The following is a 51,319-nucleotide window of genomic DNA, read 5'->3' on the forward strand; positions in this document are numbered from 1 at the left end:
GAACAGTCACGAATGCATTGGCGGAGGCAATATGCCTCCCCTGCAGCTAAAGCGGCATTCGTTGTGGGGATCAACCCATTTTCCACAACAATATAGCCTGCACACAATAAAGTGTGTGTACGGACTATATTGGAAAACGATCCGTCGTCAGATCGAATGTCAACTATTGGTTTCGTTCGCTTCCGCCTGCAGCAGCGTGTACCGCTCGATACCGATCCGCTCGATCAGCGCAAACTGCGTCTGGATGTAATCGACATGTTCTTCCTCATTGTGGAGGATCTTGCCGAACAGGTCGCGGCTCACATAGTCACGCACCTTCTCGCAATGCTCCATCGCATCGCGCAGCAGCGGGATGGCAATGTTCTCTAGCTTCAGGTCGCATTCGAGAATTTCCTGCACGCTCTCGCCGATGTTCAGCTTGCCGAGGTCCTGAAGGTTCGGCAGCCCGCCAAGGAACAGGATGCGCTGGATCAGCCAGTCGGCGTGATGCATCTCCTCGATCGATTCCTTGTATTCATACTTGCCGAGCTTGGTGACGCCCCAATCCATCAGCATCCGCGAATGCAGGAAATACTGGTTCACCGCCGTCAGCTCGTTCTTCAGCGCCAGGTTCAGGAATTCGATGACTTTCTTGTCGCCTTGCATGGGCGGTCTCCTCGGGGGTGTCTGGAATGGGCGAGTTCAGCCGGGATATAAGCGACTCACGCGCGCGCGGCAACAAAAAATCCAATAAAATCAATTGCATATGCAAGTGCGACACACTTGCAGCGCTGCAACTATGCAGGGGGCTGCGGGCCGCGCCGCCTTGTTCATGCAAATTCAGGGTATTGGCGCAGGCGCCGGACTTACTCCGCCGCGACCATCGGCAGGGTGGCGCTTGCCCGCTCTGCGCCCTCGGCGATCAGCTCGCTGATCGCGCCGGAGCATTTGCCGCAATTGAACCGGCAGCCATGATGCGCCTGCACCGCGCCGGGGCTGCGCGCGCCGGCGTCCACAGCCTCGCGGACAGAGCGGCAATTGATGCGGTTACAGATGCAAATGATCATGCGAACCATTTGCATGAGTTGCGAATGAGTGTCAATAAGGATTTTTACGGATCGTTAGAGCGGCGTTCCGAAAAGTGGGAACCGATTTTCGGAAAAACGCCGCGACAATTCAAAGACTTAGAGCATCGGGATGATTCAAGGAATCAGCCCGCTGTTCTAATCTGCTGCCGGCGCCCCCTCGCGCGGCGGCCCCTCCCAGCCGAACACCGCCTCCAGCCCCAGCCCGAACACCCGCGCGATCCTGAACGCCGTCTCGAGGGAAGGGGAGTATTTGCCCTGCTCGATGGCGATCACCGTCTGGCGCGTCACGCCCACAGCGTCGCCCAGCGTCGCCTGGCTCATGCCGCCTCGCGCCTCGCGCAGCTCGCGGATGCGATTTGTAATCGGCGGGGGCTTCGCCATGGCTCAGACCCCGCGCCGGTACAGGGTGATCTGGAACACATATTCCGCGATCTGCGACAGCATCAGCCCCGCCGTCGCTGCATGGAACAACAGGTTGCCGTCGCGGTGGACATAATAATGCAGGAGGCCGCCGATCACGCCCGCCGCCAGGATATAGCCGGACCAGTTGCCCGCCCGGTCCTGGATCACGCGCTCGCGCTCATCCGGCGCCTGGTCCGCGCCCTTGGGGTCGGATGCGCCCAGCGTCGACATGGAAATGATCGCCCCGGCCACAACGATGAACACATACACCCAGGCGAGCTTGATCGAGGGCGGCGGCGCCGCAGCTCCAGCCAGCCACGCCCCGCCCACTTCCCAGGCATAAAACGCCCCCGCCGCCGTCAGCAGCACCGCCATCGCCCAGGCCGTCTTCTCCCGAAACGAAGCATCCCGAAACGCACCTGCCATGAATTCTCTCCAACCGTGTCAAAAATACCTTACATCGACAGATAGTCGAAGATTTTTGACATGTAAAGTATTTTCGACATTCTGAGGCTGCGGATCCTAAGATCAGCATTGTGGCGCGTAGTGTTCCGACCTAGGACTCCGGTTCGGAAAACTTGGGAGGCTGCAATGGAAGCTGAATTTGGCGGCGTGTTTCTGGTGGCGATGGTCGTCTATCTCGCGATCATCGCGTTGTTCATCGTCGCGTACTGGAAAATCTGGAGCAAGGCGGGGTTCAATGGCGCCTGGTCGCTGCTGATGCTGGTGCCACTGGTCAACCTGGGCGCATTTCTCTATCTGGCCTTTGCCAAATGGCCCATTCACGAGCGTCTCAACAACCCGGACGTTTTCAGATAGGCCCTGACATTCCGGATCAGGCGGGTAAGCCGGCGTTGCTATCGCGCGAACGCCGGCTTCCTCCGTTTCTGATCTGAGAAAAGAACAAGAGAGACCGATGACCGACCTGTCCAACCTCGCCCAATCCGCCAAGGCCTGGCCTTTTGAGCTCGCCCGCGCGCTGGAGAAGCGTGTCGCCGAGCAGGTGAACGCCGGCGAGCGGGCGCCGGACGCGCCGGTCATCTTCGAAACCGGCTATGGCCCCTCGGGCCTGCCGCATATCGGCACCTTCGGCGAAGTCGTCCGCACGACGATGGTACGCCACGCCTTCGAGGTGCTGACCGGCGGCAAGTATCAGACACGCCTCATCTGCGTCTCCGACGATATGGACGGTATGCGGAAGATCCCCGACACCGTGCCGAACCCAAAGGCGCTGGAAGCCTACCTCCAGATGCCGCTGACCGTCGTGCCCGATCCCTTCGGCACGCACGACTCCTATGGCCGCAACATGAATGCGCGCCTCTGCGCCTTCCTCGACCAGTTCGGCTTCCAGTATGAATTCCTGTCGGCAACCGATTGCTACAGATCCGGCCGGTTCGATCCGATGCTCCTGCGCGCGGCGGAGAAATACCAGGCGATCATGGATGTCATGCTGCCGACACTGGGGGAGGAGCGCCGCGCCACCTATTCGCCCTTCCTGCCGATCAGTCCGTCCACAGGCCGCGTCCTCTATGTGCCGATGAAGAAAGTCGATGCTGCGCGCGGCGAGATCACCTTCGCCGATGAAGACGGCACCGATGTTACACTCCCGGTCACCGGCGGCGCGGTGAAGATGCAATGGAAGCCCGATTTCGGAATGCGCTGGGCCGCGCTCGGCGTGGACTTTGAAATGTTCGGCAAGGACCATCAGGCCAACGCGCCCATCTATTCCAAGATCTGCCGCATCCTCGGCGCCCGCCCGCCGGAACAATATGTCTACGAACTGTTCCTGGACGAGAAAGGCGAGAAAATCTCCAAAACGAAAGGCAATGGCATCTCGGTCGAGGAGTGGCTCGCCTATGCGCCGGATGAGAGCCTCGCCTTGTTCCAGTTCCAGAAGCCGCGTGTCGCCAAGAAACTCTATTTCGACGTGATCCCGAAAACAGTCGATGAATACCTGACCTTCCTCGAAAAATTCCCGCAGGAAGAGGCCGCCGCGCAGCTCGAAAACCCTGTCTGGCACATCCATTCCGGCCGCCCGCCGCAAGGGGCAAGCCCGGTCAGCTTCGCGCTGCTGCTCAATCTCGTCGCCGTCGCAAACCCCACCGATGTGTCCCAGCTCTGGGCCTATATCACCCGCTATGCCCCGCAGGCCTCGCCGGAGACCCATCCGCTCCTGAACGAGCTCGCCGGCTATGCCATGCGCTACTATCGCGACTTCGTGCTGCCCGCGAAAACCTTCCGTGCGCCGACGGATCAGGAACGCGCCGCGATGGCCGACCTTGCCGCCCGCCTCACCGCCTTCGACGGCGAACCGACCGGCGAAAACCTGCAGACACTGACCTTCAGCGTCGGCAAGGATCACGGCTTCGAAAACCTCCGCGACTGGTTCAAGGCGCTCTATGAAGTGCTCCTCGGGCAGGAGCAGGGGCCCCGCTTCGGCAGCTTCGCCGCGCTCTACGGCGTGTCCGAAACCGCGAAGCTGATCGAGGATGCCCTCGCGCGTGGATGAACGGTAAGGCGCCGGTAAGCCCTTCGCCCGCTATACTGGGCGCGCCTTACCGGAGATCCCCATGCGCGCCGTTCTTCTTGCCTCATCACTCGTCTTTGCCTCGGCGCTCTCCGGCTGCGTGGCGGCTGCCATCGTCACGGCCCCGATCAGACTTGCCGGCAACGTGCTGGAAGCTGGCGGCAAAGGCCTCATCTATGTCGGCGGCCAGGCCGTCCGCGTCACAGGCGACCTTCTCGACGGGCCAGACCAGGAAGTCCGCCTGACAATCACCTATCAGCGTGGCCGCAACTCCACGCGCAGCGAGTCCAAGATCATCAAGGCCAAGGATCTCGAACGCGAGGTCCAGCGCATGAGCCGGCGCGGCAAGGTCATTGATGTTGTGGTCGAACCGGTGGCCTGACGCTCAGCCCGCCAGCAGCGTCGTCTTCGGCCTCGGCACCTTGCCCTCCGGCCAGCCGGCCCACAGCTCCGCCTCGTGCGCCTTCGCCTTCTCCACGGCGGCTTCCTTCACATGGCCGAAGCCGCGGATTTCGTCCGGCACGCGCGCAATCTCGATGGCGAGCGCATGGTTTGCCGCCGTCAGCTCCTTCGCGATGCGGCGCATATTGGCGAGGTAATCATCTCGCAAGCCCCGCTCCATCCGGCGCTCCTCGGTATAGCCGAAAATGTCGAGCCGTGTGCCGCGCAGGCCCTTGAACTTCGCCAGGATGCGGAAACCCGTCCACATCCACGCGCCGAACCGCTTCTTGGTCAGGTGGCCATGGCTGTCCTTCTTCGAGATCATCGGCGGCGCCAGCCAGAAGCGCAGCTCCCCGCCCTTGAACTGGCTCTTCAGATAGGCCTCGAACTTTCCGTCCGTATAGAGACGGGCGACTTCATACTCGTCCTTGTACGCCATCAGCTTGTAGGCATAGGTGGCGACCGCCCGGCTCAGCCCCTCGCCAAGGCCCGCAGCCTCTTCCGCAGCCCGCACCTCGGCAACCAGCGCGCGATACTGCTCTGCATAGGCGGCATTCTGGTATCCCGTCAGGCGCGCCGTGCGGTCCTCGATCAGCTCGTCCAGCGTCTTCTGGACAACCTCTCCGCGCGGGTCTCGCTGCGGCATCAGCCGTTCCGGCGCCGCTGCAGCGAGGCGGCCGATATTGAACGCGGCCATATTGTCCTCAACCTTGGTGCCGTTGAGGCGGATCGCCCGGTAAAGCCCGCGCAGGGTCACCGGTACCTTGCCCTTCTGCCAGCTATACCCCACCATGATCATGTTGGTGTAGATCGCATCATGCAGATATCCGACCGCCAGCGCCTCGGCATCAAACGCCGCAAACTCCGCCGCCTGACGTTTCACCCGCGCGGCCAGCAGGTCGCTCTCGAACCGCTTTGACCGGTTACGGATGAATTCGGATGTCGGCGTCACATCGGAATTTGCAAACGCTGCCGTCCGCGCCGGGTCCATCAGGTTCAGCGCGTCGCCCGCCGCTGCCACCACCAGGTCGCAGCCAATGATCAGGTCCGCGCTTGCCGGCGGCACCCGGCCGGTCGAGATCATCTCCGGCTCCCGCGCAAAGCGCAGATGGCTCAGCACCGGCCCGCCCTTCTGCGCCAGGCCCGTCATGTCGAGCGAGGAGGCTGCGTGCCCGTCCACATGCGCCGCCATCGCCAGCACAGCCGCCACCGTCGTCACACCCGTGCCGCCCACCCCGGTGAACAGCACATTCCAGGGCTGCGCCAGGCTCGGCGTCTCGGGCAGGGGCAGGCCATCGGCATTGAAATCCAGCTTCGGCTGGTCTTCCCAGGCGGGCTCGCCATCCTTGATGGTCACGAAACTCGGGCAGAAGCCCTTGAGGCAGGAAAGGTCGGTATTGCAGCTCGACTGGTTGATCCGCCGCTTGCGGCCAAGCTCTGTTTCCACCGGTTCCACCGACAGGCAGTTCGATTTCACCGAACAATCCCCGCAGCCTTCGCAGACTTCGGTATTGATGATCGTCCGTACCCGGTCGGGCTGGATCATGCCGCGCTTGGAGCGGCGGCGCTTCTCCGTCGCGCACATCTGGTCATAGATGATGACTGACACGCCCGGTGTCGCGCGCAGTTCTGTCTGCACGTCTTCCAGATGGTCGCGGTGCCAGATCTTCACACTGCGCGGCAGGTCCTTCACATTGGCATAGCGCGTCGGGTCTTCCGTCACGATACGGATCGTCTTGACGCCCTCAGCCTCGACCTGCCGGGCAATCTGCGAAGGCGTCTGCCCGCTCTCGACCGACTGGCCGCCCGTCATCGCGACAGCGTCGTTGTAGAGGATCTTGTAGGTCATGTTCGCGCCGGAGGTGACCGCCGCACGGATCGCAAGGCTCCCCGAATGCGAATAGGTCCCGTCGCCCAGGTTGACGAAGACATGGCCCTCATCCGTCGCCCAGTGCTGGCCGATCCAGGCAACGCCTTCGCCGCCCATCTGGCTCGTCATGTCGGTTTTCCGGTCCGGCATGAAGTTCGCCATGTAATGGCAGCCGATGCCCGCCAGCGCCCGGCTCCCCTCGGGAACGACCGTGGACGTATTGTGCGGGCAGCCCGAGCAGAAATGCGGGCTGCGCAGCGTCGGCGAGGCATTGGTGCGCGCCGCCGCGCCCGCTGCGCTCACGCGCTCGAAATAGGCGTCGGCGCGGCTCTTGTCCCAGCCGCCCGGCAGGATGCGCACCAGCGCATGGGCAATCTCGGGAATCGTCAGCGAGGCGATGTCGGACAGCAGCGGCGCGCCATTCAAGTCCCGCTTGCCTTCGATGACCGGCCGGCGCCCGTCCGGCAGGCCATAGAGCGCCGCCTTCAGCTGATCCTCGATCAGCGGCCGCTTGTGCTCGATCACAACCACGCGCTCGAGGCCCGCGCAGAATTCGCGCATGCCTTCAGGCTCCAGTGGCCACGGCATCGCCACCTTGTAGATCGTCAGCCCCAGCGCCCCGGCTTCCTGCGGGGTGAGCCCGATCGCGGCGAGCGCCTCGAACACATCGCGCGCCGCCTGCCCGGTCACGATCACGCCGATCCGCGGCTGCGGCGAGGGTACGATCACATGGTCCAGCCGGTTGGCGCGCACATAGGCCTGCGCGGCGGGAAGTTTCAGCTGGCGCAGCCGCGCTTCCTTGGCGAGCGGCACGTCGCCCCGGCGCATGTGCAGCCCATCCTCGGGCAGCTTGAAAGCCGGGCGCACGATGCTCAGCCTTTTCAGGCTCACATCCACCACCGCGCCGGAATCCATCGTATCGGCTAGCGCCACAAGGCCGGTCCACGCGCCGGAAAACCGGCTGATCTCCCAGCCATGGATGCCATAATCCAGTACATCCTGGATCGAGGCCGGGTTCAGCACCGGGATCTCCGCATCCATCATCGCAAATTCAGATTGCGAAGGCAGGGTGGAAGATTTGCAATTGTGGTCGTCGCCGACCACCGCCAGCACGCCGCCGAGCGCCGATGTGCCCGCCGCATTCGCATGCTTGAACACATCACCCGTCCGGTCGACGCCGGGCGCCTTGCCATACCAGATGCCGAAAAGCCCATCGAACTTCGCGCCCGGGAACAGGCCCAGCTGCTGCGAGCCCCAGACCGCCGTGGCGCCAAGGTCCTCGTTCAACCCTTCCCAGAAGCGGATATCATGCGCATCCAGCAGCTTCTGCACCGCGCGCAGCTGCTGGTCATATCCGCCGAGCGGCGAGCCGCGATAACCGGAGATGAACCCGCCTGTATTGTGGCCGGCGGCCTTGTCCATCCGCTTGCGGTCCAGCGGCAGGCGTACCAGCGCCTGGATCCCCGTCATGTAAGCCTTGCCCTCGACAAGATCGTATTTGTCGTCCAGCGTAACTTCACGATGCTGCATAGCGGGCGATCCTCCGGGGGTTTGCGGCATATTGTTCAGGAAATCGCGTGAAAATGCTTGCCTATCTTGCGGGATAATGGCTAATCATTGGAAAATTATTCCAATACATCTCGCAAACGAGGTAGAGTTGACCCAGGAACTAGACGCCATCGACGCCCGGATTCTGGACCTGATCCAGCATGATGCCAGCCTGTCCGTCGCCGAAATCGCGGACCGGGTCGGCCTGTCCTCATCCCCCTGCTGGCGGCGCATCAAGCGTATGGAAGAGGCCGGCTTCATCAAGGGCCGCGTCACCCTGATCGACAATAACGCCCTCGGCCTCAATTTCGAGGTGATCGCCAGCGTCAAGCTCGCCCTGCCCAGCAAGGAGAATCTCGAAGCCTTCGAGGCCCTCGTGCAGGACTGGCAGGAGGTCGTCGAATGCATGACCGTCACCGGCGCGGTCGACTATGCCATGCACATCATCACCACGGATATGCACGCCTATGACAATTTCCTGCGCGACAAGCTGCTCGGCTCCAAGCTCGTCTCGGATGTCCAGTCGCGCATCGTCATCCGCGTCGCCAAGAAGACGACCGCCCTGCCGCTCGCCCTCGTGCGCCAGTCGAGCAGCAAGTCGAGCGACTGAACCCGTGAGGGCTGGCCTCACAGCCGGTCAAACCCCGTCGCAAAGCCTGAATACTCGCTGACGCGTACACCCGGCAGTACGTCTTCGCCTGCCGCCTCCATCGCCTGCACGCCCGCGCGCAAGGCCGCGCCAATGTCCGTCTCCGGATCCTCCGCGCGCGCCAGGATCATCGCCACCGACCGCTGCGGCGCCGTCAGGTCCGGACACAGCGCCTCGCCGGCGGGGCAGGGGATGCGCGCCGTCGAATAGCCAAGGTCCAGCACCCGCCCGTCAACCGGGCTGTCCTCGCAGGCCAGGTTTGCCTCGATCGCCGTGCGCAGCGCCTCGCCCCGCGCGCGCGACAGCCAGGTGTTGCGCTCCGGCGTGCCCTCCACCGAAGCCGCGCCAACCGCGATCACCCGCGTCAGCGAACACACCGCCGGCCCCAGGTCCAGCGTCTCGAACGCCGTCTCCACCGGCTCGCCCATTCCGGCAGCGAACAGCTCATCGGCCCGTGCAAAGGTCCAGGTCTGCTCGCTGACCAGCACATAGGCAGTGAACTCTGCTTCGCGCCCTGCCGGGTCTGCGCCGCTGAATGCCGCCACCTCGCGCCAGCGCGCGCTCGCGAACATCTCCGGCTCTGCGGCGGGCTCTTCGGCCGTTTCAATCACTTCGGGGACTTCTTCAGATCCCGCCGAGGCAGGCAGGCCATCGGGATCGTCCGCTTCCTCAATGACAGGTGCGGGCTCTGGCTCAGGCTCAGGTTCTGGCATTGGCGCCGGGATCGCCGCGCGCTCGATTGGCGCCGCGACCGGTGCAGGCGGGATCGAACTCACCAGCGTACTTTCCGGCACACTGCGCAGCGAACACACGGTAGGCCAGATCGCAAGCAGCAGCAGCAGGAACAGCAGCAGCGCCCAGCGCTCCGCTGGCCAGCCCTTTTTCTTCTCGGGCGGCGGCAGGCTGTAATAGTCTTCCGTCATCGGCCAATTCCCCTTCACATGTAGGTTCTAGCCGATATTCGCGCGGCAGGGGATCAGCCAATTCGATAAATCACTTGTCAGGGCAGGGGCTGGGCCCGGGTAATGTGTCCGTCCGCCGTCAGGAAATGCCGCAGCTCACCGCCCGGCCAGGCCTGATACCGGCTGACCATCAGGTTCGGGTTCACCTCGGTCAGCGCGCTGTCGTCAAACAGGAATCCCGGCTCCACGCACACCCAGGCCAGGGGCCGCGCCTCTGTCGCCGCCGCCCCTGCCTCGGCAATCATGGCCCGCAGCGCCTTCTGCGTGTCTGCGGGCGGGTATTGCAGGAACACTGAATGGAAGACCAGCGTCAGCCCGGTTTCAGGCCGCGCTGCCAGCTTGGCCGCCAGCCACTCGGCTGCATCCGCCTTTTCCACCTTCACGCCTGCCTCGCGGGCCAGCCCAATCGCCGCATCAATCCGTGCCAGCCGTGCCGGCTGGTCCGGCCAGGCATAGGATTTCAGCCGAATCGCGGCGGCGGGATCGGTCACATCCACCGGGCTCTGGTCGCAGGCGGCGCGGCTCGCCACCTCAATGGCGGCGTCCAGATGCTCCGGCGGCGGTCCGCGCCAGTCCGTATCAATCATCACATCGCTGCTGCCTGCGCGCTGCCATGTCTCCGTGCGATAGTGAAACCGGTCCCAGCACTGGTTCAGCCCGGCGCTCGCGCCCAGTTCAAAAAGGTGCATCGGCCCCGGAAACCGCGCCGCCGCCTTCAGGAATCCCGGCAACAGGGCAATCGCCCGCCGCGTTTCATTCGTCTGCGGCGGGGACGCCATGAAGGCGCGCGCCGCGTCCTCATTCCGCGCCAGCCAGTCCCGTGCCACCGGCCAGACGGTCTCCATCGTCCAGCCGGCATTCGCCGCCGGATAGGCCGCCGCAAGCTCTGCAGCCGTGCCCGTCAGCACGCAATGGTGCAGGTAGCCTGCAATACGCAGCGACACCGCATCCCGGCGCGGATCGCCCGGCCAGCCGTTCACCAGCCGCGCGACGGGTCCGCCCGCCTCGATATCACGGGCCATGGTGAGGCAAAGCCCCTCCATGAACGGAGACCCGAGAAACCGGCAGAAGCCCGCCTGTTCGCGGAAATGCGCAGTAAACGACTCCGGGATCACACCCGCTCGACCGCCATGGCGATGCCTTCGCCGCCGCCGATGCAGAGCGTTGCAACGCCCTTCTTCGCGCCGCGGTCTTCCATCGCGGCCAGCAGCGTGATCAGCACGCGGGCGCCGGACGCGCCGATCGGATGGCCCATCGCGCAGGCCCCGCCATTCACGTTGACCTTGTCATGGCTGAGGCCGAGTTCCTTCATCGCGATCATCGGGACGACCGCAAACGCCTCGTTCACTTCCCAGAGGTCGACATCCTCAGCCTTCCAGCCGGCTTTCTTCAGCGTCTTCTCGACGGCGCCGACCGGAGCTGTGGTGAAATATTCCGGCTCATGCGCATGGCTGGAAGCCGAGACGATTTTCGCAATCGGGCTCAGCCCGCGCTTCTTGGCTTCGGACTCGCGCATCAGAACAACGGCCGCCGCGCCATCGGAAATCGCCGACGCGTTCGCTGCCGTCACCGTGCCGTCCTTGTTGAAGGCGGGCTTGAGGGTCGGGATCTTGTCCGGCATCGCTTCGCGCGGCAGCTGGTCGGTGTCGATCACTGTTTCGCCCTTGCGGGTTTTCACCGTTACCGGCGCAATCTCGCGCTTGAACTTGCCGTTCCTGGTGGCGTCCTGCGCCCGCTTCAGCGTTTCCAGCGCATAGGCGTCCTGCTGCTCGCGGGTGAACTGGTATTCGCGGGCGATCATGTCGGCAAAATTGCCCATCGGCCCGCCCTGATAGGCGTCCTCGAGGCCATCGGTCGCCATATGGTCACGCGCGGTCGCAGCGCCATATTTGTGGCCCTGGCGCAGCGTGACGAGGTGCGGCGCATTGGTCATAGACTCCATGCCGCCTGCCACGATCACATTGGCTTCCCCGGCCAGCAGCGCATTGCGCCCCATGATCACTGCTTCGAGGCCCGAGCCGCACATCTTGTTGATGGTGACCGCCTCGGTCTTCTTGTCGAGCCCGGCCTTGATCGCGGCCTGGCGGGCCGGGGCCTGGCCTTGTCCGGCCGGCAGGCAGTTGCCCATGATGATCTCGTCCACTTCGCCCGCGTCCAGCTTTGCCTCGGCGGCGGCGGCCTTCACGGCATGAGCGCCAAGCTCATTGGCAGAGAAGCTCGCAAGCTCCCCCAGGAGGCCGCCCATCGGCGTGCGAGCCATACCAACGATAACAACCGGATCTTTCTCGGACATGAGGCGCGTTCCTTCCTGAAGTTTTTTGTGCAGTGCAGTGCGCGCGCAGTAAGGCGCCTCGTGTGGGCATTCGTCAAGCCCGGGCCGGGCTCAGCCCCGAAGCGCAGCCTCGATATCGGCCGCAAGGCCGGCATCATCCGGCGTCACCCGCGAGGAATAGGCCTTCAGCGGCGTGCCATCGCCCGACACAAGCACCTTGTGGAAGTTCCATTTCGGCTGCGCATCCGGGCCCAGCGCGTCGATTGCCGCGCGGTAGAAGGGATGCTGGCCTTCGCCCGTCACCTCATACTTGCGTGTCAGCGGGAAGGTCACGCCATAATTGATCTCGCAGAAGGATTTCACTTCCTCCTCGGTGCCCGGCTCCTGCCCGCCGAAATCGTTCGACGGCACGCCCACAATCACCAGCCCGTCATCCTTGCGGGCCTCATACAATGCCTGCAGGCCCGCATACTGCCCGGTGAACCCGCAGCGCGAGGCGGTGTTGACCACAAGGATCGCCTTCGCGTTCAGGCCCGCAAGGTCCATCGGCTTGCCATCAATGGAGGTGAAGGCCGTCGGGCTCATGGCAGCAGTCTCCGCAGCAGGGGTCTCGGCAACAGAAGAAATTGAGGCAGGGGCCCCCGCAGACGCAGAAGCCGCCGGTGTACCCGCGCCGGCATTACCGCACGCTGCCAGCAGCGCCGCGCTGGCAAGGGTCGTCAGCAAAAGGGGAAACTTCGGGCGCATCAAAAAGCCTCCTCAGCAGGTCAACCGCCAGAGAGTATAGGCCGGATTTCACCAAAGAACAGGCGGACGCGCGGGTTCAGCCGAGCAGTTTCAGGCCCGCCTCGGAGCCTTTCTGCCAGATCACTTCGGCAACGCCCTGAACGCCGACGGACCGCGCATTCAGGGTCACGAGCCGGGGCAGGCCTTCATTGGTCTGGAAGCGGAGGCGCACACCCGTATCGGAATAATCCAGCACGATGCCCTTGCGCACATAGCCGGACTCATAGGTGACGCTCGCCTCGCGATACACCATGGCGCGCACCGGACGGGGATGATCCTCGACCGGAGTGGTTGCCTTGCGAAACCGCTCCGTGCCGACGATGCTGGGTTTCCCCTTGCCGAAGATGCGCGTGATAAGCGCCATGTACCTGGTCCAGTCCTGCCTTGGGACAATCAAGCCGTGACTGCAATCCCTACGCCAAGCTGGGTTAAGACGCGGTTGATCTGCTGCGAAGAATATTCGCGCACGGCTTGCCTGTCCTGTCCTGACTGCTGCAGGTTCAGCGGATCACCAGATCCGGATGCGCTCCTCCGGGGGCAGGTAGAGGGCGTGATCCGGGCCGATGCCGAAGGCTTCGTACCATTCATCCATGTTCCGCACGATGCCGTTGACGCGGAACTCCGGCGGTGAGTGCGGCCCCTGGATGATCTGGCGGCGCAGCGCCTCCTCCCGGTACACAGAGCGCCAGATCTGCGCCCAGCCCAGGAAAAACCGCTGGTCGCCGGTCAGCCCGTCGATCACCGGGGCTTCCTCGCCATTCAGACTCAGCTTGTAGGCCCGGTAAGCCATCGAAAGGCCGCCCAGGTCCCCAATATTCTCGCCCAGCCCGAGCCGGCCATTGACGCAGGTCTGGCCGTCATCAAGGGGGCAGAACTGGTTGTATTGCGCCACCAGCGCGTCCGTCAGGTCGCGGAAATTCGCCGCGTCTTCAGGCGTCCACCAGTTACGCAGCACCCCGTCGCCATCCGAGCGCGCGCCCTGATCGTCGAAGCCATGGCCGATCTCATGCCCGATCACGCCGCCGATGCCGCCATAATTCACGGCCGGGTCGGCGGACAGGTTGAAGAAGGGCGGCTGCAGGATGCCCGCCGGGAACACGATCTCGTTCCGGTTCGGCGCGTAATAGGCATTCACCGTCTGGGGCAGCATGAACCATTCGCCCCGGTCGATCGGCTGGCCAAGGCGCGCCACGGATTCCTGCCAGGCCGCAAGGTTCGCCGATTTGGAGTTCGCCACCGGGTCATCGCCCGCCACGACCAGGTCATAGGTCTTGAACGTGTCCGGATAGCCGATCTTCGGCGTGAACTTCGCCAGCTTGTCGCGCGCCTCCACCTTGGTGGCCTCGCTCATCCAGTCGAGGTCATCCAGATTGGCAGCCATCGCGATGGTCAGGTTCGCCACCAGCTCGTCCATGGCCGCTTTCTTTTCCGGCGGGAAATGGCGCGCGGCATAGACCTGGCCGACGCCTTCGCCGAGCGCGTTCTCGACGGCGGCAACAGCGCGCCGCCAGCGGGGCGGCTGCTCCTGCGCCCCGGTCAGGGCCCGGCCGGAGAATTCGAACACGGCCTCATCAATCCTTGCCGGCAGCACGGAGGCATATGCCCTCAGATATTGCGCCGTCAGATAGGCCTGCCACTGCTCGATCGGGGCGGTCTGCATCACCTCGATCACGCCGGGCACACCTCCGCCCATGATCTTGGCGGCGTCCTCCTCCGAGAGGCCCTCGGCGGCAATCTGCTCCGGCGTCGGTGTCAGCTGGCGGACGATGAACTCGTTCTCTCCTGCCAGGCCGAGGCCCTCCAGCATCCGCGCCACCGGAAACTCACCGGCGAGGCCGATCAGCTCGCTGCGGCCCACATTATTGTGCGTCAGGTTGCGGTTGCGCCCGACCGTGCGGTCCCAGTGCCGGTGCGCAATCTGTGTTTCCAGCGCAAGCACGGATTCGGCCGTCGCGCGCGGGTCGTCATACCCCGCCTCGCCAAGCAGCACTTCCAGCATGTCCAGATACTTGCCGCGCAGCTCCAGGTTCCGCTCGCTGTCGACAAGGTAATAGTCGCGGTCGCCCATGCCGAGTCCGCCCTCATTGATGTAGGCGATGTAGCGGTCGGTCTGTTTGGAATCGATGTCGATGAAGATACCGATGGGGGAGGGTATGCCCGGCGCCGCGAACAGGTCAGCCAGGTCCTCGCGGCTCGATGCCGCCCGGATCTGCGCCAGCACCGGTTCAGCCGGGGCAAGGCCTGCCGCCTCGATCGAGTCCGTGTCCATATAGGCGTTGAAATAGCGCGCGATCTTGCCTTCGATCGTATCCGCCGGCGGATTGGAAGCGGCCAGTTCCTCGATGATCCGGTGCACGCGCTGCTCGGATTTCTCGCGCAGCAGGTCGAACGAGCCATAGCGGGTCCGGTCTGCGGGCATCACGAAATCGTCCAGCCAGATGCCGTTGGCATAGCGGTAGAAATCATCGCCCGGATGCACAGATGTGTCCTTCGCCGTCAGGTCGATGCCCCAGGCGCCGAAATCATCCGAGGCCGACAGGACGAGGCCTTCTGCGGTGACAAACTTTCCGGGTTCGGCTGCCGGGGCTTCAAGGCCGGCGACCAGCGCATCCAGCGCGCCGAGGTCTGCGGGCGGCACGTCCGGGCGGCTGGCACAGGCAGCCACCAGCGCCAGGGCTGCAGTTCCAAGAAGCAGGTTTTTCATTCGGTCCTCCGGGTCTTTCGAAAATGGCGCGGCAGCCGGGGGAGCGCCCGGCTGCCATAGAGTTAGGTCTCATTCTGTGGCCGGCTACTCCGCCGGGGCTGGCCGCGGGCCAAGCCCTCCGCCATGGCTTGTGCCGATCAGTTCCTCCTCGTCAACCGTCACTTCGCCGGTATAGCCCTCACCGATCTGGCGATACGGCTTGCCGCCCCAGGTCCAGCGGAAGATCCGGCCGATCTCGACGCCGACCGCATACAGCGCCGGCACAAGGAACAGCGAGATGAACAGCGCAAACGCCACCGCAAACCCGAGCGAGACGATCATCGGTTTCAGGAATTGTGCCTGTACGGAGCGTTCGGCCATCAGCGGCAGGATGCCGACAAAGGTCGTGACCGAGGTCAGCAGGATGGGCCGGAAGCGGGAGATGCCAGCATCGACCAGCGCCTGTACCGCGCCGGCGCCCTCTTCCCGCCTTCGGTTGACGTAATCAATCAGCACGAGGTTGTCATTGATGACGACGCCTGCCGCGGCTGCAATGCCGAAGAAGGCGAACATCGCCATCGGTGTTCCCGTCAGCCCGAGGCCGAAGATCGCGCCGCAATAGGCGAAGGGCAGGGCTGTCAGCAGCAGGAGGGGCTGTGAGTATGACCGGAAGGCGATTGCCAGCAGCATATACATCGCGCCCAATGCGATCAGCAGCAGCCGGTTGACCTCGCTGAAGAAGCGCTGCTCCTCCTCAAACCCGCCAGCGCGGTCGCGCACCACATCCGGGAATTCACGCTGGAAGGCAGGCCAGAAATCCCGGTCCATAGCGGTCATGATCCGGCCGCGCCCGCCATCGCCGAGGACCTGCGCAGAGACAGTCACCGAGCGGACGCGGTTGCGGCGCACGATCCGGTTGATGCCGGGCGCAAATTCGAACTCGGCCACCTGGGTGATCGGAATCTCGCGGCCGTCGGGTGTACGGATCATCAGCCGCGACAGGCTGTCGAGATCGCGCCGCGCCTGGTCGGGGAAGCGCACCATCACGCGCACGTCCTGGCCATCACGCGGCAGGCGTTGCACTTCCTCGCCATAATAGGCCTGCATCACCTGGCGCGAGACATCGCTGAGCGTGATGCCAAGCGCGGTCGCGCCGGGCTTCAGCACCAGCCGGATTTCCTCGGCAGAGGAGGAGAGGTTGTCGGAAATGTCGTAGACTTCCGCATACACCGTCAGATGGTTGCGCAGATAGTCTGCCGCAGTCCGCAGCCGGTCGAGATCCGGATGGCTGAGGGCAAACTGAACCCCGGTATCGGGCCGGTTGAAGGTGAAGGAGAAATCCACTTCCTCCGCATCCTGAATTTCCCCGGTCGCCGCGCGAAGCTTCTCGGCAATATCGCGCGAGCGAATCGTCTCGGGACGGACTTCCGGCGGCGCCAGCCCGACCCAGGACTGGATATGCCGCCCGGACGCCACCACCGATGCATCCCGGATCAGGCCGCCATCGATCTCCGGGTGCTCCCGCTTGGACTCGGCCATCGTCACTGCAATGCCGGCCTGCAACTGGTCGCGCACCTCCATCAGGCGCTCGAACGGCGTGCCGTCCGGCATCTGGATGTTCACCTGGATCAGGTCTGCCTCGATCTCCGGCATGAAGCTGAACGGCACGACACCCGTCGCCTGCATCGAGGCGGCAATTCCGAACAGGGAGAAGAAGAAGGCCACCGTCGCGTAGCGGAAGCGGATCGCCATCTCCAGAACCGGCTTGTAGATGTTGCTTGCGAACCAGAGCAGGCTGTCGGCAATCCGGCGCTGCAGCTTCAGGAAGCCGCCGGCCGGCCCGTCGAAGCGCTGCTTCTTCATGTGCGCCAGGTGGTTCGGCAGGATGAACATGCTCTCGATGATCGAGAAGGTCAGCGCCGCAACAACCACGAAGCTGATCTGCTGGGTGAACATCCGGGTCGGCCCGGTCAGGAACGCCCAGGGCAGGAAGGCGATCACGGTCGTCAGTACCCCGAAGATCACCGGCTTCAGCACCAGCTGCGTGCCGACGATAGCCGCGTCCAGTCCCTCGCGCCGCCCGCTTTCCACTTCCTTGTGTATGTTCTCGCCGACGATGATCGCATCGTCCACGATCACCCCGATCACCAGCAGCACCGCAAAGGTCGACAGGATGTTCCATGACACACCCAGCAGCGGCATCAGCAGCACTGCGCCGGCAAACGCCGTGATGATGCCGACCGTGACCCAGAAGGCCACGATGGGGCGCAGGAACAGCACCAGCACGAGCAGGACGAGGAAGGCCCCCATCAGCGCCGAATTGATGATCAGGTCCATCCGGGCGTTGAAGGTCTCGGAATCGTCCCAGAGGATGTCGATCCGAACGCCCTCCGGCAGCACGCTGCTGCCCGGCTTGTTGGCGTTCTCGATGAATTTGCGCACGCCTTCGGCATAGCGCGGGATGTCCATGTTATCCGGCTCGGGCAGCATGATGAACACGGTCGGCCGGTCATTATGCGTGGCGCTGAAGCGCTCGTTCGCGAACCCGTCGATGACGGTCGCGACATCCGAAACCCGCACCGTGCCCTGGCTGCTCGTCTGGCGGATGATGATGTCGGAGAATTCCTCCGCCGTGTCGGCAAGGTTGCGCGACATGATCGCCACATCGCCCACCGGCGATTCAATCCGCCCGCCGGACGCGTTCAGAGAGGACTGGCGCACCGCGCCCGCCACTTCGCCCAGCGTCATGCCGAACCGGCGCAGCGCTTCTTCGGAAACCTCGATATTCACCTGTTCGGGCGGCGAGCCCTGCAGCACGGCAAGTTCCCCGCCGGGCAGGCGCGCGACCGCATCGCGTACCTCGCGCCCGATCCGGCGCAGCTCCCTCGGATCAATGTCGCCATTCAGCGCCATGCCGAAATACCAGTTGCGCTGCTCCCAGCGCGTCACCTGCGGCCGGAAGGCCGCCTGCGGAAGATTGTTGATCTGGTCGACGCGGATTTTGATTTCATCCAGGAAGACATCCATGTCGATGTCGTCGCGCCCCCGGATGTTGACGACGCCGAAGCCTTCATTCGAGATCGAGGTGATGCGGTCGAGGCCGTTGATGCTGGCCACCGCCTCCTCGATCCGCGTGACGATCTGCTCCTCGATGTCGCGCGGCGAGGCGCCCGGCCAGCTCATCGAGACCGACGCGCCGGAGACCTTCACGACCGGGAACATCTCCCGTTCCATCGCGCTGTAGCCGAAGATGCCGCCGGCAAAGGCAATGATCATCAGGAGGTTGGCGGCAACCCCGTTGCGCGCGAACCAGGAGACGAGCCCGTTCATTGTGCGCTTCCTTCCTCATTTGATGGCAGCGAGGCGCCGGCGATGGCTTCGGCCGCCTCAGCCGCGGTCTTGTTGCCGTGCACCCTCACGGTCCCGTCCGGCATCCGCTCCAGCACGGTTATGTTCATGCCATCGAAGGGCGCCCGGATCGGGCTGGTGATCGCCAGTTCGCCCGGTTCAGCGCCGGCGCGCAGGTACACCCCGTCCCGGTCCGAAAAGACCACGGCAATATTGCGGATCGACAGCTTGCCCTGATCCGGCAGGCCGATGAACAGCCGGTCGTCGCCGCGCAGCGCCGCGCGCGGGGCGATCAGGACATTCTCCAGCGTCTCGCCTTCAATCCGTGCGTTCACGAACAATCCGGGTGCCATCGGGGCGCCGTCATCCGCGCCCGCCCCGAACGGGTCCTTCAGTTCGGCAATCACATTGATCTGCCGCGTCTGGGAATTCACCGCCGCGCCGGTGCGCATCACTTCGCCCACCCAGGTCCGGGGCAGTCCGCCGACATTGGCGGTGAAGACCACGCGCGGCCCCGGATTGGCCGGGCTTGCGGAAAAGGCGAGCGGCAGGTTCAGCCGGCCAAGCTCCTCATCCTTCAGCGGCAGGACAACCTCGACCACATCGGTCCCGAAAATCCGGCCGAGCGACTGGCCGGGCGTTGCAATCTGCCCGATATCCACATTGCGCTCGCGCACCCGCCCGTCGAAGGGCGCAACGACCGCCGTGCGGGCCAGCGCCAGTTCCGTCTCGCGCAGCTGCGCGCGGGCGGCTTCCAGCGAGGCCTGCGCCTCGGCCAGTTGCGGCTCGCGGCGGGCGAGGGGGGAAACATCCGTCAGGCCAAGGTCCTCAAGGTCGCGGCGCGCCAGCTCGGCTTCGGCCAACTCCCGCGCCAGGCGCTGCTCTGCGCTGGCGACAGCCGAGCGTGCCCGCACGATGCCGAGTTCATAGTCCGCCGCTTCCACGCGCACGAGCACCTGACCGCGCTTGACGAAGCCGCCATCGATGAAGTCCGGCGCCACATAGGTCACCCGGCCCGAAATCTGCGGCGCGACGACGATCTCATGCTTGGGGCGCACTTCGCCCTGCGTAGCGACCGACAGCGTCAGCGAGCCCGACCGCACAGGTTCGGCAAACACGTTGAGGCCCGCCGGCGGCTCCTCATTCTTCTCCGGCTCCGGCTTCATCGCATTGACGGCGATCACCCCGCCAACGCCCAGGAAGAGCAGGATAAGGATCGGGGCGAGAATGGCGATCAGGCGTCCCATGGCAGTTATCTCCTGCCGCTTTCGGCGGCGTCAGTGTCGAACAGGTCTTCCTCGCGGGCGAATTCCATTTCAGGGACGCCGCCACCGAGGGCGAGATGATAGTTGATCCGGTTGATGGCCCGGTCGGCGCGGGCAGAAACGAGTTGGCTTTCCGCCGTCAGGCGCCGGGTCTGCGTGTCGATCAGGTTAAATATGCTGACCGTGCCATTCGCATACTGGCGCTCGGCATTTTCTTCGGCATAGCGGGCCTCTTCGAGCGCCCGGCCTTGTGCGTCTTCCTGCTGGGCAAGGAGTATATCCGCTGTCAGCGCATTTTCCACCTCGCGCCACGCATCCAGCGCTGCGCTGGCATAGTTGGCCACCGCGAACTGCGCCTGCGCAATCGCCGCTTCCTGCTGCGCGCGCAGGCTACCGGCATTGAAGATCGGCTGGCTGAAGCTGCCGATCAGGCGCGCTGCAATCAGCGACGGGTCAAGCGCATCGGCAATGTCAGACGAACTCGTGCTCAGCGATCCCGTCAGCCGCAGGCTCGGCAACAGCGCAAGGCGCGCTTCCTCGGCCCGCAGCCCGGCGGCCACGACGCGTGCCTCGGATGCGGCAATGTCCGGCCGGCGCGACAGGAGCAGCGCCGGATTGCCCTGCACGGCCATCGGCGGCAGCTCGGGCAGGCGCGCGGGTGCGGTGATCTCGGCGGACGGATACCGGCCCAGCAGCACTTCCAGCCGGCGCGCCGCCTGTGTCGACAGCTGCCGGCGGGCGGCAATGGCGGCTTCGGCCTGCGCCAGCGCGCTTCGCGCCGTGCGCAGTTCCAGCGCCCCGGCCAGGCCGATCCGCACGCGCTGCTCGGTCAACTCCCGCGCGCGGTCGCGCGCTTCATAGGTCAGGACTGCGATCCGCTCCTGCGCCAGCGCCTCATTGAGGCCCAGCCAGGCAATCGCCGTCTGCGCTGCAATCGAAAGTTCAGCGGCAGCATAATCGGCAGCGCTCGCGGCAAAGTCCGCATCCGCCCGCGCGATGGAGTTCGCCACCCGGCCCCACAGGTCCGGTTCCCAGCTCGCATCGAGGCCCACGCCATAGACGGCATCAGTGAAGCGCTCAGTGCCCAGCGGTGTGTCGATGGCCGCCGAATTGCCGCCCAGCGTCACCGAACCTGACAGGTTCGGCACCCGCCGCGCGCGGCTCGACCGCGCCAGCGCAGCCGACGCACGCAGGCTGGCCGCGCGCGCTTCCAGCGTCGGATTGGCGCCCAGCGCTTCGGCCACCAGCGATGTCATCACCGGGTCGCCGAACTGGCCCAGCCAGTCGCCCTGCGGGGCTTCACCCGACACGCCCCGCGCAGCCCACAGGTCCGGTGCATTGGGCGCGGTCGCAAACAGGGCATCACGGTCATAAGCCAGGCGCTCGATGGCGTCGGGCGAAGTGGCGCAGGCTGCGAGCATCGCAGTGCCGAGGAGGAGGAAGGAGTTTTTCATTCTGAGTGCGGCGCTCCTGGCTGCCTTGTGGGTCCGATACGCCCGTCCTTTTCGAGTGTCAATGATAAATTATCGTTTTTCAATAATTGACAACGAGGCCCGGTAACCCTCCCAGCTGGCAGCGGGAAATCCGGTCTTGGCAGCCTCGTCGCGGCGCGTTAGCCGCTGGCGGTGCAGGACAGGCAGAGGGCCGCCGGACGGGCGGAAGCAGCAGTATGGATGAGCCCCCTGAAACAGAAGGTTTACAAGGCGCCCGCCAGCCGATGACGGGCCGCGCCCGCGACTTCATCGTGCTCGGCGGTTTTGCCTCTGCGGTCGTGATCGTCCTGGCCCTCACAACGCCGCTCGGCCTGCTGGAGGCAATCATGGGCGCGATCGTGATTTCCTCCGTCGCGCTCGCTTATTATGTCGGCTCGGCCTCGCACCCGCCCACGGCTGCCAGCAGCCCGTCCGCCGCAGCCGGGCGCAGCGACACCGCCACCATCGCAGCGGTGCTCGGCGCCCTGCCGATGCCGGCCTTCGAGATCGACCGCGAACAGCGCGTGATCCTGTGGAATGCGCAGGCCAATGCGCTCTTCAAGCTGGATGGCCGCCCCGCGCCGCCCCGTGCCGGCGCGGTCATCCGCTCACCGGTCCTGCTCGGCGCCATCGAGAGCTGTATTGGCCGGGAAGGCCCGGTCTCTGCCGAGGTCGAGGTGGAAACATCGCCCTCCGGTCACTGGCGTGTGCATATCCGCTCGGCCGGCACGCCGGGCGGTGTCCTCATCTTCATGGAGGATCTCACCCCTGTGAAACGCGCCGCCCAGGCACGCGCGGACTTCCTCGCCAATGCCAGCCACGAGCTGCGCACGCCGCTCACCGCCCTCTCCGGCTTCATTGAGACGATGCGCGGCCCCGCCAAGGAAGACAAAGCCTCATGGGACCGGTTCCTCGACATCATGGCCGGCGAGTCCGAACGCATGAGCCGCCTGATTGCCGACCTCCTCTCCCTGTCCCGCATCGAATCCACCGAACACGTCCTGCCGACCGAGCGGGAAGATTTTGCCAGCATCGTCCTCAACGCGGTCGATGCCATGCACCCGCTGGCCGCCGAAAAGGGCGTCACGCTTGAGTTTGACGACACGGCGGCCGTGCCCCCGGTGACGGCCAATCATGACGAGCTGATCCAGGTGGTGGAGAACCTCATCTCCAACGCCCTCAAATATTCCGGCAGCGGCCAGACCGTGCGCGTCAGCTGCGGCGTCGCGCGCGATGTCTATGCCGCCCGCACCCGCGCCTCGCACACCTGGGAGGACAGCGAGCGGATGACCCTGCTGCAAACGCCGGCGCGCCTCTCGATGAACGAGCCCGCTGTCTGGCTGCGCGTTGAGGATATGGGCCCCGGCATCGAGCGCGAACACCTGCCGCGCCTCGGCGAACGCTTCTACCGCGCCGACCAGAGCCGGGGCGGCAAGATCACCGGCACAGGCCTCGGCCTCGCGATCGTCAAGCACATCATGGCCCACCACAGGGGCGGCCTCGCCGTCGAAACCCGCCTCGGCGAAGGCACCGCCTTCGGCATCTGGCTCCCGGCAGCGAAGGATCCCGTCTGAACCTGGCGGGTTCCCCAAAAAGGTGGTCCCCGGGGCGGGGGCTCCCGGGGACCTATACATCCTGGCGAGATGGAGGCGGGCCTTAGCCCGCTATGCGCCGGACGTAATCGTATTCTGACTTGCGCGAATCGCGCTTTCTTGCCGGCTGGAATGCTACGGATGCGTGTTCAGCGCAATAGGGTCCGCAATCGGCTTTCCGTCCGCAGAAGGCAAATTTCGGGTCTGCGGGGTCGCCGATCGGCCATTTGCACATCGAATCCCGCAGCGTCAGGATCGTCGCCGGCGTGCCATCATCGAGCGGCAGCGGCGGCAGTTTTGCCAGCACCGCGGGGGCCTGGACCGGGGCGGCGGCGATCTCCGCAGCGGCCAGCGGGCGCGCGGCAGGTGCCGGGCTCGCTGCAGCGGTGACAGCAGTTTCCGGCGTGAAGCGGGGCTTCGGCCGGGCCAGCCGCGGCGGGCGTTTCACCGGGCGCGAGGGCGTTGCGCGGCCCGACAGGCCGAGCCGGTGCACCTTGCCGATCACGGCATTGCGGGTCACCCCGCCGAGCTGTTTGGCAATCTGAGAGGCCGAATGGCCCTCTGCCCACAGTTTTTTGAGCACTGAAATGCGTTCATCCGTCCATGACATGGCTTGCAGGTCTCCCGCGTATAGCCGGGCCCATACAAAGAGCCACGACCCCCTAGATGTTGTGGCGGCTCTTACGCGCCGCCCCGTCTGACAGCTACATCTTGTATCAGGGCCGAAACGAAACACAACATGGGCCAGACGCATTCCACAAGGTTTCTACATCTTGTGGTCATCAGCTAGGCAGGGCGGCGTGCGGAAATTTCCCCTGCAAGGCCCCTCGCGCGCTGGCGCAGCATGGCCTATCTGCAAGCGATGGATACGATTCCCGACCGCCCGCAAGCCCGCCTCCGCCAATATGGCGCCTTCAACGGCCTTGGCCTGTGGACACTCTACAAAAGGGAGGTCGGACGCTTCCTGAAAGTCTGGATGCAGACGGTCTTCGCGCCGGTTGTCACGACGCTCCTGTTCATGACGGTGTTCAAGCTGGCCTTTGGCGACCGGGGTAACCTGACGGGCGATTTCGCAGGCCTGAAGTATAACGACTTCCTCGCCCCCGGCCTGATCATGATGGCGATCCTGCAGAACGCCTTCCAGAATACGAGCTCCAGCCTGCTGCAGGCGAAGTTCAATTCCACCCATGTCGATTTCCTGATGCCGCCGCTTTCGCCGCTGGAGCTGACGATCGCCTTCCTCGGCGGCGCGGTCACGCGGGCGTTGATGGTGGCGGGCATTTCGGCGGTGGCGATCCAGCTCTCCGGCCTTGCGAGCCTTTCGGTCGCCCAAGTATGGCCGATCCTGTGGTTCGGCATCACCGCCTCGGTAATCCTCGGCGCGCTGGGTGCTTTTGGCGGCATCTGGGCCGACAAGTTCGACCACCTCGCCGCCGTCACCAATTTCGTGATCGTGCCGCTGACTTTCCTGTCCGGCACCTTCTATGACATCCAGGTTCTCGCCGAGCCGTTCCGCACGCTCGCCTACCTGAACCCGATCTTCTACATGATCGACGGCTACCGCTCCGGCCATCTGGGTGTTGCCAATGGCTCGCTGCTCATCGGCATGGCCTATACCGGCGTGCTGGCGCTCGCCTCCAGCATCTGGATATGGGCCCTGTTCCGGCGCGGCTACAAGCTGAAAGCCTGAACCGCCGCACCGGGGGAAGGGCAATGCGCGCTCAGTCCTTCGGCTGCGCCGTCACGCGCAGGTAGGGCAGCACACGCCGGAAGCCGCCGAAACGCTTCTGGGCATCCTCATCCGACACCGCCGCCGTGACGATCACATCCTGGCCCTGCTTCCACTGGGCCGGTGTGGCCACCTGGTGCTTCGCGGTCAGCTGGATGGAATCGAGCGCGCGCAGGATTTCGTCGAAGTTCCGGCCTGTGGTCATCGGATAGGTCAGGATCAGCTTGATGCGCTTGTCCGGCCCGATGACGAACACAGAGCGCACGGTGGCATTGTCCGCCGGCGTGCGGCCTTCGGACGTGCCGCTGAGGCTTGCAGGCAGCATGTCGTAGAGCTTGGCAACGGTCAGGTCCTTGTCGCCGATCATCGGATAGCCGACGGACTGGCCGGTGGCTGTCTGGATATCGGCCTTCCATTTGTGATGGCTCTCAACGGGATCGACCGAGATGCCGATGATCTTGGCGCCGCGTTTGGTGAATTCCGGCGCGATGCCGGCCATGTAGCCAAGCTCCGTCGTGCAGACCGGCGTGAAATCCTTCGGATGGCTGAACAGGATCGCATAGCCATCGCCGATCCACTCATGGAAGTTGATCGTGCCTTCGGTCGTCTCGGCGGTGAAATCCGGGGCGATGTCATTGATGCGTAGCGACATGTGTCGTCTCCTTCTTGGCGTGCGCCGGCACTGGTGGGCAGGCGCGAGGCAACTCGAGCCGCACAGATGAGGACGCCCCCGACGAGGGACAAGTGAACTCACATGCTAGCAACGCTAAAGCGCGGCCGCCCCTAATCCAGCACCGCCATGATATCGGCGGTGCGCATGTCGGCCATCATGTCGAGATAAGCATCCAGCCAGGGTTTGTGCGCCGACCCGACGATCGAGAGGACGCGCCCGCCGACCGCATCAGCAGACGCCTCGCGGATATGCGCCGCCATGCGCAGGTTGCGCGTATCCCATTCCGCCATCCGCACCCGGCCCACATCTTCCGGCCAGGCCCGGTCAATCATCACCCGCCACTGTCCTTCGGCGTCGAGGTGCCCGTATTCCGTCGTGTTCAGCTTGCGGAAATAGTCCAGCAGCGCATCCGCGCTCTGCCAGTCCGCTGCTTCCAGCGCTTCGGCAAAGACGGGGTGGTCGAAGATCACCGCAAACTCCGGTGTTTCAAGCGCGGCTGTCATTGGCTCCGCCACCCGGCCCATGAGGTGCGAGGCGGTATGGTCATCCGCCGGGTAGACCCGCTCATGGCCCAGCCGGATGGCCAGCGCCACTGCGATCTGGACATTCTCGTTCCGCGAGCCTGACAGCCGGTCCAGCAGCGCAGCCAGCTCGACGGTGACGCCGTCTCCGGCAATCCTGTCCGCAGCATCGAGCCGCAACCATTGCACCAGTGCAGAATGAATATCGCCCGAAGCAGAAAAGAGGGCGGCGAGCCTCCGCCGCTCTGCTGCCGCCGGCGCATCGGGCCAGCCGGCCAGCGTTTCGTCCACCGCAAGGCGGGCCTCCGGCATCGACAGCCCGGTCTCTGCCCCGGCGAGGCGCACGCCGTCCAGCGCCGCGCGCGCGAAATAGCCAACGGCTCCTTCATAGCGCGCATCATAGGCTTGCATCAGGAAGATCGTTTCCGGCCCCAGCGCCTCGATGGTGATGGCGCGGGGACCCAGCGCTTCAAGCCGGTCCAGCAGGCCCGACAGCGCCGCCGGGTCGAAATCGTCATACTGGGCAAGGTGCGCTGTGCCGAGCACGTAAACCTCGGTCACCTCGCCATGCACATGGGCGGCATAATCTCTGGGATCAAAGGCCGCCCCGGCCTCCTGCGCCGGGCCGGCGGCAGCCAACATGAGACAGGCGAGAAGGCTGGCAGGAAGTTTCAGCATTCGCTTCGCTCCCACCTCGGATAGACGGTGTCAAGCGGTGCTAAAGCGCCGCCCGCTCTGCGTCCCTGCGATAGTTGCGGGTGGCCATCAGGAGGCAGGCGATGCTCGCTGCGTTCAGGATCAGGATCATTTCCAGCGCCTGTGCCAGCGGGCGGGTAGAGCCTTCGCGCGCGAAATGATCAGACAATTCGCCCGCAATCCACGGCCCGCACCCAATGCCGATCAGCGTCAGGCAGAACAGCATGAAGGCCGACGCGAATGAGCGCATCCGCAGCTTCACGAGTTCCTGCGAGGCAGTGTAGGCGATGCTGGCATAGATGAGGCCGATGAAGCTCGGCACGATGTTCCAGGCATAGGCAAGTTCGGGCGTCGGCGCGCGCAGGAACATCCAGGCGAAGGGCAGGGCAAGGCCGGCGCACAGCGCGATGATCAGCGGGCGCCAGCGCAGGTCGCGCTTCGACAGCGTATCGCAGACCCGCCCCAGCACGACCGCGCCAATGCTGCCCACCCCGCCGATCAAGAGGCCCAGCGGCAGTGCCACCTGGCCGGGAGTCAGGTCGTGCGTACGCTGAAGATAGCTGGAGGTGAAGACGAGGAAGGCATTGGACGAGATGCAGATGAGCAGGCATCCCGCCAGCAGCCAGAGATAAGACGTCTGGCCGAGGATGAAGCGCAGCGTTTCGGGCAGGGACGGGGCCGGGCCGGCATCGGCGCGCTGGTCGGCAAGGCCGCGCACGGGTTCGCGGATGCCGAACCGCACGACGAGGGCGAGCAGGATGCCCGGCACACCGGCCACGAAGAACGCCACCCGCCAGCCATAAAGCTCATACACAAAGCCGCCGAGCGCGAAGCCCGCCATGATGCCAAGGCCGATGCCGGTCGTGTAGATGCCGAGGGCGGTGGCGCGCTCCTGCGGCGGGTAGAGGTCTGCGATCATCGAGGTCGCCGGCGGCGTGCCGCCTGCCTCGCCGACGCCGACGCCCATGCGCGCCAGCAGCAGCTGCCAGTAGGTCTGGGCAAGGCCCGACAGCGCCGTCATCGCCGACCAGAGGCCGACCGCGAGCGCAATGATATTGCGCCGGTTGCCCCGGTCGGCCCACATCGCGACCGGAATGCCCAGCGTTGCATAGAAGGCAGCGAAGGCGAGGCCGGTCAGCATCCCCAGCTGGCTGTCGCGCAGGCCGAGCTCCTGCTTGATCGGCTCGAGCAGGATCACGAGGATCTGCCGGTCGACATGGTTGAACGTGTAAGTCAGCGTCAGGACCGCGAGCACCCAGGCGCGGCCGGAAATCTTCGGCGGGCTGAGAGGCAGGGCAGGGGTTGTCATCGGGCGGCCTCCAGCCGGGTGAGGAAATCTGTGATGGCGGTGGCCGCCTGTGGCTCGTCGAGCAACGGCGCATGGCCGACACGCGGCACGGTAACGAGGCGCGCATCGGGATGGCGCCGCGCCATCTTCTCCGCCGTCGCCGCGCCGAGGATGTCGGACATCTCACCGCGCAGCACGAGCAGCGGCGCTTTCTTCGAGGCGGCAAACACGCGCCAGAGCAGGAAATGCGTCAGCGGGCCGGGTTTCACTCTGCCGAGCGAGGCGGCGATATTCGGATCATAGTCCGGCATCACCTTTCCCTTGGGCGTCTCCCGGTAGGTGCGCCGGGCAAATTCCATCCAGCGCGCTTCGGGCATGTCGGGAAACACCGCGCCCTGCAGCGTCTTCACGGCCGCGGCTGCGCTCTCCCAATCGGTCACGGGCGGGGTCTTGCCGGCATAGGCGGCGATGCGGGCAATCCCGGCCTTCTCCACCACCGGGCCGACATCATTGAGCACGATGCCGGCCACGCGCTCCGGCGCCTGACGGATCATCAGCAGCGAGATCAGCCCGCCCATGGATGTGCCGATCAGGGCGGCTTTCTTCAGGCCCAGCCGGTCCATCAGGGCCAGCATGTCCTTTGCGTAGACCGGCGGGGCATACTTCTTCGGGTCGGGATCATAGGCCGAGCGCCCGCGCCCGCGCACATCCACCGCGATGAAGCGGAAGCGCGGCGGCATTGCCGCGATCATCGGCTCGAAATCCTGATGGTTGCGGGTGAGGCCGTGGATGCAGAGTGCGGTGAGCGCGGCATCTTCCGGGCCATAAGACTTTGCAAACAGTGCAAGCCCGTCCGGCGATGTCCAGCCGATCTCCTGCCCCTGAACAGCCATGTCCTGCCTCCCGCCTCTCAGGCGCCTGTCAGGGTCTATTGCCCCGTTTCAACAATTGTTGAAAACTAGACCGGAACGGGCGGCCAATGCAAGCCGTCATCACCGGCTTTGACAAGGACGGGCGTTGGCCCGTAGGTTTGCGGCCGGGGGAAACACAGGGAGGAGACCGGTTCTGGGCGCGCGCAGCAAATCATCCGTATCCGTGAAGGCGGCACCGGCGAAGAAGGCAGACACGCCAAAGAAAGATGCGCCGGCGAAAACCGACCGGCGCACCGCCATCCTCGATGCGGCCGAGGCGGAATTCAGCGCGCATGGCTATGACGGCGTCACGCTGCGCGCCATCGCAACGCGCGCGGGCGTGGACCTTGCGCTGCCGAACTATTATTTCGGGCCGAAACAGCAATTGTTCGATGCGGTGTTCCTGCGCCGCGCAGAAATGCTGAACCGCTGGCGCGAAGAGGCGCTGATTGCTGCAATTTCTGCCGCAAAGCCGGCCCCGCCAAGCGTCGAGGCGATCGTGCGCGCCTATCTGGAGCCGCTGCTCAAGGGCCCACACCTCGAAGAACCCGGCTGGAAGAATTACTACGCCCTCGTCGCCTATGTGAACAACTCACCGGGCTGGGGCGGGCGCCTGATGGCGCAGCATTTTGACCCGCTGATCCGCAAATTCCTCGATGCCCTGCGCCTTGCCCTGCCGGGCATGGAAGAGAAGGATCTCTATTGGGGCTATCACTGTTTCTCCGGCGCGCTGACGCTTGCCCTTGCCCAGACGGGGCGCATTGATTTCCTCTCCGGCGGCCTCTGCCGGTCAGACGATCTCGCCGATGCATGCGAGCATATGGTGCACTTCATCGTCGGCGGCTTCGAGGCGGCCGAGCGCGCCGCGCCCGCAGCCCTGACAGCGCGGCGCAAACCTGTCCGCACAAAGACGGGCTGAGCCTGTTCCGCCTGCGGATTAACCTGATCCTGCGCAAAGAAAAAGGGCGGCAGCCTTTTCGGCGCCGCCCTTCACTTCCGGCCCCTTGCCAGGCGGCGGCAGGTGTCCCCGCCTGCCGCCGCCCTGCGGGAGGAAACGCCCGGGGCCCAGAACTGCCTAGAACTGGTAGTCGATGGAGAAGGTCACCGTACGCGGATCACCATAATACGCCGTCAGGACGCCTTCGAGACCCAGCGTCGGTGCGCCCGTTGCCGGATTGATGAAGTTGTAGCCGGCCACCTTGTAGCGCTCATCGGTCAGGTTCTTGCCGGTGAGGGTGAAGCCCCAGCGGCTGTCATCCGGCTTCCAGCGCAGGCCCATGTCGACGAGCGTATAGGCTTCCTGATCGAGCGGGCTGCGTACCTCGAACTGGCTGGAGTCGCTGCGGTAGGAGGCCAGCGTGTTCCAGGTCAGCCGGCCCGGCTTCTGCAGGATGTTGAACTCCGTGTCATAGGTCAGGCGCAGGCTGGCGGTCCAGTCGGGCGTGTTCTGGAACACGCGCTGGCTGGCGACGTCATTGCCGAACGCATCGATGAAGGTGTTGAACTTCGGATCGATATAGCCGACCGCCCAGGAGGCGGAGAAGGCGTCGCTCTGGTTGAACATCTGCTCGCCGAGCAGGGCGGAGCCCTCGAACTCGATGCCCCAGAGCTCTGCCGAGGCTGCGTTCGTGGTGACGCCGGTGAAGGTGTCGTTCACGCCGTCGCCATTCGTGTCGATGCCGACCGAGCCGGGGATCTGCACGTCCTTGTAGTCCATGTAGAACGCCGCAAGGCTGGTCGTCATGCGGCCACCGAAAGTGCTGGCCTTCCAGCCGATTTCATAGCTGTCGACTTCTTCGGGGTCGAACTGCATGAAGGCATAGATTTCTTCCGCCGAAACCGTGCCGTCGCGGTTGAGGTCCGGCGCGGCCGAGGTCTGGCCGCGGGGGTCGAACGAGCCGCCCTTGAAGCCCTGCGCATAGGTTGCATACAGGGTGTGGTTGTCGACCGGCTTCCAAGTCAGCGAGACGCGCGGGCTGAAATCATCGAACTTAGCGGTGCCGTTGAAGTTGGACGTTGTTGCAATCGGAACGCCCGCGCCGCCGAAGAAGGGCGAGAAGCCGCCGATAAACGTCCGGCGCAGGACGATCGATGAGCGCTCATCCTCCGTGTACCGCGCGCCCAGCGAGATCGCGAGCTGGTCGGTGATGTCATAGGTGAAATCGGCGAAGATCGACCAGGTCTCGGTCTGCACATCGCCGAAGGTCTGTGCATTGAGGCCCGGCAGGCCGATCAGCGCGCCGGTCGTGCCGAGCAGCACATCGAACACAGTGCCGGAATTCGCCTCCAGGTAATAGACGCCGACAATGCCGTTCAGACGGTCGCCGGAATAGAGCAGCTGCAGCTCGTTGGAGAGCTGGTCATTGGTGTAGATCGCCGGAACGTCCACATCGGCCACCGGAAGGGCATCGAAGTCGATCGGCGTCGTGCCTTCATCTTCGCGATAGGCGAGGATGTTCTTCAGGGTGATCCGGTCGTTGACGGTGTATTCGGCGACGAGCGAGAGGCCTTTCACCTCGACTTGCTGCTCGACCACATCCAGGCCCGAGCGGTGGTCATACACATTGTTCAGTACCGGGAAGGTCGAGGGCGGGAACAGGTCCGGGATCAGGCGGTGGCCGCCGCGGGCGTTTGACTCGTCCTTCATGTAGTCGCCGGCAAGGCGCAGCTGGAAGGAGTCCGTCACGTCCCATTCTGCCGAAAGGCGCGCGGAGAAGACGTCCTTGTTGTAATTGTCCTCGCCCGTGATCAGGTTCTCGCCGAAGCCGTCGCGCGTGAACAGGGCAACGCCGCCGCCGATGCGGAACGTATCGGCCAGCGGCACGGAGCCGGAGGCAACCACGTCCTTCTGGCCATAAGAGCCGATGGCGCCGCGCAGTTTCAGGCTCGGCTCGCTGGCGAGGCCGCGCGTGACATATTTCACCGCGCCGCCAATCGTGTTGCGGCCATAGAGCGTGCCCTGCGGCCCGCGCAGAACCTCGATGCGCTCCACATCATAGACTTCGAGCACCGCGCCTTGCGGACGGTTCAGGTAAACATCGTCGATATAGATGCCGACGCCGGCTTCGAAGCCGGAGACCGGGTCCTGCTGGCCGACGCCGCGGATGAAGGCGGAGATCGTGTTGTTGGTGCCGCGCGAGACTTCGAGCGTCACGTTGGGCGAGATCTTCGCCACTTCGTCCAGCGTCTGGACGCCGAGATTGGCGAGCAGTTCGCCGTCGAATGCCGACACCGACAGCGGCACGTCGAGCAGGTTTTCCTCGCGGCGCTGGGCGGTGACAACGATGGCGCCGAAGCGGCGTTCTTCGCTGGCACTGGTTTCGTCATCCGACTGGGCCCAGGCGGCCATCGGGGTGAGGGCTGTGGCAGCAAGCGCCAATGCCATGAATTTGTTGAGGTTGTTGGCCATATTGTCCTCCCGGTGCCCTTGTTGGGCTGATTATTCAACAAATGTTGATTTTCAACGGTTGTTGAAATGACAGGGGCGGGCAGCCTTGTCAATGTGGCCGCGCGGCAACAGTGGGGGCAGGGCTGGCGGTACCGCGGCAGGAAACACGAAGGGCCGGACAGGGCCTTGCCCTTCCGGTTTTGCTTGTCTGGGACGGTCCTGCGGAGGGGGCTGGCAGCCCGAAGGGTTCCGGGGACGGCAATAGGGGTAGTCCGTAGTCAAGGCTTGTCCCCGGCGCCGGTGGGCAAGCCCCCTCCGCAGCGGAGGGCATCCATCGGCCTGCCTCCTTTCCAAGGGGGACGCCTCCGGACCGGGCAGGAAGGCGAGCGTCCTGCCACCGGTGAGATTACACCCTTAGCGGACCCGGTCGGATTGGTGGCCTGTGGAATTCCGCTCCGGCGGCCCGCCATCTGCAGCAAATGCAGGCGAAATTTCTTGCGTGCCCGCTTCCGCGCCGCCCTGGAAACAGGGATTGGCCCGCGCCAATCCCCGCTTTGTCTCCCGGCCTGCCCGTGCCAGAAGGGGCAGATGATTGAAGCCTGGCGTCCTGCCTTCCTTGATCCTGGCTGGCGCGCGCTGAAGCGCCTGTTCCGGCCGGATGTGCGCATCGTCACCGGCGGCATCGCCTTCTATGCGCTGTTCTCGATCTTCCCGCTGATATACCTGACGCTGACGCTGCTGACCTTCTTCCTGCCGCCGGACATCGCCCAGGAGATGGCCAAGCCCATCACCGAAATCTTCCGCCAGAATGTCGAGCCGCTGACGGATGAGGAACTCGACACCATCCGCAGCATGACGCCGGCGGGCCTCAGCCTGCGCGCGTTCATTGCCCTGCTGCTCGTGCTGTTCACCGCCACATCCGGCGCCAAGGCGGCGATTACCGGCATCCGCATGATTGCCGGAACAGCCGACCGGACGCGCTTTGCGCGCTTTCAGGGCGTCTCGCTGCTGCTGACGGCGGCGCTGATCCTGGCGGTCTGGCTGATGGGCATCCTGCAGCTGTTCACGACTCTGCTGATGCAGGATACGGGTGATGCAACCGCGCAGTTTGCCGGCACGATCGCGGCGATTGCGGACTCGCTCTGGATCTCGAAAGGCATTGCCAGCTTTGCGGTATTCTACCTGATCCTCGTGCTGTCCTTACGCGGTCATGTCGCGCGCGGCACACGGGCGCTGGCAGCAGGCGCGGCGGCGGGGGCGGTGGCGTTCCTGCTCGTCACCTTCCTGTTCCAGCTTTACCTCAATTATTCCGTGCTCGGCACGATCTATGGCGCGCTGGCGTCGCTGATCCTCGGCTTCATCTGGCTGTCGGCCTCGGTGATGTCGCTGCTGCTGGGCGCGGCGCTCGCGACCGAATGGTCTCAGGCCTGGGGGGAAGAAGACGAGACCGCCGCATAGGCCGCCGCGATCTGCGCAACGCGCGCCAGCGTGCGCGCATCTGCCATGCCGGTGATGGCGTCCGGCATCCAGCGGCGCTGGAAGGCGCGCAGTGCGGCGGGAATATCGCCCGTGTCATAGCCGATGGCGGCAAGCTGGGTGTTGAGCCGCATGGCGTCCCCGCCCGCCCAGACACAGCCTGCGCCGGTTTCTTCGGCGGGCCAGATCCCGAGGCCGGCTTCGGCGAGGCGCGCCCAGGGGAAATGCCCGCCGGGGTCGATCTTGCGGGCGGGCGCAATGTCCGAATGGCCGACAAGGCCGGTTTGCGGGATGCCGTGGTGCGCCATGATCTCGCGCGAGAGCGCAATGACAGCGGCAATCTGCGCATCCGGATAGGGCGGCAGCACGCCGCCGGGCAGGGGATAGTCATGCCCGCCATTGACGATCTCGATGCCGACCGAGCGGGAGTTCAGATCCTCCAGCCCCTGCCAGCGCGAGATGCCGGCATGCCAGGCGCGGGCGCTTTCCGGCACGAGGCGGGTGATGCGGCCATCTTCCCAGACCATGTAATGGGCCGAGACTTCCGCGCCCTCATCCTGCATCCGGGCGAGCGCCGCGGCGCCGCTTTCCATGCCGGTATAGTGCAGCACCAGCAGGCTGACGGGATGTTTGCGCTCATTCTGGTTGGGGCTCAGCGCATCCTCAATGGTCATCAGCTGTCTCCGGTCGCCGCCTTCTTGCCGAGGGCCGCTTCCGGCAATTTCTCGTTCGGGCGCAGCGCGATGACAAGGACTCCGCTTAGGGAGACGGCCGCGCCGAGAATGAGGCGCAGGGTCAGCGGCTCGTTCAGGAGGGCGATGCCGAAGATCACGCCCCAGATCGGCGTCATCAGCGTCAGCGGCGAGAGCAGCGAGACATCGTATTTCTTCAGCAGCGAATAGAAGGCCGAATGGCCGAACACCGACACGCCGAGGATGGCGAACGCGGTTGCCGCGAAGACGCCCCAGCCGGCGGCGAGGAAGGTGGCGACCTGGCCGGTCTCGATCACGGCGGAGAGCGCAAACAGCGGCGCGAAGCTGAACAGGCCGACCCAGCCCTGCAGCTTCAGCGCGTCCACCTTGGGCATGGATTTCATGATGATGCCGCCGGCGGATCCGACAATCGCCGAGCCGACGATGTAGAGGAGGCCAAAGGAGACCGAGAAGCTGGTCGGGTCAAAGGCGATGATCAGCACGCCAATGAAGGCGAGCAGGATGCCGAGCGCCCGGCGCCAGCGGATGACCTCGCCGAGGAAGGCCATGCTCATCAGGGTGGAGATCGGCACGCCCAGCTGGCCGACGACCGCGACGGCCGAGGCTTCGGCATGCTGCAGGCCGATGAACAGGAGCGCAAAGTGCAGGCTGCCGATCATCAGCGAGACGAGGAACAGGATGCGCAGGTTCGCCGGGCGCGGGAACAGGAAGGGCACGAGGCAGAGCGCCACGCCCAGGAAACGCAGGCCCGCAAAGAAGACCGGCGGCACGCCATTGTCGGCCACCACCCAGCGGGTGGCGACGAGGTTCAGCCCCCAGACGAGGCAGACAAGGCAGAGAAGGGCAAAATCGCGGATCGCCATCTGCCGCCCCTAACAGGCTTTGGCGGCATATGGCAGGGGGCACGCGGGGTCATCCGGGCAGGGGAGCTATGCGCGCCCGCCCATCCGGTTGACCGGCAGTTTCAGGTAGACATGGCCGTCCTTTTCAGGGGGCGGCAGGGCGCCGGCGCGGATGTTGACCTGCAGGCTCGGCAGGATCAGGCGCGGGGCGGCGAGGGTGGCGTCGCGCCGCTCGCGCATGGCGACGAATTCGTCCTCGCTGATGCCTTCATGCACATGGATGTTGGCGGCGCGCTGCTCCGCGACGGTCGTCTCCCACCGGTAGGCGCTGCGGCCCTCGGGCAGGTAGTCATGGCCGACGAAGATGCGGGTGTCTTCCGGCAGGGCGAGGATTTTCGCGATCGAGCGGTAGAGCGTGCGCGCATCGCCGCCGGGAAAGTCCGCGCGGGCGGTGCCATAGTCCGGCATGAACAGCGTGTCGCCGACGAAGGCGGCGTCGCCGATCACATAGGTCAGGCAGGCCGGCGTGTGGCCGGGCGTGTGCAGCACACGGACGGTCAGCTCGCCGAGCGGGAAGGTCTCGCCATCGGCGAACAGCTGGTCGAACACGCCGGCATCCGGCGCATCGGGCGCTTCGCCGAACATCGGCAGGAAGGCTTTCTGCACCTTGGTGATGTGCTGGCCAATGCCGATCTTCGCGCCGGTTTTCTGGCGGATGTAATCGGCGGCCGACAAATGGTCGGCATGGGCGTGGGTATCGAGCACGAGCTGAAGGTCAAGGCCAAGGGACGCAGCGTCGGCCAGCATCGCATCGGCCGAGGCCGAGGACAGGGCCGAGGCATTGGGCTCGAAATCGAGGACCGGATCGAGGATCGCCGCTGCGCGCGTTGCCGGGTCCCAGACGAGGTAGGACACGGTGTTGGTGGCGGGATCGAAGTAAGCCTTGAGGTCGGGCTTGGCAGGCATTGTGGCAGGCATGGGGGGCCTCCTGTTGTTTGTGATGACCCTCATATATTAGCTATTGCTAAATTAGCAAGACCGAATATATAGGACCCATGAAAGCCCAGACCCTCGATCCTTCCGTTTTCGCCGAGAAAGCTGCCGAGGCCGCCCGTTTCCTGCGGGCGCTGTCGAATGAGCAGCGGTTGATGATCCTCTGCCGCTTGAGCGGCGGGGAGATGAAAGTCAGCGCCCTGCTGGCCGGGACGGACCTGTCCCAGTCGGCACTGTCCCAGCACCTCGCCGTGCTGCGGGCGGACGGGCTGGTGGCCACACGGCGCGAGGGCCAGGCGATCCATTACCGGATCGCCGAGCCGGCTGTGCTGAAACTGATCGAGGCGCTGGCCGAGATCTTCTGTCCTGAGGAGTAACCCCGTGACGACCCTGACCAAGATTGACCCCAAGACACTCGCGGAAGGCCTGAAAGCCGGACGCTTCCACCTGATCGACATCCGTGAGGCGGATGAACATGCGCGCGAGCATATCGCGGGCGCCGCCTCCCTCCCGCTGTCCAAGCTGGAAGAGTCCGGCCTGCGCCTTGGCGCGGACAAGTCCGCCGTGTTCCATTGCAAATCCGGGATGCGGACCGAAGCCAATTGCGCGCGCCTTGCGGACAAGGTGGACGGCGAGGCGCTGTTGCTGGCGGGCGGGCTGGATGCCTGGAAACAGGCCGGCCTTCCGGTGGTGACCGACACGAAAGCGCCGCTGCCCATGAACCGGCAGGTGCAGATCACCGCCGGGCTGCTGGTGCTGACCGGTGTGCTGGTCGGCACCTTCGTGCATCCGGCCGGCTATGCGCTGTCGGGTTTCATTGGCGCAGGCCTCACCTTTGCGGGCATTTCGGGCTGGTGCGGCATGGCGAATGTGCTCGCCGTCATGCCCTGGAACCGGACGGCTGCGGCCTGATCTCATCTCAGGCACCGGGAGGGTTGCCATGCTGGCTCTGACACCTGCCATGATTGCGGCGGCGCTGCTGTCCGGCGCCCTGATCGGCCTGTTCCTCGCCACCTTCGGGGGCGGGGGATCGGTGCTTGCGGCGCCGCTCCTGATCTTTGCGGTCGGGGTCACGGATCCGCACCTTGCGATCGGCACGTCGGCGGCGGCGGTGGCCGCGATTGCGCTGGTGAACCTTGCCGGGCACTGGCGCGCAGGCCGGGTGAAATGGCCCTGCGCGCTGACCTTTGCCGGGGCGGGGTTTACCGGGTCCCTGCTGGGCTCGACGCTCGCCCTGCAGGTGGACGGGCGCTGGCTGCTGCTCGGCTTTTCGCTCGCCATGGCAGCCATCGGCCTGACGATGCTGCGCAAGCCGAAAAGCGAGGGGAATGCCGATGTGCACCTGACGCTGCGGATGCTGCTGCGCCTCGCGCCGGCGGGATTCGCAACCGGGGTTGCCGCCGGCTTCTTCGGCATCGGCGGCGGTTTCCTGATCGTGCCGGGCCTGATGATGGCCGCCGGCATGACGCTGTCGAATGCGGCGGCCTCCTCGCTGGTCTCCGTTGCGGTATTCGGGGCGGCAACCTCTGCGAATTATGCGCTGGCCGGATCGGTGGACCTGCGCCTCGCAGGGCTGTTGCTGGCCGGCGGCGCCGTTGGCGGGGGCGCGGGGCTGCTGGTTGCGCGCGCGATGGCCACCCGCATCCGGACGGCGCGGATCGGCTTTGCCGTCATGATTATCGGGGTGGCGATCTATGTGGCCTGGTCGGCGGCGCAGCAGATCCTCGGATAAGGCGGGCAGACGGCCCGCAAAAAATGCAGTTCCCCCTGATGAGGCTTGCTAAACCTGTAGCGAAAGGCTGATATACCAGACACTTCAGGACAGGCGCGGGGGGGTGCGCGGCTGGCCGTTAACCGGACGCAGAATGCCAGGGAGCACGCGATGAGCCTGATATGGTGGATCCTGCCGTCCATTTCCGGCGTCATCGGACTGATCCTCCTGTTTGCCGGCATCGCCAAGCTGGCCAATCTTCGGCCATTTGCCGGCGTGGGCCGGCTGGCGCTGGGCTCGGCTTTCCTCGGGATTGCCGGTGTGGTCGCCTTTGCGGGCCTGAATATCCAGACCTACAAGCGCCTGACCTATGAACGCCCGGTGGCGACCGTCACCTTTACGGCGGTTCCGGGCCGGGAGAATGCCTTCCAGGCGGATGTCGTGCTGGCCGATGGCTCGCAATTCCTGCAGGCCGATGGCACGCGCCCGGTGTTCGAGGGCGATGAGTGGCAGATCGGGGCGCGGGTCATCAAGTTCCAGCCGATGGCGAACATCCTCGGCTATGACTCGGTCTACCGGCTGGAGCATATGCGCTCGACCTTTTCGATGCAGTTCTCCTCCGAAGCGGTGACGCGCGGCCAGCAGGACGGCATCCGCATCGTGCGCAGCGAGCCGGGCATTGATGTCAATGCGCTGGCGCGCACCTATGGCTCGCGCTTCGGGATTGATGCGGAGTATGGATCGGCCACCTATCAGCCGATGGGGGATGGCTATGTGTTCGAGGTGTCGATCACGCAGGATGCGCTGATCGCGCGGCCGGATGAGGCGACGCGCCAGAAGATCCAGATGCGTTCCTATCCCGGCTTCACCCCCACGAACCGGACGCAGTGATGAACCCCTGGGAGCGGTATGTCGTTCCGAACCTGGTGGCGTGCGCGTGTTCCTCGCGGCCGATCATGAAGCAGCGCCAGAAGGTCGTGCCTGAAGCCAGCGGCGTGGTGCTGGAGCTTGGCTGCGGCTCGGGCACAAATTTCGATCTCTATGATGGCGGCAAGGTCGACCATCTCTATGCGCTGGAGCCGGCGCCGGGGATGGTGAAGAAAGCGCGCCGCAAGGCGGGCGAACTCGGCATCGGGCGCAGCATTGATTTCCTGGAGACCGGGGCGGAGGCCATTCCGCTGGCGGATCATTCGGTGGATACGGCCGTCATCACCTTTGTGCTGTGCACGATCCCCGACTGGCGCGCGGCGCTGGCCGAGACAAAGCGCGTGCTGAAGCCCGGCGGGCGGGTGTTGTTCACCGAGCATGGCCTGTCACCGGACGAAGGCGTTGCCAAATGGCAGCGCCGGGTGGAGCCCGTCTGGAAGGCGCTTGCGGGTGGTTGTCATCTGACGCGCGATACGATCAGCCTGCTGAAGGAAGCAGGCTTCGAGGCGGAAGACGCCGAGACGATGTACCTGCCGAACACGCCGAAGATCGCGGGCTATGTCAGCTGGGGCTCGGCGCGCCCGGCCTGATGCAGGGGAAGGGGAGAGAGGGCAGATGCGCACGCCGCCTTACCTGCCTTTCCTGAACGGGCCGCTTTCACTGGCGCCGGGGCTGAAACCCATCGAGGCATCCCACTGGCTTGATCCGGATACGGAGAAAGACGTCTGGCTGGATGACAAGCGTACCCTGATGCGCAAGCGCCGGAGGGATGTGTTTGCTGCCCGTCCGGGTACGGAAGAGGCGATGGCGGAAGCCGCAGAGCAGGTGCTGGCGTTTTCAGGATCACGGGCGCGCGGGGACTGGCCGACGCCGCTGGAGAAGGCGGCCAGCGCAGTGTCGGATGATCTCTGCCTGATGATGCGCGAGGGGTATGGCTTCTGGCGGCTGGAAGCGGCGAGCCTGTGTGCGCCGACTTTCTGGCGGCTGGACGAGAAGCTGGGCGAGCCTCTGGCCGGGCTGCACGGGCCGGTGCCGGGCGCCAATCCGGACATGGTGGGGCGGGTGCGCCGGATGTTCGATGCGCTGCGCCCCGGCCAGGTGCTGGAGCGGTTCAACTGGACGGTCCAGCCGGGGCCGGAGCGGTTCACGCCGTCGCAGGAGGCCTATAAGCGTCTCGCCGGGATTCTGACGGAGGAGGGGGCGCTGGCGGCCCTGTGGCTGCGGGTAGAGCGGCAGACGATCTCGAAACTTCCGCAGACCGGGGCGGTGCTGTTCACGATCCGGGTCGCCATTGACCCGCTGCAGGCCGCGCTCGACGGGCCCGGCCATGCGGAGGCGTTTGAAGCAGCGTGGGACGGGATCGACCCGGTGCTGGCGGACTACAAGGGCTGGCCGCATTATGAGCGGCTGGTCCGCGCGGCCCTCGCCGAAGTGGGGCGGTCGCGCTAGGTTTCTTCCTCCGGGAGGAATCAGAACAATGGCAAAGATAAAAGAAGGCCGCTGGACGGCGGAGGTGGAGGGCGAGTTTGTCGTGTTCCTGATCGGAATGCGGATCAACCGGCTGTGGAAGGTGTGGAAGTGGCTTCCCGTCTTCATGGCGATGCCGAAGATGCTGATCGAGCTGTTCGGCAAGCCGGAACTGGGCCTGATGCATGCGCGCACGCATTTCGGCCTGCGCAACACGATGCTGGTGCAATACTGGCGCAGCTATGACCAGCTGTACGCCTATGCGACCGACAGGACGCTGGCGCACCTGCCGGCCTGGAAAGCCTTCAATCAGCAGGTTGCGAAAAACGGGGATGTCGGTATCTGGCACGAGACTTACACGGTCCGCCCCGGCGATTTCCGCAATATCTATGGCAACATGCCTGCTTATGGTCTCGGCCTGGCGGGCAGGCTGAAGCCGGCGGGGGGAAAGCATTGAAGGAGCGCGCGTTGAAATACTGGCTGGTGAAATCGGAGCCTGATGCCTGGAGCTGGGACCAGCAGGTGGCAAAGGGCGAGGTGGGCGAGCCCTGGTCGGGCGTGCGCAACTATACCGCCCGCAACCATATGCGCGACATGAAGATCGGCGACCGGGTGTTCTTCTACCACTCCAATATTGGCCTTGAGGTGGTGGGTATCTGCGAGGTGTGCGAGCTGTCGAAGCCTGATCCGACGACGGATGATCCGCGCTGGGACTGTGTGACGATCCGGGCGCTGGCGCCGGTGCCGAAGCCGGTGAGCCTCAAGGATGTGAAGGCGAACCCGAAGCTGGCGGAGATGAGCCTTGTGACATCGTTCCGCCTGTCCGTGCAGCCGGTGACGGCGGCGGAGTGGAAGGAAGTCTGCCGCATGGGCGGGCTGGACCCGAAGACGCTGAAGCCGGTTTAGGCGGGCGCCTCGTCCGGGGCGGCGTCTTCTTCGGGGGCCGGGCAGGGGCCGTCATGCAGGAACATGGTGTCGATATAGGCGGGCACGACGCTGCCGTCGTCGAGTGTATAGTCGGCCTCTGCCATGACACTCATGTCGTCGATGCTGGCGCCGATGCGGATCTTGCCTTCCTGCACCGGGCCATCGGTGCAGGTATAGGTCAGGTCGAGCATCCCGACATCGCGCTTGCGGCTGGTGATCTCGCAGGTTGCGCCGCGCGCCGCCATGGCGAGGAACTGCTCAGGTGTGCGCTGCGTCCACCGCGTGAGGCAGATTTCGGTCTCGATCTCCTCGACATATTTGCCGTCGAGCATCAGCGACTCATAGACAAGCCAGCGGCCGGGCTGCATTTCGAAATTCATCCGGTTCCCGCCGCCGAAGGCTGTCAGCGACAGCATGGCGGCCAGGGCAGCGGTGAGGGCGGCGGGTCTCAGCATGTCGGGCGCACTCCGGCGAGGATTTCCGCGCGAGATGAGCATGGACGCCTGCGCCTGTCACGCCCCCTGATCTGGGGGATCAGCCTCGATTGCCGTCCTCGAAGCTCGCCAGCGTCCATTCGGCGAAGGTGGCGAGATTGCCGCCGGTGAAGAGGAAGCCGGCCACGCCGGCGGCGCGGGCGGCTTCGATGTCGGCGTCCTTGTCGCCGATCAGGAAGCTCGATTCGCGCTTCACCGGGAAATCGGACATCGCGCGCAGCAACATGCCGGGCTTTGGCTTGCGGTCGAAACTGTCCTTCCGGTAGCGGGGGTTCTCGCCCTCTTCGTGGTAGGGGCAGTAATAGATGCGGTCGATGCGGGCGCCGGCCTCGGCGAGGCGGGCCTCCATCCAGCCATGAAGGGTGTGCATGTCGTCTTCGGTGTAATAATTGCGGGCGATGCCTGACTGGTTGGTCACCACGAAGACATGCCAGCCGCGGGCATTGAAGGCGGCGATGGCCTCGGGCGCGCCATCGATGAATTCGAAATCCTCGATCCGGCTGACATAGCCCCGGTCGACATTGATGACGCCGTCACGGTCGAGGAAGAGGGCGGGGCGCAGCTTCAGCATGACAGGGCTGTAACCAAGGCGGGAGGCTGTGTCACGCCCCTCTGGCCGCCAGGGCCGCTGCATTTGCGGCAATGCCCCGGCGGAACGGGATCAGGGCGAGAGCGGTCAGAAATCCGGCAAGCAGGAAGGCCGCGCCGGGGAAGTGGACCGGGGCGGACGGGTGGGTAAAGGTGAAGATCATCGCCTGCATGATCAGCGGGCTGAAGATCAGGCCAAAGGCGTTGAGCCCGGCAATGGCCCCCTGCAGCTCGCCCTGCGCATTGCGCGGCGTGACGGTGGACATCAGCGAGTTGAGGGCGGGGGTCGTGATGCCGCCGAGCGCGTTCAGCGGGATGAGAAGGTAGACGATCCACGGCGCGCCGGCGAAGGCGAACGCGCTCATCGTGACGACATGGATGCAGAGGCCGGCGAAGGCGGTGTTGACCGGCCCAAGCCGCTTCAGCACCGGACCCATGAGGAAGGCCTGGACGAAGGCTGCGCCGAAGCCGACAAGGCCGAGGGAGAGGCCGATCTCGAACGGCGTCCAGCCGAAGCGGATTTCGGTATAGATTGACCAGGTGGCGGGATAGACGGTGTGGGCGAAGAAATAGATGCCGCCTGCGATCAGCAGCCAGGAGACCTGCGGCAGTTTCGAGAAGTGGCGCGCGGCGCCGAAGGGGTTCGCGCGGGCAAGGCGGAAGGGGCGGCGGTTCTCCGGGGCGAGCGATTCCGGCAGCACGAACAGGCCATAGAGCACATTGATGCCGCACAGCGCGGCGGCGGCAAAGAAGGGCGCGCGCACATCTATCTCGCCCAGCAGGCCGCCAAGGACCGGGCCGAAGACGAAGCCGAACCCGAAGGCAGCGCCGATGCGCCCGAACGCCTTGGCGCGGTCTTCAGGTGCGGTCGTATCGGCGATGTAGGCGTTGGCGGTGGAGACTGTGGCGCCCGCGATGCCGGCGAGCGCGCGGCCGAGGAAGAGTACCCAGATCGAGGCGGCAAAGCCCATGATGAGCATGTCGATGGCCAGCATGGCGAGCGAGCCGAGGAGGACGGGCCTGCGCCCGAACCGGTCTGACAGGGCGCCGAGCACCGGCTGGGCGAAGAAGTTGCAGACGGCAAAGGTGGCCGCCAGCGCGCCGATCCAGAGGGTCGCGCGCTCGGGCGGGACATTGGCAAGGTCCTGCACGAGGCTGGGGATGACGGGCACGATCAGGCCGAAGGCCATCATGTCCAGCGCCACGGTCACGATCACGAAGAGATAGGCGTGGGGGCCTGGGGGGCGCTGGGAAGTGTCGGTCATTCGGGGGCAGCATTCTGCCGCGCGGCGGGCCCTGTCAATCAAGCCGCGTCTTCAAATGGCGCTCGACAGGAGCGGGCTTCTCCCGGAATGTAGTGCCGGGGACGACAGGAGACCTGCAGCATGGACCTTGAGACTTTTGTGCCGCTCTTCATCGCGGCGCTGGGCGGCATGATCCTCGGGCCGGTGGTGACACGCCTGCTCGGCGGGCGGGCGGTGGTTGGCATGTTTGGCGGCATTGTGGGCGGCATCGCGGCACACTATGCGGCGGATGCGGCGGGCATCGGTCCGCTGCTCGGCACCAGCCAGGCCATGATCCATATCCAGAACTTCCTGGAGGGCGGGGTCGGCGGCGGAATACTCGGCCTGCTGGCCGGGCTGATGCTCCGCAGACGCTGACCCTACGGAAAGGCCGCCAGACCTCATGATAGCGTTCACACAATCTGCAGCGCGCCTAACCCGGTAGTAACCTTATCGCTTCAAGGGTGATCTCCTGTACCTGGAGCATCCCGGAATGACGACTGTGCCAGTTGCCTTCGCGCCGCATCAGGGCGTTCATGCCGGTATGGTCGAAGTGGCGGCGACCCTTGTAGAACACCACCTCTGGGATCATCATCCGGGCCTCGTCTTCCTGGCGTCCTTGATCTGTGTTGCGGGCTGTTTCGTGACCATCAAGCTGTTCCAGCGGGCGGCGTTGGCAGACGGGATGCAGAAGCTCGGCTGGCTGGTGCTGACCTCCGTGGCAGCCGGGGCGGCGATCTGGTGCACACATTTCATCGCGATGCTGGGTTTTGATCCGGGTGTGCCGTTCACCTTCGAGCCGACGCTGACGATCATTTCCCTGATCATTGCTGTGGCCGGTACGATGGGCGGGCTATGGCTGGCCATCAGCCGCAAGGACCGGTTTGCGCCCCTGTTTGGCGGCGCCCTGTTCGGACTGGCGGTTGCAGCGATACATTATACCGGCATGATGGGATACCAGGTGCGCGGCGTGGTGCAGTGGGACCTCGGCGCGCTTGTGGCATCGCTGGGCTTCGCAATGTTGTTTGGCGCGGCAGCCGTTCGGCACGCTCTTCGCCGCACAACGCTGCGCGGGCACCTGGAAGCGACGGGGCTGATGGTGCTCGGCATTTTGCTGCTGCACTTTACCGGCATGGTTGCCTATCAGGTGATCCCGGTCGGCATAACCGGGGGGGGGACGGACCCAGAGCAACTCATGTCACTGGCGCTCGCTGTCGCCTGTGTCGGCTTCGTCATCTTCGGCGCGGGAAGCGCGAGCTATATCATCGACGAAAAGGTACGCTCGGACAGCTACGAGCAGCTGCGCCAGATGGCGGTGACCGATAGTCTGACCGGCCTGCCGAACCGGATGAATTTCAATGTGCGCCTTGAGGAGGAGCTGAGCCGGGCCACCACGCTGGGTACACGGGTAGCGCTGGTCGGGATTGATCTCGACCGGTTCAAGGAGATCAATGATGTGCACGGCCATGCCATGGGCGACGCTGTCCTCAAGGCGCTGGCAGCGCGGATCACGGGCGACCTTCGCGAGGGCGAGTTTGTGGCGCGCCTCGGCGGGGACGAGTTTGCGGCCCTGAAACGGCTGGATGCTGTGGGGCAGGTTAATGATTTTCTGGCGCGGCTGGAGCGCGCCCTGCATGCGCCGCTGCGGATCGACAGGCTGGAAGTCTCCCCCGGCGCGAGCCTCGGCGTCAGTGTGTACCCGGACGATGCCGGCGACAAGCTGAGCCTCATTGGGAATGCCGATCTGGCGATGTACCGCGCCAAGGCGACACCGAACAGTTCGGTAGCCTTCTATGATCCGTCGATGGACGAAATCGTCCGAAAGCGAAAGGCACTGGCAAACGACTTGCGCTCCGCGTTTGACCGTAATGAGCTGGATGTCCATTTCCAGGTGCAGAAGTCTATCTGTGGACAGAAGATCCAGGGATATGAAGCACTGGTGCGCTGGACGCATCCCGAGCGCGGGCCGATTTCGCCGGCAGAATTCATTCCGATTGCGGAAGAGAACGGTCTGATCCTGCAGCTCGGTGAATGGGTGCTGCGCCAGGCCTGCCGCCGGGCCGCGCGCTGGGACCCGCCGTACAAGGTGGCGGTGAATGTTTCGCCGATGCAGTTTGCCCATGCCGACCTGCCCAAGCTGATCCTCGAAATCCTGGTGGAGACGGGCCTGCCGGCAAACCGGCTGGAGCTGGAGCTGACCGAGTCGACCATCTTTGCCGACAAGGAACGCTCGCTGCACATGCTGCGCCAGATCAAGGCGCTGGGCATCACCATCGCGCTGGATGATTTCGGCACCGGCTATTCCTCGCTCGATACGCTGCGCACCTTCCCGTTCGACAAGATCAAGCTGGACCGGTCGTTTATTGAACAGGTCGACACGAGCGAGCAGACGGTGGCGATGGTGCGCGCCGTGCTGGCACTGGGGCGCAGCCTGCGTATCCCGGTGCTGGCGGAAGGGATCGAGACGGATGAGCAGCTGACTTTACTGGAGGTGGAGGGCTGCGACGAGGTTCAGGGCTTCCTGCTCGGCCGGCCGATGCCGGTGTCGTCCATCGTCGAGAAGGGCGAACTGGTGCTGAAGCCTGAGGTAATGCCCCAGCCGCGCCCTGCTGCATCCGTTAAGCCTGAGATGGCCGCGAAAAAAGTGCGGGCCTGAAGAAGGCGCTGGCGGCGGGCGTGAAAACTTGCGAGTCTGCCATTCATGGCAGGTGAAATTCCGATCACGCGCAACCCCGTCAGCCCGGAGCGCGCCGAAGCTGTACGCTCGGCAGTGCGCCTGGCGGTGCGCCTTGGCGACTCGCGCCTCGCAAGGCCAGAGGATGCGGCGGGGCTCTATACCCTCTTGTCAGACCCGGCCGTGCACGCGCCGATCTACACCCTTCCGCGCCCGCTGACCGAGGCGAGCGTCGAGGCCTTCATCGAGACGCATATTATCGAGCGGGAAGCTGGAATTGGCCTGCTCTTCGTGCGCGAGGGGGAGGGCGGGCGCATCCTGGGCTATTCCGATGTGCAGGTCTGGCCGGAATGGGCCGCCGGGGAGCTGGGCGGCGCGCTGCACCCCTCGCTGCACGGGCAGGGCGCAGGCGGGCGCGGGGCAGCGGCGAGCTTTGGCTGGATGTTTGACGGGCTGTGCCTTGACCTCATCTGCGAGACGGCGGCTCTGGACAATCTGGCGACGCAGCGCCTGCTCGACGGGCTCGGCTTCCGTCGGATGGGCGAGGTGACGAGCGAGCGGGCGGACGGGACGAGCCGCGTCAGCCTCGTCTGGGAGATGACGCGGGCGGAATGGGATGCGGCCTGCAGCAAAAGCTGATTGCGAAAGTCCGCATTGGGCGCTAGCGGCGCGCGATGAGCCTTTCCCTGATCCTGATCGAGATGGCCGGCTGGACCGGCGCGGCGCTGATCCTCGGCGCGTATATCCTTTTGTCGCTCGGCCGGCTGCGCGGCGACAGCGCGGTGTATCAGTGGATGAACGTCATCGGCGCGGCGGGGTTCATCCTCAACAGCGGCTATCACGGGGCCATTCCGTCGGTGGCAATCAATATCATGTGGATCGCGATCGGCGTGTTTGCGCTGTGGCGGATTTACCGGGGTGTGCGGAGCGTTTGAGGGGTGTTTGGCCCTTACCGGCTCAGTTCCTTCATCGCTTCGTCGAGGCCGCCGAGGGTCATTTCGAACATGCGGTGGGGGCCGATCAGTTCACGGATGAGCTTGATCGAGCCGGTATATTCCCAGGCGCCTTCCTTGGTGGGGTTCAGCCAGACGAGGTTGGGATAGCGCTCCACGAAGCGCTGGATCCAGATGCCGCCGGCTTCCTCGTTCCAGTGTTCGACCGAGCCGCCGGCATAGGTGATCTCGTACGGGCTCATCGTGGCATCGCCGACGACGATGACCTTGTATTCGGACGGATACTTGTTGAGCACGTCCCAGGTCGGGATGCGGTTGTTCATGCGGCGGCGGTTGTCCTTCCACAGGCCCTCATAGGGGCAGTTGTGGAAGTAGTAGTATTCGAGGTTCTTGATCTCGGACTTGGCGGCCGAGAACAGTTCCTCCATCACGCGCACATGCGGGTCCATCGAGCCGCCGACATCGAGGAGGAGGAGGACGGAGACGGTGTTGCGCTTTTCGGGGCGCATCTCGATGTCGAGATAGCCCTTGCGGGCGGTGTTGCGGATCGTGCCGTCGAGGTCGAGTTCATCGGCTGCGCCCTTGCGGGCCCATTTGCGCAGCCGCTTCATGGCGACCTTGATGTTGCGCGTGCCCAGCTCGACCTTGTCGTCGTAGTTCTTGAATTCGCGCTTGTCCCAGACCTTCACGGCGCGGCGGTGGCGGGACTTGTCCTGGCCGATGCGCACGCCTTCGGGATTGTAGCCATTGGCGCCGAAGGGCGAGGTGCCGCCCGTGCCGATCATCTTGTTGCCGCCCTCATGGCGCTTCTTCTGTTCTTCGAGGCGCTTTTTGAGCGTTTCCATCAGCTTCTCGAAGCCGCCCATGGCTTCGATCTCGGCCATTTCCTCGGGCGTGAGGAATTTCTCGCTCATTTTCTTGAGCCATTCCTCAGGCAGGTCCTGCACATTGACGGCGTCGGCCAGCGTGTCGAGGCCCTTGAAGGTATGGGAGAAGACGCGGTCGAACTTGTCGATATTGCGCTCATCCTTCACCAGGGCGGCGCGGGAGAGGTAGTAAAACTCCTCCACCTCCATCTCGATGACCTGCTTGTCCATCGCCTCCATGAGGAGGAGATATTCCTTCAGCGTGACCGGCACTTTGGCGGCACGAAGCTCGTTGAAGAAATTGAGGAACATGGGCGGCCCCTTTGGTGACGTCTGTGTCAAGATAGCCCCGGGGAGGGCGCATGTCCAAGCTGACGCTGGGAAAAGAGCGGGCTGGCGGTCATTTCGCGTTCATCCGCAGGGGGATAGGGAAGGGCATGAACAGGCTGGCAGCGATTCTCACAGTGTTTGCGCTCGGCGCGTGTACGGCGATGGCGGGGCCTTCAGGCCCGCCGCCCGCCGGGCCGATGCCGGTCGCGCCCTCGCATTTCCGGGCCGCACCGATGAATGCTCCCGCGGGCGAGACCTGCCCCGCCGGGCCGCAGGAGGCAGACTGCCTGCTGGAAGCGGCCTGGGCCGCGGCTGAGACGCTGGGCAGCGCGAAACTCCAGCGCCTGCGGCCTGCCTTTGCCGAAGCGGTGGCGCAGAGCCCGGATCCTGCGCTGAAGGCCCGCTGGCGCACGCGGCTTGGCCGGGCCGTTCCGCCTGCGCCGCCGGTGAATTATGCGCGCGAGACCGCCGAGGCGGCGATTGCCGCGCATGGCTGGGTGGGCTTCCTGCAGCGGGTGCGCGACGGGCAGCCGCCGGTCAATATCGGCCGGCCGGACATCATGGCCGCCGCGCTGGACCTCGCGCCGAACCCCGACCAGCGCCTCCTCGTGATCGACATGATGACCGGATTTGCCGGCGCGCCGAAACCCGGCACGACAGACCGGATCAGCCCGGATCATTTCGAGCGGTCGACCTTTGCGCATGTGCTGGCCGAGCGGATGATGATGGATTGCCGGATCAATGATTTCGAGCGCGCGCGGGGGCTGACCTCAGCGCCAGAGTCAGTGCGCTACGCGCTGTGGCAGGCGCGGATCGAAGGCGGGGCCGGCCAGCTTGCGGGCGTCGTGCGCCGGGGCGACGGCACGGATGATACCCGCCATGTGCGCCAGGCGCTGGAAGGCATCGGCGCGATCCTCGCGCTCGGCTATTGCCCTCAGGCGCGCTGAGGGCCGGGTGGGTGCGGCTCGCTGCGGCGCGGTTGCCCCTTTATGCCGCGCGCATCCTGCGTCATAGGGTAGGGGCATGACACCGACCGATGAAACAGAGGCCGACCATGTGGCGATCCCTGCAGAGGGCATCTGCGGGCCATCGGAAGTCACGGCGCTGTCGCATCTCTACCGCGCGGAAGTCTACCGCTCGACGGTGTGGCGCCAGCGGCTCGACCAGACGACCAACTGGGCGGTGATTTCGACCGGGATCGGACTATCGGTGGCGTTCGCGAATGAGCGCGCCTCGCCTTTCCCGATCGTGCTGGTGGGGATGCTCTGCATCGTGTTCCTGATGCTGGAGGCGCGGCGCTACCGGTTTTTCTATGTCTGGCGCTTCCGGGCGCGGGTGCTGGAGATTGCCTTCTATGTGCCGATCCTGCGCGGGGAGGGGGTGAAGATCCAGCTCGACCGCGGCACGGCGCTTTCGGATGATTACATGTCACCGCAATACAGGATCTCGATGATCCGCTGTGTGGGGCGAAGGCTGCGGCGCAATTATGGATATATCTTCGCCATCCTGGGCGCGGCGTATTTTGCCAAGATCGCGATCCATCCGGTGGATGTGAGTTCGTGGGAACAATTCTTCCGGCGCGCGCATATCGGGCCGATACCGGGCTGGCTGGCGATCAGCGCCGGGCTGGCCTTCCATGCGACCTGGATCGGCATCGCCTGGAAAACCTGGTGGGACGAGCGCACCGACAAGACCAAGATGGCCGACTTCCTGAAGAGCCGCGAGGACGTGAACCTCGTGCGCGCCGCGACGGGGCATGATACGGCGCTGGGGTAGGGGGCCGAAAGGTTACTGCTTTGACGTCCATCGGCGCTTCGCGGCGTTGATGTTGCGGCGGCTCTGAAACCTCTTGAACTGGCTGCACAAAAACATCTTAAACCAAATCAAGATCAACACAGCGCAAACGACTGATGCGGATGCGTTGATTACCACATTTAAGGCGATCAGCCCGATGTCCTGATCAATTTTGTGACCGAACTGGCAAATGCGCGACATTCCGGCCGAACATTGGTCGGGAACGACCGCGCCGAGTTGATTTATGGACTCTTTCAGCAGAGTTGCCAGCAAGCCGATCCCGCCCAGTACTCCGATGCGCGCCGCTGATCGAGCCAGTTCGGTTGCTGCTTGCGATTGCAAAGCCTCCTCCGATCTGAAGATTTTCATTTCTAGTTCGCGGAGGAGATGACCTGCTTCTTCATACTTGAGAACATGCGAGCCGTAAGTTCGCATGATGTAGTCATCATAAGTTTGCCAGCCGATAATTCTGACGGATCGAATATTTGCGATGAGGCCTTGCAGATTGTTCCAATAGCGCTGCGTCCGCCCAACCCTGAACTCAATACCGCCTCGGACACTATCCGATGCTTTTTTCATCTTCTGACGGATGTTGTCGATGTCCGATTTCTTGAAATCACACTCGAGAGACTCGCGGTCCAACTGATCTGACAGAGCTTTAAGTTTCAGAGTTGCAATCTTGAACTCGACGAAGTCGGGCTGAAGGAACACGCGGTTTTGGCCGCAGGTCAACAAACGTTGAACAAATCTTCCAAGCTGGTTTCTGCTTGGCCCGGAGTAGAGAACGAAAAAGCATACTTCGCTCCAGGATGCAGTTTCAGGATCGGTAATGTGAGCTGGGCTGTAGGAGCAGCCATATATTCCAAAACCGTCCAGCACACCGCAAAGAACCGCGCTTCCAGCGTGAACGTTCGCGACCGGATCGTTAACGTCGTTTGACGGCCAAAATCCCAGTATCTTTTTGAAAAAGTGAGAATGGCGTTGGAGGACTTGGACGTTTTCTTTCAGGTGAGTGTTGACGTGCCCGTCAAACGAAAGGGCATCTTCCGTGGCATAAACGTCAGAGTGTCTGACCCAGCCCCCTGATCCGGGCCGTTTAATTGGAGACTCTGTTCGCCTTTTGCTCTGAGACCCAAGTCTGGACCACTACCGGCTAGAGTTTTCCGGCCTTTTTCACACTGGCGGACTGGT

General features: G+C 64.6%; 50 protein-coding genes. 22 read left to right on the forward strand and 28 right to left on the reverse strand.

What is annotated here, in order from left to right:
- Positions 1-159: 159 nt before the first annotated feature.
- From bfr to ACK4SV_RS13750, 4 genes are all read right to left on the reverse strand, one after another.
- A complete protein-coding gene (bfr, locus tag ACK4SV_RS13735) occupies positions 160-645 on the reverse strand; it encodes a bacterioferritin (RefSeq protein ID WP_409918411.1) in 486 nt (161 codons plus the stop codon).
- 200 nt (positions 646-845) lie between these two features.
- Entirely contained in the window at positions 846-1,046 is a 201-nt protein-coding gene (locus ACK4SV_RS13740; protein ID WP_409918412.1) for a bacterioferritin-associated ferredoxin, read from the reverse strand.
- 156 nt (positions 1,047-1,202) lie between these two features.
- Positions 1,203-1,448, reverse strand: a complete 246-nt coding sequence (locus ACK4SV_RS13745) for a helix-turn-helix transcriptional regulator (RefSeq protein WP_409918413.1) — start codon at positions 1,446-1,448, stop codon at positions 1,203-1,205.
- A 3-nt stretch (positions 1,449-1,451) separates the two neighbouring features.
- Positions 1,452-1,895, reverse strand: a complete 444-nt coding sequence (locus ACK4SV_RS13750; protein ID WP_409918414.1) for a hypothetical protein — start codon at positions 1,893-1,895, stop codon at positions 1,452-1,454.
- A 165-nt stretch (positions 1,896-2,060) separates the two neighbouring features.
- On the opposite strand from ACK4SV_RS13750, the gene ACK4SV_RS13755 reads away from it, so the two are divergent.
- The 3 genes from ACK4SV_RS13755 to ACK4SV_RS13765 all read left to right on the forward strand — a co-directional run bounded on the left by ACK4SV_RS13755 (position 2,061) and on the right by ACK4SV_RS13765 (position 4,378).
- Positions 2,061-2,288, forward strand: a complete 228-nt coding sequence (locus tag ACK4SV_RS13755; protein ID WP_409918415.1) for a hypothetical protein — start codon at positions 2,061-2,063, stop codon at positions 2,286-2,288.
- A 97-nt stretch (positions 2,289-2,385) separates the two neighbouring features.
- Positions 2,386-3,978 (forward strand): lysine--tRNA ligase, encoded by a 1,593-nt coding sequence (locus ACK4SV_RS13760; RefSeq protein ID WP_409918416.1) that lies wholly within the window; start codon positions 2,386-2,388, stop codon positions 3,976-3,978.
- 61 nt (positions 3,979-4,039) lie between these two features.
- Positions 4,040-4,378, forward strand: a complete 339-nt coding sequence (locus ACK4SV_RS13765; RefSeq protein WP_409918417.1) for a hypothetical protein — start codon at positions 4,040-4,042, stop codon at positions 4,376-4,378.
- 3 nt (positions 4,379-4,381) lie between these two features.
- Here the strand turns inward: ACK4SV_RS13765 and ACK4SV_RS13770 are convergent, their stop codons facing one another.
- A complete protein-coding gene (locus tag ACK4SV_RS13770; protein ID WP_409918418.1) occupies positions 4,382-7,837 on the reverse strand; it encodes an indolepyruvate ferredoxin oxidoreductase family protein in 3,456 nt (1,151 codons plus the stop codon).
- 127 nt (positions 7,838-7,964) lie between these two features.
- On the opposite strand from ACK4SV_RS13770, the gene ACK4SV_RS13775 reads away from it, so the two are divergent.
- Entirely contained in the window at positions 7,965-8,465 is a 501-nt protein-coding gene (locus ACK4SV_RS13775) for an Lrp/AsnC family transcriptional regulator (RefSeq protein ID WP_409918419.1), read from the forward strand.
- A gap of 17 nt (positions 8,466-8,482) precedes the next feature.
- Here the strand turns inward: ACK4SV_RS13775 and ACK4SV_RS13780 are convergent, their stop codons facing one another.
- The 9 genes from ACK4SV_RS13780 to ACK4SV_RS13820 form a co-directional block, all read right to left on the reverse strand.
- The gene (locus ACK4SV_RS13780; protein WP_409918420.1) at positions 8,483-9,427 is read right to left on the reverse strand and encodes a hypothetical protein; all 945 of its coding nucleotides are present in this window, start codon (positions 9,425-9,427) and stop codon (positions 8,483-8,485) included.
- Positions 9,428-9,504: 77 nt separating this feature from the next.
- Complete coding sequence (locus tag ACK4SV_RS13785) at positions 9,505-10,581, reverse strand: DUF2332 domain-containing protein (RefSeq protein ID WP_409918421.1); 1,077 nt, start codon at positions 10,579-10,581, stop codon at positions 9,505-9,507.
- Complete coding sequence (locus tag ACK4SV_RS13790) at positions 10,578-11,759, reverse strand: thiolase family protein (protein WP_409918422.1); 1,182 nt, start codon at positions 11,757-11,759, stop codon at positions 10,578-10,580. Before ACK4SV_RS13790 ends, ACK4SV_RS13785 begins: the two co-directional genes overlap by 4 nt.
- Before the next feature lie 90 nt (positions 11,760-11,849).
- Positions 11,850-12,323: a glutathione peroxidase gene (locus ACK4SV_RS13795; protein ID WP_409918423.1), complete on the reverse strand. Its 474-nt coding sequence runs from the start codon at positions 12,321-12,323 to the stop codon at positions 11,850-11,852.
- A gap of 238 nt (positions 12,324-12,561) precedes the next feature.
- Positions 12,562-12,888 carry a hypothetical protein gene (locus ACK4SV_RS13800; RefSeq protein ID WP_409918424.1) on the reverse strand — a complete coding sequence of 109 codons (327 nt, stop codon included), beginning with the start codon at positions 12,886-12,888 and terminating at the stop codon, positions 12,562-12,564.
- A 144-nt stretch (positions 12,889-13,032) separates the two neighbouring features.
- Positions 13,033-15,228, reverse strand: a complete 2,196-nt coding sequence (locus ACK4SV_RS13805) for a M13 family metallopeptidase (protein ID WP_409918425.1) — start codon at positions 15,226-15,228, stop codon at positions 13,033-13,035.
- An 84-nt stretch (positions 15,229-15,312) separates the two neighbouring features.
- Complete coding sequence (locus ACK4SV_RS13810) at positions 15,313-18,537, reverse strand: efflux RND transporter permease subunit (protein WP_409918426.1); 3,225 nt, start codon at positions 18,535-18,537, stop codon at positions 15,313-15,315.
- Positions 18,534-19,802 (reverse strand): efflux RND transporter periplasmic adaptor subunit, encoded by a 1,269-nt coding sequence (locus tag ACK4SV_RS13815; RefSeq protein ID WP_409918427.1) that lies wholly within the window; start codon positions 19,800-19,802, stop codon positions 18,534-18,536. Before ACK4SV_RS13815 ends, ACK4SV_RS13810 begins: the two co-directional genes overlap by 4 nt.
- Positions 19,803-19,807: 5 nt before the next feature.
- Positions 19,808-21,274, reverse strand: a complete 1,467-nt coding sequence (locus ACK4SV_RS13820; RefSeq protein WP_409918428.1) for an efflux transporter outer membrane subunit — start codon at positions 21,272-21,274, stop codon at positions 19,808-19,810.
- Positions 21,275-21,489: 215 nt separating this feature from the next.
- Between ACK4SV_RS13820 and ACK4SV_RS13825 the strand changes: the two genes are divergently transcribed.
- Positions 21,490-22,866: a sensor histidine kinase gene (locus tag ACK4SV_RS13825; RefSeq protein WP_409918429.1), complete on the forward strand. Its 1,377-nt coding sequence runs from the start codon at positions 21,490-21,492 to the stop codon at positions 22,864-22,866.
- An 82-nt stretch (positions 22,867-22,948) separates the two neighbouring features.
- Here the strand turns inward: ACK4SV_RS13825 and ACK4SV_RS13830 are convergent, their stop codons facing one another.
- Positions 22,949-23,494, reverse strand: coding sequence for a GcrA family cell cycle regulator (locus ACK4SV_RS13830; RefSeq protein ID WP_409918430.1), 546 nt, complete (start codon positions 23,492-23,494; stop codon positions 22,949-22,951).
- A 234-nt stretch (positions 23,495-23,728) separates the two neighbouring features.
- On the opposite strand from ACK4SV_RS13830, the gene ACK4SV_RS13835 reads away from it, so the two are divergent.
- Complete coding sequence (locus ACK4SV_RS13835; RefSeq protein ID WP_409918431.1) at positions 23,729-24,574, forward strand: ABC transporter permease; 846 nt, start codon at positions 23,729-23,731, stop codon at positions 24,572-24,574.
- 31 nt (positions 24,575-24,605) lie between these two features.
- Here the strand turns inward: ACK4SV_RS13835 and ACK4SV_RS13840 are convergent, their stop codons facing one another.
- The 4 genes from ACK4SV_RS13840 to ACK4SV_RS13855 all read right to left on the reverse strand — a co-directional run bounded on the left by ACK4SV_RS13840 (position 24,606) and on the right by ACK4SV_RS13855 (position 28,684).
- Positions 24,606-25,265 (reverse strand): peroxiredoxin, encoded by a 660-nt coding sequence (locus ACK4SV_RS13840; protein WP_409918432.1) that lies wholly within the window; start codon positions 25,263-25,265, stop codon positions 24,606-24,608.
- 131 nt (positions 25,266-25,396) lie between these two features.
- The gene (locus ACK4SV_RS13845; protein ID WP_409918433.1) at positions 25,397-26,485 is read right to left on the reverse strand and encodes a DUF5694 domain-containing protein; all 1,089 of its coding nucleotides are present in this window, start codon (positions 26,483-26,485) and stop codon (positions 25,397-25,399) included.
- A gap of 40 nt (positions 26,486-26,525) precedes the next feature.
- A complete protein-coding gene (locus tag ACK4SV_RS13850) occupies positions 26,526-27,812 on the reverse strand; it encodes a spinster family MFS transporter (protein WP_409918434.1) in 1,287 nt (428 codons plus the stop codon).
- A complete protein-coding gene (locus ACK4SV_RS13855) occupies positions 27,809-28,684 on the reverse strand; it encodes an alpha/beta fold hydrolase (RefSeq protein WP_409918435.1) in 876 nt (291 codons plus the stop codon). The genes ACK4SV_RS13850 and ACK4SV_RS13855 overlap by 4 nt, the downstream gene beginning before the upstream one ends.
- A gap of 202 nt (positions 28,685-28,886) precedes the next feature.
- On the opposite strand from ACK4SV_RS13855, the gene ACK4SV_RS13860 reads away from it, so the two are divergent.
- Complete coding sequence (locus ACK4SV_RS13860; protein ID WP_409918436.1) at positions 28,887-29,621, forward strand: TetR/AcrR family transcriptional regulator; 735 nt, start codon at positions 28,887-28,889, stop codon at positions 29,619-29,621.
- A 156-nt stretch (positions 29,622-29,777) separates the two neighbouring features.
- Here ACK4SV_RS13860 and ACK4SV_RS13865 read toward each other — a convergent pair whose 3' ends face one another.
- The gene (locus ACK4SV_RS13865; protein ID WP_409918437.1) at positions 29,778-32,111 is read right to left on the reverse strand and encodes a TonB-dependent receptor; all 2,334 of its coding nucleotides are present in this window, start codon (positions 32,109-32,111) and stop codon (positions 29,778-29,780) included.
- Between the two features lie 567 nt (positions 32,112-32,678).
- Between ACK4SV_RS13865 and ACK4SV_RS13870 the strand changes: the two genes are divergently transcribed.
- Entirely contained in the window at positions 32,679-33,548 is an 870-nt protein-coding gene (locus ACK4SV_RS13870) for a YhjD/YihY/BrkB family envelope integrity protein (RefSeq protein WP_409918438.1), read from the forward strand.
- Here ACK4SV_RS13870 and ACK4SV_RS13875 read toward each other — a convergent pair.
- From ACK4SV_RS13875 to ACK4SV_RS13885, 3 genes are all read right to left on the reverse strand, one after another.
- On the reverse strand, positions 33,512-34,240 hold the full coding sequence (locus tag ACK4SV_RS13875) for an N-acetylmuramoyl-L-alanine amidase (protein WP_409918439.1): 729 nt from the start codon (positions 34,238-34,240) through the stop codon (positions 33,512-33,514). The two genes, ACK4SV_RS13870 and ACK4SV_RS13875, sit on opposite strands and share 37 nt — an antisense overlap.
- Positions 34,240-35,142, reverse strand: coding sequence for a DMT family transporter (locus tag ACK4SV_RS13880; RefSeq protein WP_409918440.1), 903 nt, complete (start codon positions 35,140-35,142; stop codon positions 34,240-34,242). Before ACK4SV_RS13880 ends, ACK4SV_RS13875 begins: the two co-directional genes overlap by 1 nt.
- A gap of 66 nt (positions 35,143-35,208) precedes the next feature.
- Positions 35,209-36,099: an MBL fold metallo-hydrolase gene (locus ACK4SV_RS13885; RefSeq protein ID WP_409918441.1), complete on the reverse strand. Its 891-nt coding sequence runs from the start codon at positions 36,097-36,099 to the stop codon at positions 35,209-35,211.
- Positions 36,100-36,176: 77 nt separating this feature from the next.
- On the opposite strand from ACK4SV_RS13885, the gene ACK4SV_RS13890 reads away from it, so the two are divergent.
- From ACK4SV_RS13890 to ACK4SV_RS13925, 8 genes are all read left to right on the forward strand, one after another.
- Positions 36,177-36,491, forward strand: a complete 315-nt coding sequence (locus tag ACK4SV_RS13890) for an ArsR/SmtB family transcription factor (RefSeq protein ID WP_409918442.1) — start codon at positions 36,177-36,179, stop codon at positions 36,489-36,491.
- Between the two features lie 4 nt (positions 36,492-36,495).
- On the forward strand, positions 36,496-37,026 hold the full coding sequence (locus ACK4SV_RS13895) for a rhodanese family protein (RefSeq protein ID WP_409918443.1): 531 nt from the start codon (positions 36,496-36,498) through the stop codon (positions 37,024-37,026).
- A gap of 28 nt (positions 37,027-37,054) precedes the next feature.
- Positions 37,055-37,846 carry a sulfite exporter TauE/SafE family protein gene (locus ACK4SV_RS13900; protein ID WP_409918444.1) on the forward strand — a complete coding sequence of 264 codons (792 nt, stop codon included), beginning with the start codon at positions 37,055-37,057 and terminating at the stop codon, positions 37,844-37,846.
- Between the two features lie 150 nt (positions 37,847-37,996).
- Positions 37,997-38,716 (forward strand): hypothetical protein, encoded by a 720-nt coding sequence (locus ACK4SV_RS13905; RefSeq protein ID WP_409918445.1) that lies wholly within the window; start codon positions 37,997-37,999, stop codon positions 38,714-38,716.
- Positions 38,716-39,342, forward strand: a complete 627-nt coding sequence (locus ACK4SV_RS13910; RefSeq protein WP_409918446.1) for a class I SAM-dependent methyltransferase — start codon at positions 38,716-38,718, stop codon at positions 39,340-39,342. Before ACK4SV_RS13905 ends, ACK4SV_RS13910 begins: the two co-directional genes overlap by 1 nt.
- Positions 39,343-39,367: 25 nt before the next feature.
- Positions 39,368-40,201, forward strand: coding sequence for a heme-dependent oxidative N-demethylase family protein (locus ACK4SV_RS13915; RefSeq protein ID WP_409918447.1), 834 nt, complete (start codon positions 39,368-39,370; stop codon positions 40,199-40,201).
- Between the two features lie 28 nt (positions 40,202-40,229).
- Positions 40,230-40,676 (forward strand): DUF4188 domain-containing protein, encoded by a 447-nt coding sequence (locus ACK4SV_RS13920; protein WP_409918448.1) that lies wholly within the window; start codon positions 40,230-40,232, stop codon positions 40,674-40,676.
- An 11-nt stretch (positions 40,677-40,687) separates the two neighbouring features.
- Positions 40,688-41,125: an EVE domain-containing protein gene (locus ACK4SV_RS13925; RefSeq protein ID WP_409918449.1), complete on the forward strand. Its 438-nt coding sequence runs from the start codon at positions 40,688-40,690 to the stop codon at positions 41,123-41,125.
- On the opposite strand, the gene ACK4SV_RS13930 is transcribed toward ACK4SV_RS13925, so the two are convergent.
- The 3 genes from ACK4SV_RS13930 to ACK4SV_RS13940 all read right to left on the reverse strand — a co-directional run bounded on the left by ACK4SV_RS13930 (position 41,122) and on the right by ACK4SV_RS13940 (position 43,493).
- Positions 41,122-41,601 (reverse strand): hypothetical protein, encoded by a 480-nt coding sequence (locus ACK4SV_RS13930; RefSeq protein ID WP_409918450.1) that lies wholly within the window; start codon positions 41,599-41,601, stop codon positions 41,122-41,124. The genes ACK4SV_RS13925 and ACK4SV_RS13930 overlap by 4 nt on opposite strands.
- Positions 41,602-41,680: 79 nt before the next feature.
- Positions 41,681-42,211, reverse strand: a complete 531-nt coding sequence (locus ACK4SV_RS13935; protein WP_409918451.1) for a D-glycero-alpha-D-manno-heptose-1,7-bisphosphate 7-phosphatase — start codon at positions 42,209-42,211, stop codon at positions 41,681-41,683.
- Positions 42,212-42,242: 31 nt separating this feature from the next.
- Entirely contained in the window at positions 42,243-43,493 is a 1,251-nt protein-coding gene (locus ACK4SV_RS13940; RefSeq protein ID WP_409918452.1) for a TCR/Tet family MFS transporter, read from the reverse strand.
- A gap of 120 nt (positions 43,494-43,613) precedes the next feature.
- Between ACK4SV_RS13940 and ACK4SV_RS13945 the strand changes: the two genes are divergently transcribed.
- The 4 genes from ACK4SV_RS13945 (at position 43,614) to ACK4SV_RS13960 (ending at position 47,120) form a co-directional block, all read left to right on the forward strand.
- Entirely contained in the window at positions 43,614-43,889 is a 276-nt protein-coding gene (locus tag ACK4SV_RS13945; protein ID WP_409918453.1) for a hypothetical protein, read from the forward strand.
- A gap of 115 nt (positions 43,890-44,004) precedes the next feature.
- On the forward strand, positions 44,005-46,167 hold the full coding sequence (locus ACK4SV_RS13950) for a putative bifunctional diguanylate cyclase/phosphodiesterase (RefSeq protein WP_409918454.1): 2,163 nt from the start codon (positions 44,005-44,007) through the stop codon (positions 46,165-46,167).
- Positions 46,168-46,212: 45 nt separating this feature from the next.
- Positions 46,213-46,824, forward strand: coding sequence for a GNAT family N-acetyltransferase (locus ACK4SV_RS13955; protein WP_409918455.1), 612 nt, complete (start codon positions 46,213-46,215; stop codon positions 46,822-46,824).
- A gap of 35 nt (positions 46,825-46,859) precedes the next feature.
- A complete protein-coding gene (locus ACK4SV_RS13960) occupies positions 46,860-47,120 on the forward strand; it encodes a CBU_0592 family membrane protein (RefSeq protein ID WP_409918456.1) in 261 nt (86 codons plus the stop codon).
- A 14-nt stretch (positions 47,121-47,134) separates the two neighbouring features.
- Here the strand turns inward: ACK4SV_RS13960 and ACK4SV_RS13965 are convergent, their stop codons facing one another.
- Complete coding sequence (locus ACK4SV_RS13965) at positions 47,135-48,316, reverse strand: vWA domain-containing protein (protein ID WP_409918457.1); 1,182 nt, start codon at positions 48,314-48,316, stop codon at positions 47,135-47,137.
- Between the two features lie 125 nt (positions 48,317-48,441).
- Between ACK4SV_RS13965 and ACK4SV_RS13970 the strand changes: the two genes are divergently transcribed.
- On the forward strand, positions 48,442-49,281 hold the full coding sequence (locus tag ACK4SV_RS13970; protein WP_409918458.1) for a hypothetical protein: 840 nt from the start codon (positions 48,442-48,444) through the stop codon (positions 49,279-49,281).
- Positions 49,282-49,357: 76 nt separating this feature from the next.
- A complete protein-coding gene (locus ACK4SV_RS13975; RefSeq protein ID WP_409918459.1) occupies positions 49,358-50,110 on the forward strand; it encodes a DUF2270 domain-containing protein in 753 nt (250 codons plus the stop codon).
- Positions 50,111-50,122: 12 nt separating this feature from the next.
- Here the strand turns inward: ACK4SV_RS13975 and ACK4SV_RS13980 are convergent, their stop codons facing one another.
- Positions 50,123-51,007: a hypothetical protein gene (locus tag ACK4SV_RS13980; protein WP_409918460.1), complete on the reverse strand. Its 885-nt coding sequence runs from the start codon at positions 51,005-51,007 to the stop codon at positions 50,123-50,125.
- Positions 51,008-51,319 lie beyond the last annotated feature (312 nt).

Origin of the sequence: Hyphomonas sp. (genome assembly GCF_046313735.1) — a bacterium.
Taxonomy (GTDB): Bacteria; Pseudomonadota; Alphaproteobacteria; order Caulobacterales; family Hyphomonadaceae; genus Hyphomonas.

Coding starts and splice junctions, on each gene's coding strand:
- ACK4SV_RS13835 (WP_409918431.1), top strand. CDS start 23,729: ATGGCCTATCTGCAAGCGATGGATACGATTCCCGACCGCCCGCAAGCC.
- ACK4SV_RS13955 (WP_409918455.1), top strand. CDS start 46,213: ATGGCAGGTGAAATTCCGATCACGCGCAACCCCGTCAGCCCGGAGCGC.
- ACK4SV_RS13975 (WP_409918459.1), top strand. CDS start 49,358: ATGACACCGACCGATGAAACAGAGGCCGACCATGTGGCGATCCCTGCA.
- ACK4SV_RS13930 (WP_409918450.1), bottom strand. CDS start 41,601: ATGCTGAGACCCGCCGCCCTCACCGCTGCCCTGGCCGCCATGCTGTCG.
- ACK4SV_RS13855 (WP_409918435.1), bottom strand. CDS start 28,684: ATGGCTGTTCAGGGGCAGGAGATCGGCTGGACATCGCCGGACGGGCTT.
- ACK4SV_RS13780 (WP_409918420.1), bottom strand. CDS start 9,427: ATGACGGAAGACTATTACAGCCTGCCGCCGCCCGAGAAGAAAAAGGGC.
- ACK4SV_RS13795 (WP_409918423.1), bottom strand. CDS start 12,323: ATGAGCCCGACGGCCTTCACCTCCATTGATGGCAAGCCGATGGACCTT.
- ACK4SV_RS13840 (WP_409918432.1), bottom strand. CDS start 25,265: ATGTCGCTACGCATCAATGACATCGCCCCGGATTTCACCGCCGAGACG.
- ACK4SV_RS13750 (WP_409918414.1), bottom strand. CDS start 1,895: ATGGCAGGTGCGTTTCGGGATGCTTCGTTTCGGGAGAAGACGGCCTGG.
- ACK4SV_RS13900 (WP_409918444.1), top strand. CDS start 37,055: ATGCTGGCTCTGACACCTGCCATGATTGCGGCGGCGCTGCTGTCCGGC.
- ACK4SV_RS13890 (WP_409918442.1), top strand. CDS start 36,177: ATGAAAGCCCAGACCCTCGATCCTTCCGTTTTCGCCGAGAAAGCTGCC.
- ACK4SV_RS13910 (WP_409918446.1), top strand. CDS start 38,716: ATGAACCCCTGGGAGCGGTATGTCGTTCCGAACCTGGTGGCGTGCGCG.
- ACK4SV_RS13960 (WP_409918456.1), top strand. CDS start 46,860: ATGAGCCTTTCCCTGATCCTGATCGAGATGGCCGGCTGGACCGGCGCG.
- ACK4SV_RS13850 (WP_409918434.1), bottom strand. CDS start 27,812: ATGACAACCCCTGCCCTGCCTCTCAGCCCGCCGAAGATTTCCGGCCGC.
- ACK4SV_RS13935 (WP_409918451.1), bottom strand. CDS start 42,211: ATGCTGAAGCTGCGCCCCGCCCTCTTCCTCGACCGTGACGGCGTCATC.
- ACK4SV_RS13770 (WP_409918418.1), bottom strand. CDS start 7,837: ATGCAGCATCGTGAAGTTACGCTGGACGACAAATACGATCTTGTCGAG.
- ACK4SV_RS13870 (WP_409918438.1), top strand. CDS start 32,679: ATGATTGAAGCCTGGCGTCCTGCCTTCCTTGATCCTGGCTGGCGCGCG.
- ACK4SV_RS13745 (WP_409918413.1), bottom strand. CDS start 1,448: ATGGCGAAGCCCCCGCCGATTACAAATCGCATCCGCGAGCTGCGCGAG.
- ACK4SV_RS13915 (WP_409918447.1), top strand. CDS start 39,368: ATGCGCACGCCGCCTTACCTGCCTTTCCTGAACGGGCCGCTTTCACTG.
- ACK4SV_RS13965 (WP_409918457.1), bottom strand. CDS start 48,316: ATGTTCCTCAATTTCTTCAACGAGCTTCGTGCCGCCAAAGTGCCGGTC.
- ACK4SV_RS13805 (WP_409918425.1), bottom strand. CDS start 15,228: ATGAAAAACCTGCTTCTTGGAACTGCAGCCCTGGCGCTGGTGGCTGCC.
- ACK4SV_RS13885 (WP_409918441.1), bottom strand. CDS start 36,099: ATGCCTGCCACAATGCCTGCCAAGCCCGACCTCAAGGCTTACTTCGAT.
- ACK4SV_RS13875 (WP_409918439.1), bottom strand. CDS start 34,240: ATGACCATTGAGGATGCGCTGAGCCCCAACCAGAATGAGCGCAAACAT.
- ACK4SV_RS13845 (WP_409918433.1), bottom strand. CDS start 26,485: ATGCTGAAACTTCCTGCCAGCCTTCTCGCCTGTCTCATGTTGGCTGCC.
- ACK4SV_RS13945 (WP_409918453.1), top strand. CDS start 43,614: ATGGACCTTGAGACTTTTGTGCCGCTCTTCATCGCGGCGCTGGGCGGC.
- ACK4SV_RS13810 (WP_409918426.1), bottom strand. CDS start 18,537: ATGAACGGGCTCGTCTCCTGGTTCGCGCGCAACGGGGTTGCCGCCAAC.
- ACK4SV_RS13920 (WP_409918448.1), top strand. CDS start 40,230: ATGGCAAAGATAAAAGAAGGCCGCTGGACGGCGGAGGTGGAGGGCGAG.
- ACK4SV_RS13825 (WP_409918429.1), top strand. CDS start 21,490: ATGGATGAGCCCCCTGAAACAGAAGGTTTACAAGGCGCCCGCCAGCCG.
- ACK4SV_RS13765 (WP_409918417.1), top strand. CDS start 4,040: ATGCGCGCCGTTCTTCTTGCCTCATCACTCGTCTTTGCCTCGGCGCTC.
- ACK4SV_RS13800 (WP_409918424.1), bottom strand. CDS start 12,888: ATGGCGCTTATCACGCGCATCTTCGGCAAGGGGAAACCCAGCATCGTC.
- ACK4SV_RS13740 (WP_409918412.1), bottom strand. CDS start 1,046: ATGATCATTTGCATCTGTAACCGCATCAATTGCCGCTCTGTCCGCGAG.
- ACK4SV_RS13880 (WP_409918440.1), bottom strand. CDS start 35,142: ATGGCGATCCGCGATTTTGCCCTTCTCTGCCTTGTCTGCCTCGTCTGG.
- ACK4SV_RS13940 (WP_409918452.1), bottom strand. CDS start 43,493: ATGACCGACACTTCCCAGCGCCCCCCAGGCCCCCACGCCTATCTCTTC.
- ACK4SV_RS13815 (WP_409918427.1), bottom strand. CDS start 19,802: ATGGGACGCCTGATCGCCATTCTCGCCCCGATCCTTATCCTGCTCTTC.
- ACK4SV_RS13905 (WP_409918445.1), top strand. CDS start 37,997: ATGAGCCTGATATGGTGGATCCTGCCGTCCATTTCCGGCGTCATCGGA.
- bfr (WP_409918411.1), bottom strand. CDS start 645: ATGCAAGGCGACAAGAAAGTCATCGAATTCCTGAACCTGGCGCTGAAG.
- ACK4SV_RS13970 (WP_409918458.1), top strand. CDS start 48,442: ATGAACAGGCTGGCAGCGATTCTCACAGTGTTTGCGCTCGGCGCGTGT.
- ACK4SV_RS13865 (WP_409918437.1), bottom strand. CDS start 32,111: ATGGCCAACAACCTCAACAAATTCATGGCATTGGCGCTTGCTGCCACA.
- ACK4SV_RS13755 (WP_409918415.1), top strand. CDS start 2,061: ATGGAAGCTGAATTTGGCGGCGTGTTTCTGGTGGCGATGGTCGTCTAT.
- ACK4SV_RS13790 (WP_409918422.1), bottom strand. CDS start 11,759: ATGTCCGAGAAAGATCCGGTTGTTATCGTTGGTATGGCTCGCACGCCG.
- ACK4SV_RS13950 (WP_409918454.1), top strand. CDS start 44,005: ATGACGACTGTGCCAGTTGCCTTCGCGCCGCATCAGGGCGTTCATGCC.
- ACK4SV_RS13820 (WP_409918428.1), bottom strand. CDS start 21,274: ATGAAAAACTCCTTCCTCCTCCTCGGCACTGCGATGCTCGCAGCCTGC.
- ACK4SV_RS13760 (WP_409918416.1), top strand. CDS start 2,386: ATGACCGACCTGTCCAACCTCGCCCAATCCGCCAAGGCCTGGCCTTTT.
- ACK4SV_RS13830 (WP_409918430.1), bottom strand. CDS start 23,494: ATGTCATGGACGGATGAACGCATTTCAGTGCTCAAAAAACTGTGGGCA.